Origin of the sequence: Methanolobus sp. WCC1, from assembly GCF_045690315.1 — an archaeon.
Taxonomy (GTDB): domain Archaea; phylum Halobacteriota; class Methanosarcinia; order Methanosarcinales; family Methanosarcinaceae; genus Methanolobus; species Methanolobus tindarius.
On sequence record NZ_CP146979.1, the window covers coordinates 976,347 to 1,034,017 of the forward strand.

Consider the following 57,671-nt stretch of genomic DNA (forward strand, 5'->3'; position numbering starts at 1 on the left):
GGACCTGCAAGGGTATTTGACAGTGAGGAAGATGCAATGGCTGCAATCCTTGCCAAGAAGATTGTTGCCGGTGATGTTGTTGTTATACGCTATGAAGGTCCAAAAGGTGGTCCTGGAATGCGTGAGATGCTATCTCCAACATCAGCTATTGCCGGAATGGGTCTTATCGATAAAGTTGCTCTTGTTACAGATGGTCGTTTCTCCGGTGGAACCCGGGGTCCATGTATCGGTCACATCTCTCCTGAAGCACAGGAAGGCGGTCCCATTGGTCTTGTAAAAGAAGGCGATATAATCGAGATAGACATTCCTGCAAGAAAACTTGACCTGAAGGTATCTGAAGAAGAGCTTGCAGAGCGCAGGAAAACTTTTGTCCCGTTGGAAAAGAAGGTTACCGGTTACCTTGCAAGGTACAGAAAATTTGTAAGTTCCGCGAACAAGGGTGCTATTATCGAATAGTGCCATTTTTATTTTTATATTATAATGTGTCAGGGTAGATCCTAACAGATATGCTCTTTCTTTCTTTTTTATGCTTGACCGATGGATTTTTATTTAAAATTACAAGACTATTCCTTAATGGAAAGAGTGGGTATTTGTGCTATATGTGGTTCTGTATCCGGTCTGAACACATGTAGTCTATGCGGCAGGCTTGTTTGCAGTAGTTGCTTTGACACTTCCCGTAATGTTTGCAAACAATGCTCATCAGGAATTATCTTTTCAGAAATGTCTTCTGAAAGATCCGGCCTAATCTGATGTTCACATCCAGTCCGATATCACTACTGGTTTTACTTTAGTCTGTGAAGCTGTTCAACACCATTTTCCTGCTTAAGTATGAGTATTTCTCTTGCAACCAGTTCCTGTATCTTCCTGTCAATGTCTTCCTGACTGAACTGGCGTGATACCAGACTCTTTATGATCTCTTTTTTAACTTTAGCTCCGCGTGGCATATACATTAGAATATTGGTTTCCAGTTTGTCCGGCTTAGTCCCTGCACTCTGATTTACATCAGGTGAAACTTTTGATGCTTGCATCTGAGCTGTTTCAGTTTGTATTTCAGGTGCAGCTTCTGTTCCTGTATTAAATGGTGGCATCGATTCTCCGGCAATAGGCGGCATTTCAGGTGCTTTCATTTCCGGCATAACTAACTCAGCTTCATTTGTATCTGGCATTGCTGGTGATCCTGATGTTTCTAGCTCCGGCATCGCAAATGCCGTTTGTCCCAGCTCCTGTTCCGGTGGCTTAAACTCTGGCATCTGGAACTCCGGTTGTTCTGCTTCTTGCTTCGGTGGCTTAAACTCTGGCATCTGGAACTCCGGTTGTTCTGCTTCTTGTTCCGGTGGCTTAAACTCTGGCATCTGGAACTCCGGTTGTTCTGTTTCTTGCCCCGGCGGTTTCAATTCTGGCATCTGGAATTCCTGTTGTTCTGCTTCTTGCTCCGGCGGTTTCAATTCTGGCATCTGGAATTCCGGTTGTTCTGCTTCTTGTTCCGGTGGCTTAAACTCTGGCATCTGGAACTCCTGTTGTTCTGCTTCTTGCTCCGGTGGTTTCAATTCTGGCATCTGGAATTCCTGTTGTGTCATTTCTTGCTCCAGTGGTTTCAATTCTGGCATCTGGAACTCCTGTTGTTCTGCTTCTTGCTCCGGTGGCTTCAATTCTGGCATCTGGAACTCCTGTTGTTCTGCTTCTTGCTCCGGTGGCTTCAATTCTGGCATCTGGAACTCTGTTTGTTGCATTTCTCCTTCAGGGGGCATGAATAAAGGATTTTTTTCAGCCTCTTTTAAAGAAGTGTTTTCAACTTCTGTTTCCTTATGTATTTTTTCTGCAACCAGTTCTGAGAGTTTATGCTCGTGTGGAATTTCAGCATCTACCGAACTTTCCCTCTTCATTTCAGGTATAGGTGGGTTAAATGTTTCTTCCGTATTTTCAAATAAAACTGTACTTTCTTTTGGAGTTATCTGTTCCTCTACGCTGATATTTTCCATCGGATTGAAGTTCTGCTCAGTGGTTTCAATCGATGGTGCATTGTTGGCAGTTTCCTGTATATTTGTTGCTACTGCTGGTTCAGGGATTTCTGTTTCAATCATTCCCATATCTTCAGTTTTGAAACTCTCCATCTCAAGTTCATTGCTGGTATTTTCACGCATATCTTCCATGTTGATATCGGTACCATTCATAACCGGGACAGGCATGTCCGGATGATTTGAACCAATATTTTCACTTATGTTCTGAGTGCCAATATCCTCCGCGAGTACTTGTTCAACAGGTTCCGGAATTTCATGACTGATAATATTCTGTGCAAGATTATCCTGTGGTTCATGTATTTGTTCAGAAGTTTCCTGTAGAAGGGGCTTTAAAGATTCCTGCATCAATGGTTCATTCTCTTGTGCAGGGCTTATTCCTGCAAGTTTGTTTTCCATTTGTTCAAGTCGGCTGAATATTGTATTAACATCTTTTTTGAGAATACTGAATCCTTCGCTCCAGGGAATAACTTCTTCTGAAGAGAAATTATCCACGGCGTCAAGTTCTCTTTCTATAAGCTTTCTGATGAACAGGCTTTTGTTTTCAATTACGTCCAGTTTGTCAAAAAGCTCATCGGACATGCTGATAGTAAGTCTTTTCATGATATGTCTCTCCCTGAAACTCGGATTAGTGGAATCACATTAATGTATGCATATTTCATACATATATAATTAACTAATATATATTTTAAAAATTATGATTGTTGCTTATTGTGTATGATTGTTATATGAATACGAGATCAAAAGACGTTACACTAAAGCAATGAACATGTTATTGAGATATCAGGATGGATGTTTGATCATTAAAAAAGAATATGAATGTAAGATTACATGGATTTCTTACATTCCGGGCAAGCCTTACCTTTAGTGGTTTGGATGAATGAATGTTTTGGAGTTATGCACTTACATAATGGGCATAATTCATTTGTTTTGAATATTTTTTCCACTGCCTGTAAGTCAGTGTCGTAGATGTGTGTATCCCATCCTGTTGCAATAAGTGATTCGATTTCGATGTCAAGTTCATGTTCTTTGAACACTTTTTTAAATCCTTCGACAATAGCCGGGATGTTTGCCGGGAATCCTCCGAAAGCGTCCCATGATCTGTAAAGAAGGTATATTCTCACCTGCGTGTCATTCAATTGTTCCAGCTTGTAGGCAATCCAGCAGGGCTGGTCTTCAAATTTAGGAATATGTGTTTCATTTTCCCAGAGTACGCCCACATGTCTCCTTGATCCTGGGCGCAGGTTGCTTACATTTGCATTTACACTGTCATATGCTGCCTGTCCGTATCTGAATAACTGTTTGGCATAGCAGTAGTCAAATTTTCTCTTATCATCGTCTTCAAGAGAACTGTACCAGTCTGCGTATTCTTCTGTAAGTTCTTCCTTGTATTTAGCTATAAGATTCTCTCCAAAGGGTACAGCAGGACTAACCTGATTATTGTTCACGTCTTCAATACATATGGTGGCATGAACTCTCTTTGTCATTGTCTTATAGTCCGGCTTATGTTCCTCTCCCTTCTCATAGATCTCGCGGATCAGCTGAGACCATGCAGAAGCAATTGTTTTTCCTTTTATCAGTACAGCTTCCATATCTCTCATTCCCTATGCACTATTAATTGTTGCAATACTATTGCTATGGATTAAAATGAATTTAATAAGTATTTAATAAATTAGATTGTATGCATCCTGTATAAATTATTGTTGTCACTGGTCATTAATATTCGTATTTTCTTTATCAACCAGTGCACTGGCAAGCATTATTGCCTTAGTGTAGTGACCGCCTACTCTGGATGTGTCAACAAATACATAATCATCCATTAGTACCGGTGCTCCAAACCCGTATCCTCCGCCCAGAAATACAAGAGTTCTGAATATCAGGTTTCCTGAAATCCCGTCAGGGGCCAGTATGAAGTTTGCCTCCTTAATTGCATCTTCAATTAGAATAGTATAATGCTTTGCCTCTATTCCCTGTTCTCTTATTCTATTTACAATGAAGTCTCCTTCAGCAAGCGTCTGGTCAACACGGCTGTTACGTCCAAGATCTCCAAGTCTCCCGCCGGAAAGGATTCCTACGACTGGCTCAATGTTGAATCTTCTTATGTACTCCACGCCAAGTTTGATAAAATCAATTTTGTCAGCCAGTTCATTTCCTTCATCTATTCCTACAGGCGCTATGAAAAAAGGTGTTCCTTCATTTGTCTGTAACAATGCGATTCTGTGAAGGTTTTCCTGATTCAGTATCTTTTTGAGGTGTGATAATGTTTGCGATGCTCCTGCCGTACCTCTAACTGCAGCATCCACATATCTGGATTTAAGCAGGTCTCCGATGGTTCTTTCTGGATCGTTTGTTCCAACTATCTCAAGATCGGTTCCTATCTCTTCGATTTCTTTTTTGTTGCCCACCAGCATCACATGTGCGTACCCTGCAACGTGTGCATCCCTGGCACTCTTCAGCATTTTGGGATTTGGGTTGCGTACTCCTATGGCAACTCTTGCCCGATTCTTTAATGCCCTTTTTTCTATAAGGCCCAGGAGATTTTCTGTACTTTTCGATCCCATGGATGATACCTCTACCATCAATAATATCAATCAGAACAACAAAGTGGTGCAAACATTAATTACTTTTCCTGAATATTGGGTAATAACATGAATGTGCAGATGGAATGGGCAGAGAAGTACAGGCCAGTCTCACTGGGCGATGTAGTTGGCCACAAGAAAGTGATAGATGATCTCAGGAACTGGGGAGAGCAGTGGGAATATGGCACTCCTGAAAAAAGAGCAGTAATATTGCACGGTCAGGCCGGTATTGGTAAAACCTCGTCTGCACATGCTCTTGCCAGGGATATGAACTGGGAAGTCATTGAGCTTAATGCCAGTGACCAGAGAACTGCAGGTGTTATTGAAAAGGTTGCAGGTTCTGCATCTACGATGAAAACACTTACAGGTACGTCTGATAAGAGACTCATAATTCTTGATGAAGCTGATAATCTGCACGGTAACAGTGACCGCGGCGGGGCACGTGCAATAGTTGATGTTATAAAGAAAGCCAGTCAGCCTATTATCCTGATAGCCAATGATGTTTACGGTCTTTCATCTACTGTACGTTCTTTATGTCTTGAACTTAAATTTGGATCTGTACAATCCCGTTCTATGGTTCCGGCATTAAAGAAAATTGCATCGCAGGAAGGTATCATGTGCGGTGTGGGTGTTATTGAGAAAATAGCTGAATCTGCGGATGGTGATTTCAGAAGTGCTGTCAATGATCTCCAGGCCATTGCAATGGGGCGTACCGAGATCAATATTGAGGATATTTCCACGTCTGAACGTGATAACAAAGAGTCCATATTCAAAGTGGTTGGAAGGATATTCAAGGGCAAGGATGTTTCCTCTGCACTGGAAGCAACATATAATCTTGATGAAACTCCAGAGGATCTAATTCACTGGGTTGATGAAAATCTTCCATACCAATACACTGGAAAAGGTGAAGAATCTCTCACTCCTGATATTATTGCCGTGTATTCCTATCTTTCCCGCTCGGATCGTTTCCTCGGACGCGTACGCAGGCGCCAGAACTATCGCATGTGGCGTTATGCAGGCATGCTTATGACTGGTGGGACTGTGGTTTCTAAAACCAGGGTGCGTGGAGGTTTTGTAAAATATCAGCCACCATCTTTGTGGCGTAAGATGGGACAAATGCGTTCCAGGCGCAATATGAGGAACAATATTGCTGTTAAAATTGGTTCTCATTGCAATGAATCAATGCGTTATTCACGTCTTGAGGTGGCAGGTATGTATTCACGTCTTATTCAGGAAGATGAATATGCTGCTGATGTTGTGGCTGTTCTTGGGCTGGATATGGATGAAATGCTCCATCTGCTGGGGGCAAAGAAGGTCACAAAAAAGCTTCAGGCATTGTATGATGATGCACAGTATAAGCGTCAGGCTTTCATTCCCACAGATGAACCTGAATTTTTTGTTCAAAAATCTGCACCAAAGAAAGATCCTTCTCAACTTAGTTTTGATAAGTTGCCAGCTTCTAATAATACTTCATTAGATTCTGCTTTTGGGAATGACTCCGCTAAGAAGGATGACGTAACAGCACCGGCCAAAAAGGAAGTCGCAGCAAAACCACAAAAAACATTATTTGATTTCTGAGTTTTTTGGGTTTAATCGTGATTGATTGATTAATTGATTGTATCTTTGATGTTTCGGTTGATTATCATGGGGCTGCGAATTTGCTATCAATTGAATATATTCTATAATATATTCTCTAATATCTATTTACTATTATTCATGTGCAATAATCAACTTTGAATTATCTATTATTATTTCTATATTTATAATTGAATACTATTTTCTGTAAAGTTGGATGGTATCGTTTATTGATTTGTATTTTATAGGCTTCATCTTCTAGAGCTCTAGATGTATTATTCCCTATAAGATAAACGATTGATTTGTAATGTCTGTTTTCAAATGAAATTTGCTGCATGAATGAAATATCATCATTTACTTTTTTTTGGATTGTTGTATTATTCTGTATGAATTGTGCAACATTAAAGAAAAAAGTACTCTGTTATTTTTATAAATCAGCAGTATTCATATGTATGCTTGTTCATACAAATCCGGTCATAATTATTGATTTTTCCCAAATGGTTGGAGGATATTTAAAAACAAAGCCCAAGCTGATTGATTTTTAATATTGTGTATCAGAAAAGTGGAGTGGAGTATGAGCGGGTTGGGGAGTGGGGGTTATTGTCAAAAAGAGGATAACCCGCTCATCAATTTCTAGTATGATATTCTTAGTATATAAAGATTATTCTCATACTCATCATTATGATGAGGTGATTTTTGAAACATGGCTCTTGATGTCGATTATATTTATTAGATATTTTCTTCTTTTCTGAGGCTCAAATGAATTATTGAAAACTTCTAAATACTTTGTATCCTACTTCTGTCTAAGTGATAAAATGGTAATAGGCGTAACTATGGTTAATGTGCTGCCAGGTAGTGAAAGGACAGCTTTTAACGAACTCAACAGAATAGAAGGTATAAAGGACATCTATCACGTTTTTGGAGAATATGACTTTGTTGTGATTATTGAGGTTGATGACCTTGGTAATCTTAACAGCATAGTCGATCTTATACGTGAAACAGAATCAGTAACCGCAACCCAGACAATTGTGGGTGCAGAGCTGAAATAGATTTCACTTCACTTTTAATTTATATGCAATCACTGTAAGTAGCATAATTTGCTCAAAACCTGGGATCATGGAAAAGACGTATCCATGATCCTGAAAAAACATTTTTATATATTCGTGGTTATTGTTTTCTGGTCACAAGGGATAGTGACCAATAACGGACGAGGAAGATACTTTTATGGATAATCCAATTGCAGAAGAACTTGCCAAAAACCAGAAATCAATAAGCGTTGCAGAGTTCTTTGAAAAGAACAGGCAAATTCTGGGTTTTGATTCAGCCCCGCGCAGTCTAATAACAACGGTCAAGGAAGCAGTGGATAACTCCCTTGATGCATGTGAGGAATCAGAAATACTTCCTGACATTTTCCTTCATATAGAACGCTCGGGCAAAGACAACGTGGTAATCATCGTGGAAGACAACGGGCCTGGTATCATCAAAGAGCAGATTCCAAAGGTCTTTGCAAAACTCCTCTACGGCTCAAGGTTCCATGCTCTAAAACAAAGTCGTGGACAGCAGGGTATAGGTATATCGGCATCGGTGCTTTATTCACAACTGACATCAGGTCACCATACAAAGATTACGTCTAAAATAGGTCATGGAAAACCTGCACACTATTACGAGTTAATGATAAACACCAGTACCAACGATCCTGAGATTATCAGGGATGATGTGGTAGACTGGGACAGGCCACATGGTACTCGCATTGAAATGGAAATGGAAGCTTCCTATGTAAAGGGAAGACGCCAGTCCATCTATGAGTATCTGAAAGCCACTGCAATCGTAAATCCTCATGCAAGAATTACCCTGATTGAACCGGATGGAAACCAGGAAACTTTTGAAAGGGCCACGGACAAACTTCCGGTTCCTGCAAAAGAGATACTGCCTCATCCGCATGGTATTGAGCTTGGTACTCTGATGAAAATGCTGAGGTATACTGAAAGACAGAAGCTTTCCCCCTTCCTGCGTTACTCATTCTCAAAGATTGGTCATCTTGCCGCAGAAGAAATATGCAAGGCCTCAGGACTTGACCCGGAACTTGATCCGCATGAGATGACAAGGGACCAGTCCCGTAAATTGCTGGATGCATTCTCCAGGGTAAAGATAATGGCTCCACCTACAGATTGTCTTTCTCCTATTGGTGAGGAACTTATCTACAAAGGACTTGAGAAGGAGTTCAGTGTTGATTTCATAGCCACAACCACCAGAACCGCATCTGTATTCTCAGGTAATCCTTTTATTGTTGAAGTTGGTATCGCCTTTGGTGGTGAACTCCAAAAAGAAGACCGTGTGGATATCATGCGCTTTGCCAACAGGGTTCCGCTCCTGTATCAGCAAGGTGGATGTGTTATTACTCATGCGATTGAGTCTGTTAAGTGGAAGCAGTATGGTCTGAGCCAGCCAGGCGGAGGACTTCCAACAGGTCCTGTGGTTATTTTAGTTCACGTAGCATCAACCAATGTTCCTTTCACTTCCGAATCCAAGGATGCTGTGGCAGAAATTCCTGAAATAAGGGATGAGATAGAGCTTGCCATTAAGGAAGTAGCCAGAAAGATGAACAGGTATCTTAACAAACGTAATGATCTCAAAAAGAGGCGTGAAAAAGAGGTTATTATCACAAAGGTGCTGCCAAAAATGGCCAGCAAACTTGCTGAAACTCTTGAACGCGATGTTCCTGACATAAATCCTGTGGTTGCAAAGGTCATGGGTAATCTTCTTGTAGACAGGATAGTGGAACCTGATGGTAATGGTGGTGCAAAGATATCTATCAGGGCTAAGAATTACACCAGTAAAAAACAAAATTTTAATGTACATGATATGGTGCCTTTTGAAATCGAAAATGCAGTGCCGCAGCCCAAGGTGATAAGCATGGGTAGTGATTTTGATTATATATGGAAGCTAAGTGTTTCACCAGGTGCGTCTAAAGTCCTCAGTTACTCTGTAGCAACACTCAGTGAAGCTGAGATAGCAAAATTACCCACTTTGATAGTGGAGGGTCTTGATGAAGAAGTTGTTACCGGTGCAAAAGCTATCAGGGGGTAAATAAATGGCAGATAATCTTTCTACGCAGAAAAAAGAACATGATGAGATTGCAAGCGGCCGTTTACTCGGTCTTGCAGGTGAACTGTATGATCAATTTACTGATGAGGTAGTTCCGAGTGTATCTCTTCCCAGTCGTACAAAAGCCAACATAGAATACAGTGAAGATAGTGATGTATGGGTTTATGGTGACAGGGAAACCGAAAGAAGCGCAAAGACTGTAAAAGGTGCTTTCCAGTTATTGAAAACCAGTCATGTTATAGATTTTCTGGTAAAAAACCACCTGGGGCAGAACAGGGGATCTACTTTAAGAGAGTTGTATTATATCTCAGAGAACTGGGATATAGCAAAATTCCGTGAACAGCCTGAAAGTGACAGGCTCATCGAAGATCTTGAGATAATTTCCGGTCTTCAGAGGGAATATTTCCACATGCGCCCTGAAGAAGATGGTGCAACAATGTTCGGCCCCATACGCCTGCGTGAAGAAACTAAGCGTGGCGACCGTGTGATTCATTGTCAGGAAGACATAGGTGAAAGTGGTTATCAGATTCCGTTCAACGTTGAAAATATCGAATTCCTTGATACGGATGCAAAATTCATCATTGCCGTTGAGACTGGTGGTATGTATGCCAGGCTTATTGAGAATGGTTTTGATGAAAGAAATGATGCCATTCTTGTGCACCTGAAAGGGCAACCTGCACGTTCCACGCGTCGTATCATCAAGAGGATGAATGAGGAGATGAATATTCCTGTAGTAGTCTTTACTGATGGTGACCCATGGTCATATCGTATCTTTGCATCGGTGGCTTATGGTGCTATTAAAAGTGCTCATCTTTCAGAGCATATGGCAACACCGGGTGCTCAGTTTGTTGGTGTTCAACCTTCTGATATTGTGGAATATGAACTGTCCACTGATAAGCTTACAGACAAGGACGTTGCAGCCCTGAGAAGTGAGCTTACAGATCCAAGGTTTGCCAGCGATTACTGGAAAGAGCAGATAAGTCTCCAGCTTGAAATTAACAAAAAAGCCGAACAGCAGGCCTTTGCAGGAAAAGGTCTGGATTTTGTGACGGACAGGTATCTTCCTGAGCGTCTGACAGATCTGGGTGTCCTATGATACCCTTTTCAATTTCTTTTTGTTTTTTATTTTCTATTTTTTATCCATTCTTATTCTGGCCTGAAGTTCCTGCATATGGCATTTAGAGAAATCGACATTGCTTTAGTGTCCTTGTGCTGGCAGAGTTCATTTTTATGGTATCGGCATGTTCCACAGCAATATGCTCTTCTGTTGAGTTTGTCCTGAATAATCTTTTCCTTTACAAGATCTTCCCCGAATCCTTTGTAGTATTTTATATCCTTCTGGCTGCATTTCATTTCATATGCAAGCAGTGTACTTACTGCAGGAGGTTCCCATTGGACGTAAACCTGGTTAACAGCAAGTTTCTCTATTGGAATCTGAGTTTCTTTACGTGGTTTTATTTCTTCTTTTCCTTCAACAATTAGTGTAAGGTTTTCGACATGCAGTTTAATCTTATCATTGTCTGGCTGCTGTTTCAGTGCCCTGTTCATAAAAGTAAGTGCAGCCTCAAAACGTTCCATTTTCTTTAATGCCAGGGCTTTGTTATAAAGAGCAGGAAGATACCTGGACATGTTGTACTGTTTGAGTATTTTATCATAACACTCAATAGCTTCGTGAAATTTCCCTTTCTTATACAGTAGCATGCCCTTGTTGTTGAGTGCCACCGGGTTTTTCGGATCAAGCTCAAGTGCCAGACCAAAATAATGTAGTTTCTTTTCAGGGTCCTTCTCACTAAGCCCTTTCTCTATCCACGTGACTGCGACATCAGAATTGCGTTCTTTCATTATCCGCATTATTTGCAGTTCCCTATATTATCCTTCTTGCTGGTATTCCACTCTCTAAACCTGTTGTATGTTTAAAAAAGTTTATATATATTTTATTCAAACCAAGCAGCATGTTTCTGAACAACACAATCCCTGTTTACATTAATCAATTCGTGCAGTCACAATCCGGTATTTTTGGTTCGGATATTGCGGCTGCAACAATTGTAATAGTTGCATCTGTAATACTGGCTTTTATTGCAGATCTTTTATTTGAAAAGGTCTTCCTTCATTACGCTGCAAAGACTAGTTATGATTGTGACGACCTCATTGTTGATGCTCTTAAAAAACCGATATTCTATACAGTTGCATTTGTGGGAGCTTTCATAGCTGCAGAAATTGTGCTCCCTGGAAATGCCGCCATAGAAATTATTATGGGTCTTCTGCTAACAGTCCTGGGTATTTTATGGATTTTTGCCCTGCTAAAAATAGATAAAATACTCTTCAAGTATGTATTCTCTCATCTTGTCAGAAAAACAGACACCAGGATGGATGATGAGCTTCTTCCCCTATTCAAGAATATACTTGATGTGCTAATTGTCTTCTTCGGAGTCCTTGCAATATTGAAAGGTGTGTGGGATGCGGACATTCTTCCACTTTTTGCATCAGCAGGTATTGTGGGTCTGGCAGTTGCTTTTGCAGCACAGGATACAATTTCCCAGTTTTTCGGTGGTCTTTCAATTTACTTTGACCAGCCATTCAAGCCCGGGGACAGGATAGAAATTGATGACGGTGAGATAGGCATAGTACAGGAAATAGGTATACGCAGTACCAGAATCAAGAACCTCTATAACAACATGATTGTAATCCCTAACAACATAATTGCCAACAGCAAAATAACAAATTACACTTCTCCTGAAGAGACAATGATGGTCAAAGTGACAATAGGTGTTGCTTATGGTTCTGATGTAGAGAAAGTCAGGGAAATTCTGACTGGCATTGCAAAAGATGTCAATTTTGTGCTGGATGATCCTGCACCTTATGTCAGGTTCGATAATCACGGCGATTTCAGCCTGGACTTTGCCATGATAATGTGGGTAACTCATCCCGGAGAAAAATTTACTGTAATAAACGAAGTCAACACTAAAATCAATGCTGAATTTGAAAAAGAAGGTATTGAGATTCCATTCCCTGTAAGGACTATCATCCAACAGAAAACGGAATAAAAAGAACTTAGTTTTTTGAATTGATGCAGTTTCTCTGCATTGATTCATTTTCATGTATTTTGTTTTTCATATTTTCCATTTTTTTCTTTAATCGTCTTACACAACGCTCTCGGATATCCATCTCAGGTATTCAGCTTCCCCGTTTATTTTCCATGAGATGATTGCAGGAAGTTCATAGCTATGCAGCTTTCTGATATGGTTGGTTATATCCTGTGTTTTTGAAGTTAAAGTCTTTATTGAGAGTGCAAACTCCATATCCTCTTCAACGTTGTCTTCCCATGCATAAACAGAATCAATGGCGTGTATATTGACACAGGCCGCAAGTTTGTTTTCCACAAGTTCCCTGGCAATATTTTTTGCTTCCTCTTTGCTTGAAGTTGTGGTGTAGATGATAGAATACATTTTGCTCTCCTCACGGGTCAGAATATTAACAATGATTATATATTTTCAGTTTCTTATTTTTGTTGATGACTTACGATGGTTCTGCAGACTCTGTCATATTCAGGGAAGTACAGAAATTCAGGCAAATATGGTTACTGGCATTATTACTTGTGACCACGGGGATGACATGGTACGGCGCTATAGAACAGCTTGTGTATGGCCGCCCTTTTGGCAGCAATCCTGCATCTGATGAAGGAATGATAGCAATCCTTATTGGTATGGGAATTATTTTCCCTATTTTCATGCTGTCCATCCGTCTTGTGGTTGTTGTGCGCAACAGCGGTCTTTACGTGAAGTTTTTCCCATTCCATCTTTCATTCAGGCATTTTCCTTTTAGCGATATACTGTCCGCTGAAGCTGTGAGATATAGACCACTCAGGGATTATGGTGGGTGGGGTATAAGGTATGGTCGAAACGGCAAAGCCTACAATATAAGTGGTAACAAGGGTCTGATGATTGAATTTAGAAATGGGAAGCGCCTTATGCTTGGGTCCCGGGAACCAGAAGTCCTGAAAATGTCTATAGAACAGGGTCACAACCGCAAGACCTACTGATTTTCTTTTTTCATACTAGTATGTTTTTGCATTATTGCCAATTCAACTGATGTTAGTTGAACTTTGAGTTTATGATTACATATTCATACTCTTATTCTTGAAATGTATGACTGTTCATACTTATGTATGGCTTACAAATTAGGACTAATCATGTGTAATCATTTTATGTTTTTTTCTTATGGTTTATTTAAGTGCGCGCTATTTGATATTTCAAATTTGAAATATACAACAAAACGTATAGTTAGAATAATTCGGTTTTTGATTGTATTATTCACGTTGTAACTTTCAGACTATTCCAACAGAGCTATGTATATTTGCATTAGCCGTAACAAATTACTTTTATTGCATATGGTTTATTCATATTCATGGACAACACTCTCACAGAGCTGACAGAAAGGGATCTGGAACATTTTACTCCTCCTGTTTTAATGCAGGACATAATTGCTGTTTTTATTGCTTATGACATTAGTTTTATACGGAATTTTAGTTCTGATCTGTATTATGTGGAAATGGTTGACGGTGAACCTCTTGTGCCCCTTAATCCAATGGGATCCTATCCGCCGGGTATAGAAAAATTATTTGATATAATGACAAGGGAAAGAATAAGTATGCTCAGTTACAGGGATGAGAAACTCTGGTGCTCATATTTCCTGATAAATAGTGAAGACCTTTAATTATCAGAATTTAGCTAATGTTCTTATATACTTTAGAGATAGTTTTCAGGAATTATATTTTTCTGTTTATATGTTGCTAACATGTCATTAAATAAGTAACATTGTTACTTCCATACTCTTTTATATTATGGATGTCAATACATTACACAGTGTGGGTATGAATTTATTATATGACGTTAGAGACTGGTTCTACGAATGTGACAGGTTCCTGTTCCTGGCGGAAGTTCATTATCAGAGAGAAAATGTAAATCCGTCTGAGCACAGGTTTAATGAAGAGCTCACAAGCTCCAGGCTGGATGCCATACTCTGTAATTTAAAGAACCTGAGTAAAGAAAATGACTACTGTGTAGACAGTAATGAATGCGTATCAAAAGATGAAATTTTAATGCTGAAGAAGACACTTGACAACATATCATCCGGTAACTGGAATGATATGGACGCTGAATGTGTAGCAAAATCAAAGGCCATTGTTCATAAACTTGCAAAAGCAGTGAATGCAGATATTATAAAAACGAATGACATGAGAGGGTGCCCTTCAATATACGATGCCTGTAGAATTATTTGAAACTGCATTTTCTTTCATTTCGTATCTTTGTTGATGATGTACCGTCATCATTGTAGCAATCATAGGAGACTATATCGCAGATATCCGGGATATCAATCTCAATGCAGATTTGCGCATCCTTTCTCCTGAAAACCAGGAACCTTATATTATACTTCCTGAAATGATCGATAAGACTCTGCATGTCTTCACCTTCTCTGTAATAATTGACATTAAAGAGCCTGTTCAGGGTGTCAGTCCCTATTAAAAAAACAGAATCCGGGAACAGAATAGCCTTATCAGCAAAAAGTGGAGAGTTACTCAGATATATATTTCCTGCCGACCCCTTTCCCATATCCTGTATACAAACCCTGACAGAATCCACTCTTTCCTTCAGGGATATGTAGTCAATAGGTGGCTTGTCAACATTGGCAAGGGATATTTCAAAATCCACAGGCATGCCATATTTTTCAGAAGCTATCATTGCCATTTCAATATGGTTCTTGTGGCATGGGTTAAAAGAACCTGACATAATAATGCATGGCTTGTTGGAATTTTTTCCCAGATTTACTTTTTGTGGTGAATTCTTCCCGGAATTAATACTTTCCAGTGTATTTAGAAACAGCTCTGAGGTCTCACCATCGGCTTCAGTTTCTTTATCGATAATAAGTGTTCTATCTTTCGTATTATCTTCCATGTTGGCGTCTTTTGCATATTTTTCCGGTTTACACAGGGATGCTATTCTGTTTAAGATGAAATTTGCTGTAATACTTTCCTCTTCTTCCCTGCTTCCTTTCTTTTCAAAAGAAACACCTGATACAGTAGTTTTGTAGTATGACTGACTTGCAAAATATACTTCATGTTGCCTGCCTTCACGTTCATCTCCCTGCTTTACAAGTTTACATGTGACGCCAATTCCTATCAGGTTCAATGGTTCTGCTTTTTCAGTTCTGGAATCCAGCAGCAATGCACGGCGATATGCTGACATTGCCATATCCTTTGCGGTTTCAGCAGAAACATAACTATCCGGTTTTTTCCCTATCAGTTCATGTAAAGATTCCTTACTGTAAGGCACAATGGCTTCAAGAAGAGTGTCCGAACCTCTGCCATGGCGTAGAAGTTCTCCGATAGCTTCAGTTCCTCCTCCGGTTATTGCAAGCACCATCCTGAAAGGTGACTGGTGTATGTCCGTAATTTTATCTTTCATTCAGTATGCCTCAATTGATCTTTAACCTGGATATGAATTAGCTCTTGTATGGTTCTTATGTAAAACTCCGTCATTGCTGATTAATTTTCTCACCATCCAGTTCTGTTATTTTTTGTAAGAAATAGTTCAACATTTGGAAAATGTTAATTGTGAATATTGGTGTGCGATATGCTTTTATAGAGTAACCAACTACATAATATTATCATCCATTTATTATATTTATCACCCGTATCAGATCCTAAATACATTTCAATATTCTCCCTGAATATTGCTGATGTTTTAAGATTAAAAGCAAAGCGGGAGCTAATATTTCGAGGGAAAAAATGTGCAACATACTTGTAATTGAGGACAATCCTGTAAACATGGAACTCACTGTGGATCTGCTGGAGTCCTATGGATATGAAGTAACTCCTGCAGAGGATGGGTTCATAGCCCTGGAAAAGGTAAAAGAGAAAGAGTTTGACCTGATCCTTCTGGACATTCAGTTGCCTAAAATGGACGGACTTGAAGTTCTTTCACGATTAAAGGAAGATGAAGCTACAAAAGATATTCCGGTAATAGCTTTGACTGCACATTCCATGCGCGGTGACGATGAGCGTTTTATTGCTGCCGGATGCATCGATTACATTTCCAAACCAATAGATATCCACAGTTTTAAGGAAAAGATCCAATATCACCTTGAAACTTCAAACTGATCCTCTTTTTGCGTAATAGTTCTTGAGGTTGAGCCATGAAATTACGCTCTAAGACATTGATAATTTTCAGTTTGACTCTATTTTTCCTGATTCTTACTTTGTATATCAGTGCAGGTTCGATTATTTTCCATAGTTTTGACGATCTTGAACGTCAGACTGTTACGGATGACATGGATAAAGCTACAGAGTTTTTTGAACAGGCAAGTTTTAACCTTGAAATGCTGACTCAGGGAATGGCTTCTAGTGTGGCTACAAGTGAATTCATGTCAACAAATGATTCTACTTATGTCGAGTCTAATCTGGAAAATGAAGACATGAAAGCAATGCATCTTAATATGATAGTCTTTCTTGATAATTCCAACAATATTGTTTTCAAAAAAACATATGATTCTTATCAGGAAACAGAAACCGAATTTTCCTCAGAATTGCTTTCAATACTTTCGGGGGAAAATCCCTTATTACCATCAGAATCTAACAACTATGCTCCCTCTGGTATTATAATATTGCCTGAAGGTCCTCTTATTTTTTCATCACGTCCTATCAAGGATTCATTAAGTAATTCCAGTTCCATGGGTACGCTTATAACCGGATATTATTTTACTCCTGAAATGGCCGACTTCTTTACAGATGTACACAATACTCCATTGAACTATAAAGTCCTGCAAGGTTCCAGTTTAGATGAAAGTACTCTTAATAAAATAGCTTTGTCAACAACTACTCCTGAAAAGATTCACATCGAACCAATTAGCGAGAATACTGTTCTTGGATATACTGTGATTAATGACATTTATGGGGAACCCGCCCTTCTTCTTGAAATATCCAGTCCGCGGCTCTGTAGAAAACCTACTTCGGATTTTATTTTAGCATACTAATTTAAAAATAATAAATCCCCTGAGTATTACTTACCACAGAAAACACATAGGGGATGATTGTGTTTTGTCTAATAAGTACTTAAAGTTTGTTGATACAGCGTTAGCTGTATCAGGAAACTCACACCTCCAGATATATAGCTGTAAATATTCTAAAAGAAAATACACTCAGCATCAGCTCTTGACATTGGTTTTGTTGAAAGAGTATCTTGATGAAGATTATCGGGATATCGTAGAAATTGTAGAATTAATGGATAAAGTTAAAGAGAGAATTGGACTAAAACAGATTCCACATTTTACTACTCTCCACAAATTCATTACAAGACTAAAATCTATCTACTTCAGTGGACTATTGCACCAAACACTAAAGCTGTTCTATTCCCATGGAGAACAAATAGAGATCACTGCTATTGATTCAAGCGGATTTACTAGTGGACATTGTAGCTATTATTATTCCTGGAGGACGGGAAAGAAGCGAAGATCTTTCCTGAAAACAAGTATCTCTGTTGATACTGGAAAGTTCATAATTACTGGATTCAGGATATCAGGTAAACCAGTTCATGATGCAAAGCATGCAATGGCATTGCTGCGGCAATGCCATAAAACTCGTAGATCAAAGTACTATGTGATGGATAAAGGATACGATTCTGAAAATATACATTCACTAACAAGAGAACAACTTGAATCCATAGCCATGATTCCTTTGAGACAAAGAAAGAGGAAGAGAATAAAAGGAGGGTACCGCAGAAAAATGGTATGGGAATTTGATAAAGATTTGTATCATAACAGAAATCTGGTTGAAACAATGTTCTCTGTCCTGAAAAGGAAATATGGTGAGGAAATAAGGGCAAAAAAGTATTGGAATCAACTGAAAGAAGTAAAATTCAAACTATTAGTGCATAACCTTGACAGATATGTCATGGTTATACTTATTGTCAAAATAAGGATTTCTACAGAGCCCAGTCCGCGTATAATACACCAGAAGGCTAAGGCCACATTTGCTTATCTTCTTTATGCAATCATTTTTGCAGGTATTCTTTATGGAACAGCGGGAACTGTGTTTCTGGAAAATGGCATCCTTTCCCGTTTAACCATCCTAAAGAACAATGTAGATGCAGCAGAGACTGATCTGTCATCTTATGAAAGTACAGATATTCCGGGAAATGATGAAATATCATCACTTGCTTCAAGCATAGATCATCTGGCTGAAACTCTCAATGCAAGAGAAAGTCTTCTTTCTTCAATTATAGAATCTGTTTCTGAAGGTGTCATTGTCATAGATGAAAACTACAAAATGACTCATTTCAAATCTAAGTTTATTGAACTATGGGATATTCCGGAACACACACTTGCTGAGAAAGATGGCCTTAAGCTATTTAATCATCTTAAAGACAGAATTGTCAATTATGATCATCTGTTTTCCATGTTGCGAAAATATCACATGACTACAGTAAGTAATGTTGTTGTTTTACAGTTCACTGATAATACATATTTTGAAGTTTCTACATTCCCCTTATTTGGAAAAGACAAAGTCATTGGCCGAATTCTTAGTTTCAGGGATATTACTGAGAGCAAGAAATCCGAAGACCTTCTTCGCGATAAAGAACGCAGGTTCAGGTTACTCTTTGAACATTCCAATGATGCAATTTTTATCGTGAAAGATGGAATGATTCAGGATCTTAATGAAAAAGCGTGCACTTTTGCATGTGTAACAGATCATGCCATTGTTGGCATAGAATTAAATGATCTGGTAAATAATGACCAGCTGGAATTGCTACATACAATTATCAGGGATTCAATAAAATATAACTTCAGTAAAGCTGAGATTCAGATAAAAAAAGCAAATGGAGAACAGATAGATGCTGAAGTAAGTGCTACTCTTGTGGATAAAAAAGACTTGATAGTCCAGCTTATCATTCGTGATATTACCGAAAGAAAAGAAATAGAAAGACTGGAACATGAAAATCAGGAAAGGATGAGTCTTATTATAGACAATATAAATTGTGGAGTAGTTGTCATCGATGCCAATACTCATGAGATAGTAGATGTTAACATCACTGCTCTGGAAATAGTTCAGCATAAAAAAGAAGACCTGATAGGCAGTCTGTGTCATAAATTCATTTGTCCCAGTCAAATTGGTAGTTGTCCGATTACTGATCTTGGTCAGTCCATTGACACATCAGAACGTGTGATTATACGTTCAGATGGTACAAAAGTCCCTATTCTGAAATCTGTGGAAATTGTTAATCTATCTGGCCGTGAACTCTTCATTGAAAGTTTCATAGATATTACCGACATAAAGAAAACTGAAAATGAGCTGATTGATGCAAAGATTAACGCGGAGGCTGCAAACAGGACTAAGAGCGAATTTCTCGCAACCATGAGCCATGAGCTGCGCACTCCCCTGAATTCAGTCATAGGCTTCTCTGATCTGTTGCTTGACGGAAGTTTTGGAGAACTTAATGACAAGCAAGGCAGGTTTATGGCAAACATATCCCATAGTGGAAAACACCTGTTGAATCTGATTAATGATATTCTGGATATTTCAAAAATAGAAGCAGGAAAGATGGAACTTTTCTATGAAATATTTGATTTTTCTGATCTGGTATCTGATATCCATCTAATGATGAAACCACTCTCATCAAAGAAAAATATTAATCTTGAATTCAACATGAGACCCAGGAGTATTTTCATAAACGCCGACAGGAGCAAACTGAAACAAATAATGTACAATATAATTGGCAATGCAATAAAATTTACTCCTGATAATGGTAAAGTTCATGTAGATATTTCAATGAAAGACCAGATACTTTTGCTGAGTGTCAAAGATAACGGTATTGGTATATCCAGTGATGACCAGGAAAAACTCTTCCATCCATTTGTACAACTTGACTCGGCAAGTACACGGAAGTTTGAGGGTACAGGTCTTGGCCTTGCTCTTGTAAAGAACCTTCTTAAACTTCATGGTGGTACAATTGATGTTGAAAGTGAGCAGGGTAAAGGTTCGACATTCTATATTGAAGTACCTCTGAATCTCAAAGAAAAGGATCTAAATGCCAGATTGATTACAGATGAGAACTCAGAAGATATCGTCCAAACGTCAACAATAAGTTCGGCAGATGATCTGGTAATTCTTGAACCGGAAAATTCAGATGGCTCGGAACCACTTATCCTTGTGGTGGAAGATGATCCGAATTCCAGAGAACTTCTGAGTTTTATGTTAAACGATGCAGGTTTCAGGTTAATTCTGGCAGAAGATGGTGCAGAAGCACTTGAAATTGCAAAAGAAGTGCATCCTTTTGCCATCACTCTTGATCTGAATCTGCCTGGTATGGATGGTACCGAAATACTGGAAAACCTGAAAAAAGACGATTGCACGTCTTCAATTCCAGTGTTGGTTCTTTCATCACTTGGTGAAAAGGATATCGGCATGATTGTTGGTATTGTGGATCACCTGACAAAACCTGTCGATTCTGATCGCTTGCTGGGACTTCTTTCTAATCTTGTTACAAAGTCCGGAAAAACATCGTTTAAGGCTCTGGTTATCGATGATGATCCAATGGTGGTTGAAATGCTTTCCGAGATGATACGTTCATTCGGATATGGTGTGATTACTGCCGGTGGTGGTCAGGAAGGTATCAGCAAGGCATTTGAAACTCATCCCGATGTCCTGATAGTTGATTTGATGATGCCTGATGTAAACGGTTTTGATGTTATATCAACATTAAAATCTGATTCAAGGACAATAAACATACCATTGATAGTATGCACTGCTAAGGATATAGAGTCTGATGAGGCGGACTATCTTAACAGCAATGCTTTCACCATACTTCAAAAGGGTGCATTCTCAAAAGAGGATCTTCTTGGTATTCTTGGAAAACTTGAAAAGCCATCCGGTGAAGCTAACTCTTCTGGTTCTTGTAAGGGGGGAATGTGAAGATGAACTTGAAAAAGTTGAAAAAACTGATTTCATTTTCCATTTTCTTATCTATCATACTTTTGAGTACCATTAGTCCGGGAGCTTTAGCTGAAGAAGATACAATCACTATTGCTGTGCTGTCAGACGAGTTACATGTCAAGCCTTTTGCAAGACTTAATGGCACTGATGCATACCTGTCATCTGAAATGCCGGAGTTCACATTCAATATGGTTCCTATGGATTTTGATTCCATGCAGGAAGGAATTTCATCTGATGAAATTGATTTTGTAATTGTTGATCCGGCAACATATGTTACTCTTGAGTATTCTAATGGAATTAGTAATATTGCAACTATGGAAACCGTTACATATCTGCCACCGGATTATGTGGTACAGGACTTAACATCTTTTCTGGGTAGTGTAATTATTACTGAGAATGATCGGGAAGATATTGAAAATTTGCCTGACACCACGGGGCTTTCTTTTCTTGTGGTAGAAACTCCTTCCAAAGAAGGATGGTGGCTTGCAAAAAGGGAATTTACAGAACATCGTATTTTTCCGGAAAATGATTTTGCATCTTTAGACTTTAATAATAACCCGGAGGAAATAGTTTATTCAGTATTAAATGGAGATTATGATGTAGGGATAGTTCCTTCCGGTATTCTTGAAAGAATGTACATGGAAGATAAAATTGATTTTGATGAGCTCAAAGTTGTTCACCCGCAGAATTATGATGATTATCCTTTTTTAGTAAGCACAAGACTGTATCCTGGCTGGGTAATTGCAAAATGTCCCCATACGTCAAAATCGATTTCAGAAAGAGTTTCTGTTTCATTACTCAGCATGCCTTCTTCACTCTCGCCTGACAGCAAGATCGGTGATGTTGCCGGCTGGACAGTGCCACAGGATTACAGTTCAGTACTTCAGTGCCTGATGGAAATAAATGAAGGCCCTTATCAGGGTCAAATAGACCTGATGGCAACACTCGACAGAATGAAATATTTCCTGGCAGGTGTACTGTTTTTGCTTATAATTGCAATTGCAAGTGTGTTCTATGTTAATAACCTGAATTCCAAGCTTCAAAATGAAATCGTTTCCAAGAATGAAGCTGAAGAGCTACTGAAAAGAAAACATTCCATTGAAAAGACAATGCTTACTGTTTCTTCAATGTTCACATATCCCGGGGATGTTGATGTGGCAATAGACATATCTTTGATGGAAATTGGAACTCTTTGCGGAGCAAATCGTGTCTACCTTTTTGTTTTCAATGAAAATGATGGAACAATGAGCAATACTCATGAATGGTGTTCAGAAGGTATAGAAGCCCAGAAAGATGAATTACAGGATTTACCCGCTGATATGTTCCCATGGTGGATGTCCAGGCTGAAGAATGATGAAATGATAAACATAAATGATATTTCATCATTACCTCCCGAAGCTTCTGCTGAAAAAGAAATACTTGAGATGCAGGACATAAAATCAGTTCTTGTTCTCCCGGTATTCACAGAAGGCAAACTTATAGGATTTGTAGGTCTGGATGAAGTTGAAGGAACACGGCAGTGGCATGATGATGATTTTGATACCCTGAATATGTACTCAACACTCATGGCAATGGTGCTTAAAAGGAGATATATGGAAAAGTCTCTCCGGGAAAGTGAACAGCACCTTAAAAGAGTTCTTGAAGGCAGCAATGAGGGTTCATGGGATGTAAACCTTAAGGAAGATTATCTTATTTTTAACAAAAGATATGCAGACATAATTGGATTTGATGAGGAAGAGATAGGTAGTAGTTTTGACTGGATGAAACAGCAAATTCATTCTGCTGATCTGGGATGTGCAGCATCAGCAATTGAAAATATTATTAATAAAACAACCGATGTGGCTGAATGTGAATATCGCATACGTGGAAAGGATGGCAAATATAGATGGGTCTCCAACAAAGGTAAGGTCGTTGAGTATTCTGAGGAAGGAGAGCCACTTCATATTGCCGGTGTTCTAGTGGATATATCTGAAAGGAAAGAAGCTGAAGCAGCCCTGCTGGCTGCAAAAAAAACAGCTGAAGAAGCAAGCCGTACCAAGAGTGAGTTCCTTGCCAATATGAGCCATGAGCTGCGTACTCCTCTAAATTCAGTTATCGGATTTGCAGATATACTGGCAGAAGAAACATTTGGTTCCCTTAATGGTAAGCAACAAAGGTATGTTGGCAATATCTCCAAGAGTGGAAGACATTTGCTCAGTCTTATCAATGATATTCTAGATCTTTCCAAGATTGAAGCCGGAAAGATGACACTTCATCCGGAAAAATTCGAAATAGGTGATTCACTGGATGAGATTAAATCAATTATTTCTCCACTGGCTCATAAAAAGGATATCAATCTTGAAATCAACATGGTTCCTGATGCAATTACAATAAATGCAGACAAAGGAAAATTCAAACAGATTATCTATAATCTTTTGAGTAATTCTATCAAGTTTACAGACAATGAAGGCTCTGTTTTTATCTACGTCACTTTGCAGGGTGATTGTGTACGTGTCGAAATAAAGGATAATGGAATAGGTATATCAAAAGAGAATCAGGAAAAACTCTTCAAGGCATTCACCCAGATAGATTCATCAAGCTGCAGGGTTTATGAGGGTACGGGGCTTGGTCTTGTCCTGGTTAAAAATTTCATAGAACAGCATCATGGAAATATATGGGTTGAGAGTGAGATAGGTTCTGGTTCTTCTTTTATCTTTGAGATACCTATTGATTTTGATGCAAGTTCTCCTGTCTGTGTCTCTGAATCCAATGGTGAAACTACTGAAGAGTATGAGGTAAGTGGGACAGTCTGTCCAATAACATCCGGAATTAAAAGTGTTGAAAATGAAGATAACTACCGTCCACTCATTCTTGTGGTTGAAGATGATAAAAAATCTCAGGAAATTCTTTCTTTTACATTAAGGGATGCAGGTTACAATGTCAGGTTTGCAGATAATGGAAAAGAGGCTCTTGAATTTGCAAAGAAACTTCATCCTTTCGCAATCACCCTTGATATAATGATGCCTGAAATGGATGGATGGGATGTTCTCAGGAATCTTAAAAAGGAAAAAGGAACCGAGGACATACCAGTCGTTATTGTTTCCATAGTGGATGAAAGGGATCTGGGTGTGATATGGGGAGCCTTTGATTATTTCGTAAAACCAATTGACAGGGAAGGACTTCTTTCATCACTTGACAGACTAAAGACACTTAAGTCATTTGAAAAGGTGAATGTACTTGCCATAGACGATGAACCTTCTGTGCTGGAACTCATGGATTCCATGCTTTCAACGGAAGGCTACAACGTGATTGTGGCTTCAAGTGGCAAAGAAGGTATTGAAAAGGCGCTTAAATCCTCTCCTGATGTAATTATACTTGATCTCATGATGCCGGTAATAGATGGTTTTGATGTTATCAAAGAATTAAAGAAGCATCCAAGTACCATTGATATTCCTATAATAGTCTGTACTGCAAAGGATCTTGATGTTCATGAGAAAGACGAACTTGATAAGAATGTGTCTTTTATAATGCAGAAAGGAATATTCAAAAAGCAGGATCTTCTTTCTTGCATCAGGAATGTGGAAAATCTTTCATCAAAGGCAGAAAAGGAATGAGCTGAAGTACTCATTCCTGTGGAATATTATCCATCTGAAGTTCGAATTCATCGGTAATTCCATTTACATCCACTGTATAGGTACCCTTTTCAAGACCGTACACCTCAAGAGCAATGGTTTCTTCAAATGGAACAAGTGCTTCAGTGCACATTTCATCTGCCGGTCTTATGGTTGTTATTTCAACTGTAAAACTCTTTGTTTCTTCATCATATGAGACTGTTTTCTCATTTATGGATGTGCATCCATCAGGCAGGTATCCTGTTGCAGTCACATGCACCTGGACAGGAAATGATTCAAGTATCAATATCTGTATGTTTTCTACGGTTGCATCCCCGTAAATGTACTTACTGCTGTTTTCTTCAGTAAGAACTGACTCATTGTCAGGGATTTCCGGTGGTTCGGCACATCCCAGTGTAAAAGTGGCAATAGTAACCAGTATGATTGTTAACAGTACTAATATACCTACAAATGTGTTGTTATTTTTCATAGACTCCTCACGCCCCCATAAGTCTAAATGAATCTAAACAGATAAAACATTTACTTTAACTTCGAATCAGTTTGAACTTAATGTAAGTTTCAAAGAGCTTAAAAAAGTTTATAAATATTTATGATTAATCCGCTGTTTTTGCAGATGGCAATGTAAAAATAAAAGTGCTTCCTTTGCCAGGTTCACTTTCAGCAGTAATCTTTCCGCCGTGTAGCTCTACAAGTTCTTTTGAAAGTGCAAGACCAAGTCCTGTTCCTTCATAAGTTCTAGATTCAAAGGATTCAAGCTGTGTAAATGGTTTGAACAATCTCTCTAACCCATCAGGTGCAATTCCAATTCCAGTGTCTGAAACAGATATCTGGATAAATTTCCCGTCATTTTTTGTTCCTATTGTCACCGAACCTCCTTCATTGGTGAATTTGATGGCATTACCCACAAGGTTATAGAGTATCTGCTTCAGTTTTGCCCTGTCAGCATATGCATATTCATTCTCAGGCCAGGGTGAAACATCAAGCTTTATTTCTTTTCTGCTTGCAATATGCTGAAGTGTGGCGATGATTTCTGCATAGGTTTCAACCAGTAATACATCTTCTTTATATAGTTTCATTTTCCCGGATTCTATCTTTGAAATATCCAGAATCTCGTTTATGATGTTAAGCAGGTGTTTTCCACTGTGGGAAATGTTTGACAGATATCCTGCCTGTTTTTCGTTAATATCTCCTGCCACCTGACTTCTCATCATGTCTGCAAATCCAATCACAGAATTTAGCGGCGTACGCAACTCATGACTCATATTGGCAAGGAACTCGGTCTTAGTCCTGTTTGAAGCTTCCGCATTAATTTTTGCCTGAAGTATCTCTTCTTCTGCTTTTATCCTCCCCGTGATATCTGTGCACATTGTAAGAATACGATTATCTGGTATTATCAGTGCTTCGATAACAAGATAAAATTTAGTTCCATTTTTATTTTCTACTTCAAATTCACCGGAGAATCGACCATTAGTTTTCAGTTGCTTGAAATTGTTTTCATGATGGAGTTTTTCATTTTTTGGGAACAGATCGTAAAAATGCATATTTAGTATTTTCTTTCTGGAATAGCCTGTAATTTTACAGGCCGCAGGATTTACATCTATGCATTTTCCTTCAAAGTCAATAACAAAAATAGGCTGAGGTGAAGCATTTACATATGTCCTGTATTTTTCCTCACTTTCCTGCAATGCCTTTTGTGCCATCCTTTCCCTGTGGATGTCAACAGCCATTTCAAATCGGACCATTCTCCCATCTGGCCATTCGATGGCTTTGTCGATGCAACGATACCAACGCTTGGTTTTGATGTTCTGTATCTCCCATACATGAGTTTTACCAATATTCTCTTCAAATATCAGATGATTAGTACAGAATGCACAGGGTGAATCGAATCCCTGAAGGGCACTGTAGCATTTTTCACCGATTATATTCTCTCCCATATCTTTTTTGATTGCCCTGTTGGCAAAAAGAAGTTCATAGGTAACAGGGTCAGCAACATATGCAGGGTCATCGAAGGCTTCAATTACCGAAAGAAGTTGTTCATGAGCTCTGGTAAATTCTTCTTCTTCTTTTCTTTGCAGTGTTATGTCCCTGCTTATTCCCATTGTGCCAATAAATTCGTCTTTTTCAGTATAAAGGGGTGCTTTATAAGTTTCAAATAACCTTTTAGTTCCATCGGGAAAAGTAATCAACTCTTCATTTATATGGGGTTGTTTTTCCATGATGATTTTTTGATCAATTCTTCTAATTGCGTCTGCATCCTTTTTGCTTAGTATATCATAATCAGTTTTCCCAATAATCTCTTCTATTTTCATTCCAAAGGATTTTGCCAGTTCTGCGTTACAAAGGAGAAACTTTCCATTTTCGTCTTTCCAATGGACAAGTTCAGGTACAGAGTTCACTAATCTTTCAAGCAGAACAGTTTTTTGGAGTAATTCCTTTTCCTTTTCTTTTTTAAAAGAATCAAAAGATAGTTCCATCTCTTTAACTCGGTTTTTAAGTTCCAGATTCTCTTTTTTAACTTCCCTGAACGATATGTTATCCTCTGTCATAACTATTCCTGGAATTAAATAGATGAATTATTTCTTGATAAAATCAATAATTTCGATTATGAGTTCCATAGTTTCCTCAATTTTAAGAGCCTGGATATTTTCTCTTTTAGGGATAGCTCCGAAACTATGGGACTCCGGTTTTTTCTTTGGTTCCATGGGACCGATGAGTTCTATTAAATAATCAATAGCTTCAGGGTTTATATTGAAGTCCTGTTTTTTATCAGAGAGTGCTTTTAGTAGTTCATCCGTATCCCTGAAGTCCTCTTTCAGATAATCATAATAAAGGGATCTGTGGCCTTCTCCTGCAAGGGGAAAATTGCTTCTTATAAGATCTACAAGAAGGCTGTTTATGAGTCTTTTTGATAGTTCAAGACTTGCCATGTAAAAACCCTGTTTATAACAGCTATTAATTTCCGTGCGTATGGAATTGTAATGATCATCGAAAAAATCGATATCTATTAGCTTATTTTGTTTTACAATAGAAGATGAATCCACTCTATTTATAGGGTTTATTTTTACAAAGCTTTCCATTTCAAATGTAAAATCACTGCTTCTTGCTACAGATGTCTCCAAAATGGACATCTGTTCTTTCAGCCTTTTAGTGATAATTGAATCAGTATAGCTTTTTGGCCTGTCCTTAAAATAGATGCCATGAATATAATCCTGTACAGTATATGTGTATTCGTTCATTCCCGTACGTTTGTTAGTGTGATACAGACTTTCAAATCTGGTAGCTTTGTCAGGTACCATACTCCGAATGAGTGGAAGACATTTTGCATACCATTTTACATATTCAGAAGTGAAAATATTCCGGTTTTTCTGGTATTCATGCTCGTTATTCGCAGGCATTTCTTCCAGCAGTTCCAGTAGTTTTTCTCCTTTACTCACAAGTTCTGAAATGTCTTTCCTTGAAATGTCATTTGGATTCTTTTCCATCACGTATTATATTACATTTCTTATAATATATAATATATATTCACTAAAATTAGGATGAACAGTATTTTATTCTATCGTACCAACATATTTCATATATTTTGGATAGAAGGAGTGTTGTAGAAATGGATGTTCTGTGGCTTGATCAGTCTGATGTTAAAAATGTAATCAATATGCCTCTTACCCTGTCTGCTGTGGAAAATGGTTTCAGGGAACATGGACTTAAAAAGGTACAGATGCCTCCAAAGTCTTATCTCTATTTTGAAAATCACAATGGAGACCTGCGTACCATGCCATCGTTTATGGAAGTAAAAGATATTGCAGGTGTAAAAATAGTCAATGTGCACCCTGATAACCGTGAAAAAGGACTTCCAACTGTGATGGCCGTCATAGTTCTCAATTCCACAGAAACCGGTGCTCCTCTTGCTATCATGGATGGTACACATGTAACTGACATGAGGACCGGTGCTGCAGGCGGAGTTGCTGCAAAGTATCTTGCACGAAAAGATTCCCATGTGGTTGGAATGGTTGGCACAGGAGGCCAGGCACGAACTCAATTGCTTGCATTGTCAGAAGTAATGGATATCGAGGAAGTTAAGATTACATGCAGAAATACTGGTCATTGTGATTCCTTTGAAAAGGATATGAAAAAAGTAGTCCGCTGCGACTTTAAGCGAAAGCAGAGTATTAAGGATGTATGTGACTGCGATGTCCTTGTTACAACAACACCTGTAAGAGAGCCGGTTGTAAAAGCTGAATGGATACATGAAGGCACACATATTAATGCCATCGGTGCTGATGCTGTGGGTAAACAGGAACTGGAGTCCTCTATCATGAAAAAGGCAAGGATAATTGTAGATGATATCGTACAGGCATCGCATTCCGGAGAGGTAAATGTGCCACTGTCGCAGGAAGTAATCTCAGAATCAGACATCCATGCAGAACTTGGAGAAATTGTCGCAGGTGTTAAAAAAGGTCGCCTGTCTGACGATGATATTACAATATTTGATTCCACCGGGCTTGCAGTACAGGATCTTGTGACTGCTAATATGGTATATACAAAAGCTCTGGAGCTGGGAATTGGGAAGAAGGTAAAGTTGTTCTGAAATTTAAAGCAGGATTTTTCTACATTAATTTACCTATAAGGTTCATATTTTTTCGTATATGTCTCCGGTGTCCAGATTTTCGATATTATAGGCCGTCATTATCATGCCATATACTCCGATTTTCCCTCCATGACTCATTTTGCCTGTAATTCGAAGTCTGTCATTTTTTATAACCGGGCAGATTCCTGAATATAGAACAACAAGCCTGTGGTCGTTATGTTCCACTGAAAAAACGCTTACATATTTGTTATTCAGCCATCCGAATACAATAATAAATGGTATTCCTAAAAATGAAGTAAGTCTGTTGACAATGTTTGAGTCTGTGACTGCATACGCTTCTATGGTTTCTTCTTCATCCATTCTTAAAACGCTCATTTTCTTTATTTTAGAAAAAGTTAGATTATTTTCAAGTTAATAGACAATAGGTCGTAATAAATTTTATCATATATCTTAATTTCTTGGTAATATTTAATGTGTATACTCTTATTTCTTCTCTGTTTTTTCCAGAGCTTTTCAGAACTGCTAAAAAGCTGTCTATGTTCGCAGTTAAACACAATGCTTAAATACTGATATGTCATACATATGTAGTGTTAAGGCTACATATGCAGGATGATATATTCCTGCGATACAGGAAGGTGTAAAAAATGAAAAAAACTACAACAATCCTCCTTGCTGGAATGCTTATTATGGCAATTGCAGGGATTGGGATGGCAAGCGCAGCAACAGATGATACTGATGACACTACTTTCTTCGCACAGATGTCCAGATGGGCTGGACAATGTGTCGGATATGCAAATGGATACATGAACGGTTATGGATATGCAGACTGCCCGGTTTATGGATCATATGTAACTGATGGAGCAGCAGCTGATATTGAAGTAGACAATATAGATGATGCTATTACTATTGCAGAAGATGTAACCGGACAGGATATATCAGAATCAAGTGTCTACCAGATGGGAAGATGGTGGGTATTTACTTACACAGAAGATGATACTGTAAAACAGGGTCGTATAGATGCCTACACTGGCGAAGTAATCGAAGACTTCTATGCAGATGCCACATATCAGGGCCAGTACTATCAGGGTGGACGTGGCATGCGTGGTGGAAGCTACGGTGGTTCCGGCGGCTGCGGTTATAGGTACTGATAAGTGTCTCCAGGATTCAATAAACAAGTGTGGAAGGTAGAAAAGTAGTAATACTCATCTTTCCATATAATTCCTTATTAGAAATATAATTTTTAAATTTTTAAGGGTGAAACTAATTATGTATGATATGATGGGCACTGGCATGTATGGTTTTGGAATATGGGGTCTGCTTTTGAACATAATAATTATCTTTTTAGTTGTCTGGGTGACAGTTACACTTCTGAATAAGTCCGGTTCAGGCGGCTCAGAAAACAATGAACGTCTTGCCAGGGTTGAAAAGGATGTAGAGGACGTCAAAAAAATGGTTCAGGATATAAAGGATAAACTTGATGATATTTAGATCAATTATCCGTTCTCTTATTTAAGATTACAGAACTAAGTACGGCAGGTTCTCAGATGACAAAAACACTTCAGCAAATAATAACTATCGGAGAAGCTATTTCTCATCCGGTCAGGTTAAAACTCCTGTATCTGCTCTCAGAAAGGGAGAGATACATATATGATCTGGCAAAGGATCTTGATCTGTCACGTCAGGTCATCCAGCTTCACCTGAAAAGGCTGGAAAAAGCCGGTTTTGTTGAAAGTGACCTGAGACTTGAGGATAATGATAACCGTGCCAAGAAATTCTACAAACTGAAAGAGTTCGATGTTGATATTTGCCTTAAAGACCTGGATGAAATATTCAGTTAATTTTTTCTTCCATTTTCTGCTTTCGCACAAAAAGCAATCTTTTTATTTTGAATTCATTTTTAGTTGAAATCTGCTATTGCATACTAAATATATCTCATTGGTATGATCTATAAATCGTGCTGGGATAAACTTCTCTTATTATATCTATTGTAGTAATTTTATATGGTGCACAATATCACAACTGTTATATACTTCTCACGCATTTTAAAGCCAACAAGATCGGTTCAATGCTGAAAGAAATTTCTGACATATTGCATATCTGCACATAAAGCAATATGGAGTTCTGTCATGTTCTTTCGGTGTCTGGTCCGAATGGTGGTACGCATGAAAACAAAAACGAATTTCAATGTTAAGAGAGTCTTCGCTCTCTCACTCGTAAGTATTTTTCTTCTCACAGCAACACTGTCGATGACAGCAATGGCTACTGAAGACACAGTTGTCATCCCTTATGGTGATTCTGGTTACAAATACAAGATCATTGACAAAGATGAATCAGATGACTTTACAACCTTTAATTTTGATGATTCCGAATTTGCTTCAGGAATTGCAGGTTTTGGTTCAATCTATTCTGGTTGTGTTCTCACAGATGAACAGTATGTAAAGACGGAATGGCCAGTTAACACATATATTGCTGTAAGAAAGGAACTCAATCTTCCTGCAGGCACAAGTAATATGAAGATTTCTGTTGCCATTGACAACGATGTTCAGATTTTTGTCAACGGTGTGGATGTATCAAATGGTATGCAGACACATGAAGGATGTCCAAGTTTGGGCAGTTTTGTGTTTGAAGTAGATGACAGCATACTGTTGGAGGGTACAAACCTTATCGCAATTAAGGGAAGAGACCGCGGAACAGCAAGTTTCCTTGACATCAAGGTCACAGCAGATGTTCCAAACACAGAGGAAATACCAGAATTCCCAACAATTGCTCTGCCAATAGCTGCAATTATTGGACTTGCTTTCGTATTCAAAAGAGAGTAAACATTAATTGGCGAATAATAACTTCGCCATATATTTTTCAATTTTTTGCTCTTTATTCCTTTTTATCATTCTGAAGCATCTCCTTAGTGCTTTTTCGCAAGAACTCTTATATCATGACATCTAACTTCTTTCAGGGAAGTAAAAAGAGGAAGTATAGCATGCTTACAAAGCAGGAAAAGTTCTGGGAAAGGGATAATTTCCTGGTTATTACAGATGGTACGAAACCTGCCATTAAATGGACAATTGATGAACTTAAAAAAAGAGGGAGAGCAGTTACAGTGCTTGATTACTCTGATAAGCCAGTTGAAGGTTCAATCCAGAATATACCAGAGGTTCCTGATGGTGTAAGGAATGTGGTTATAGGCATTACGAAACGGGAACCTGCAAGAGTTATTGAGAAGCTGGCTGAAAAGGGAATTATTGATTTCTGGGTTCACTGGAAGACTGATACCTGTGATGTTAATCACCTGGAATATGATCCAAATCTCAGGATAATCACCGGAAGATGTCCTATGATGTATCTTGGAAGCGGAGCAAGTATTCATGGGTTTCACAGACTTATGGCTAAAACCTTAGGCAAGTTTTAGGTACATATTAGGCAAATACTAGTTTGTCAGATCTTATATTGGTTAAATCTGGCATTTGGACATTTAATTATCCAGCATCCTCCAAAAATATAAAAAGAAATAGTAACATATTTTATATTGGGTGAAGATGACAGGATGGTAAATACACTGTCACATCTGGGAATCGGGTTACTGATAGCATCAGTTGCAGGACTAAATAAAAGGCAGATAAAAATAGTTGCTTTCATGTCAATACTGCCTGATCTGGATTTCATATTGAATGTATTATTCCTTGCAATAGACGGACACCTTAATCACCAGGTGTATAACGTTCTCTACTATATGATGGGTCACAGGGAGTTCATGCATTCCCTTATTTTTGCCTTGTTTGTAACAATTTATATATGGTATCGGGAAAAAGACCGGATGCTTATTATCGCTTCAGGTGCTGCCATACTGAGCCATATATATCTGGATTATGTTACAAGCTGGAAAATGAGGCCACTTTTTCCTTTCATAAAAGAAACGTCAACAATAGGTGCAATTGATTTCTTCGATCCCCTGATCACGGTCATATCATTTATACCGCTGTTCTATATTATGCTGGGTCGTGTCCGTGCAAACAAAAACAATGGTGTTTTTGGTAATAGAAATAATTCATCTTCAAAAGTAAATTCTCATATACGCTCGCTTCTTCAGGTAAATGGTGGCTGGTTTAATGGTAGTTCAAAAGGTGAACACAGGTCGCTTTACAGGAAATTACTGACAATATTTGTCATATGGTGCGTTTTCAATCCGCTTGCAAAAGCAGTTTTGGTTTCAGATCTTGAAAAGACAGAAGGTCACGAAATCAGCTATCAGGATTCTTATCCTATTTCTCCTGGAATCTTTCTTTCAGCTTATGAGTTCAATGAGACCACATATAAAATACTCATTTCAAATTACTGGTCTGGTGTGGATAAAGAAAGATTTGTGGACAAGTGTTATTGTGATCAGGATTCCTCTGCTACGTACATAACAAGAGCGCAGTTACTGTATAATTCAAGTCTTCCGGGAGAGGTAGACTACCCGGTGTATAATGTTTCCACTTATGATTCCAATGTCACTGTAGTTCTAAGTGATGCACGTAATCCTTTTGCTCAGTACTGGGCTTATTTTAAGACTGAATATATTTTTGTATTCTATACTGATAGCGAAAATTATGATGTTTATCTGAAAAGGAATGTTCAGTATAACAAACCACTGCCAGTGGGCATGTTTGAGTGATTCTGTGAACATGATGTTCAGTATTAAGTACATGCTAATTTTATTCATGTACATCATTCTAAATATAATAACAAACTACTTTTATATGAGTTCATATAATGTAGTGATTGCAGTCAATTACAAGGAGATTGTGACATTGAGGGAAAATGAGAGCAATTTGGTTATGGATATTAAAATTCATGAGTTCGTTGACAAGGACACATGGCAATTGCACCTTGCTTTGCATGCAAATAATCTGCTGCTTGGCGTAGCATTTGCAAACCTTGGCAATTCGAAGTATGATAACGAAACCGTGGTAGCGGCAATACAGAGCCTTAAGAACGAGTATTACAAGGCAATCGGATCTCCCATGAGATACAAAAATGGAAGTCTTACATTTCTGCCTGCTGACCCGGGAATCGTCGCAAAAGAGTCACAAAAAGCATCTGAAATGGAGATAAAACATGTCTGCACAACAGAAAAAGCAGTGGCTATATCACATTAATATAAATGCTGGCACCAACGATCCCCTCAGATAAATGCACCCTCTTGCATTAACTAAATTGTTTGCTTTCAACCGCCAGCATTTATATTCTCCTAAATATAAATGAAGTGCGAAAGCAAGCATCTGAGTTCTTTTCTCTTAATTATTCTTTCTCTTAACTATTCCGGGTCTTAGTTTCTAAGTTTTTTATTTTGTTTTATGATTTTTACCAAAGAGTATACGTATTTCCTGCACAACACTTTTTACATTATAATTTCATAATGAAAATAGGAGGAGTAGGAAATGCTGGATGACGATCTCGATAGTCTTCTTGATACAAAGCCTTCAGAAAGAGAAAGGGTCAAAGCCGAACATGAACTTGCTCACAAGGCAGCTTCACATCCAATAAGACGTCAACTTATCAGGGCAATTGGTGTATTTGGAGCTACAAGGAGTGAGATTCTGGAAAATACGGAGCTTGATGAAAAGGTGTTCAAGTATCACACAGAGTTTCTTATTAATGGGGAATTCCTGAATCTTATAGAGGACAAATATTCCTTGAGTGACAAAGGAATAGAACTTCTCGAATGTATCTGAGTCAGGGGGTAAATCATGGTTCAACTCAGACAATTTAAACTTTTAGTCAGTTGTATATTGATTCTGGTTCTTTCAGTTAGTGGATGTACTGAAGATTCACAGCAGAAGCAGCAAGAAACCAATACATCAGATGAAGCTACTGTTTTTGACGGAAAGGAACTGACTCCCATTTCAGAACAACGAAATAATGGGATTAAAGGTACCCAGTACATAGATAAGGACACATACGAACTCAGGATTTATGGAATGGTGGATAAGCCCATGAGCTTTACTTATGATAAGTTGCTTGCATATCCTTCAGTTTCAAGGTTCGTGCGCATGGATTGTGTTGAAGGATGGGGATTCGATGCAAAATGGACCGGTGTAACCATGAACACATTGTTCAACGAGACCGGTGTAAACAACAGTGCAACTACAATTATATTCTACTCAGCCGATGGCTATTCCACAAGTCTTGATTTTGATTACATTGTGGACAATGACATCATGCTTGCCTATGAACTAAACGATATCACTCTGCCCGCAGACAGGGGATTTCCACTACAGCTTGTAGCTGAGAGTAAATACGGCTACAAATGGGCAAAATGGATTACTTCAATAGAGGTTACCGATGAGCCTTACAAAGGATACTGGGAAACTGCCGGCTACAACAACAACGCAGATGTTGGTGGACCTGCATTTGAAAGATAATTTGCAGGCCGGAACGTTAATTTATATAACCTGAAGCTGTAAATATAGCTCAAATGGCTCCAATGGACAGCATCATCTCAATTAACGGTCTTTCAAAGAGCTTCGGGCGAAGGAAAGCATTGAGCAATATCAACCTTGAGATCAAAAAAGGTGAGTTTGTTACAATATTCGGTCCTAACGGAGCCGGTAAGACCACTCTTCTCAAAATAATGTCCACAATCATCACTCCTTCCAGGGGAAGTGTGCTTGTTAATGGAATTGATGCCAAAAAGCACCCTGATAAAATAAGGGGAATGATTGGTGCTATTTCACACGATACTTATCTTTACGATGAACTGACAGCAAGGGAGAACCTTGTTTTTTTTGCCCGGATGTACGGAATTGAGAATAATAACATCGACTCAAGAGTTGATTCCATTCTGAAAAGTGCAAATCTTCTTCAGCGTTCCGATGAGCGTGCCGGTTCATTTTCAAGAGGAATGAAACAGAGGCTTTCAATTGCAAGGGCACTTTTGCACCAGCCTGAAATTTTACTCATGGATGAGCCATATACTGGACTCGACCAGCATGCTGCTGCTAATTTTGAGCGTGTGCTCATGAGTACCGGAGATTCTGATGTTACAAGGATTATGATAACCCACAATATCGAGCGTGCTTTTGAACTATGCGACCGCATGCTCATAATGGATAGGGGAGAAATTTGCTTCGATAAACTAAAAACTGAAATTAAAAGCTTGGAAGAGTTCAAAGAAAGGTACCTTTCCATAGTGGAAAAGGATACCGATGCAGAGGGCATTAGTAACGTCTAAAGTACTGTGGTGAGATTATGAAGAAAAGCCTCTACATTGCAGCAAAGGATCTCAGGTCGGAGTTTCGCACAAAACAGATGCTCAATTCCATGCTCATCTTCTCGCTTATCGTTATAGTTATTTTCAGCATCTCATTCGGTGATGTTCTAAGCCAGACAGAACTTGTTGGAAAACTTGCTCCCGGCATTCTCTGGGTGGCTTTCACCTTTGCAGGAACCCTTGGACTTTCACGTTCTTTTGCAGGTGAGATGGAAAACGGTTGTCTTGAAGGACTGAAACTCTCACCTATCGACAGAAGCTCAATCTACATCGGGAAAACAATATCAAATGCTGTCCTGATGTTCATTGTTGAATTGCTCACAATACCAATCTTCATCGTTTTGTTCAACTACAACATCAGTGGTATTCCGGGACTTGCACTTGTAATCTTCCTGGGAACTTTCGGTTTTGTAAGTGTTGGAACCCTGCTTTCAGCATTGTCAGCAAGCACAAGAGCAAGGGAAATAATGCTCCCGGTTCTTTTGTTGCCATTAATAATTCCTGTGATAATTCCTGCTGTCATGGCAACAGGGTCAATACTCACAGACGGTGGAATTGGTAGTATTGCTTCGGAACTCAGGTTGCTTGTTGTGTATGACCTGATATTCTTTGTTGTGGGACAGCTTGTGTTTGAATATACTGTGATGGATTAGGAATTCTGAATTATCAGAATTGATTCCTATCACATTAAAAAAGAAAATTCAACATTTATTCAGGTCTGACATATACAAAACATCATGGCATAATCTGTTGATCAGACTTTTATCATGGCTAACAACGAGAACTCCGATATCCAGTTCTTCAACGATGCCTAAAATGCTCTGCCATATCTGGGCCTGTGTAATGGCATCTACCATGGTTGTAATCTCATCAGCTATCAGGAATTTTGTTTTTGGTCCAAGGGCCCTTGCAAGAGCAAATCTCTGTAGCTCCCCCCCTGAAAGTTCATTAGGCCACCTGTTAAGCCAGTTCTCCTTAATTCCAAAAGCATCCAGAATATCTGGGGAAACATCATGTCCTTCTTTCAGTATATCCTTCATTTTCCATTTAGGATTAACAGCTTTTTCAGGGTGCTGAAAGATTAACTGTACAGGATTATATCCATTAGATGAGATTTTATTTCCGTCTACACTTACATTCCCATTGTAGTTTTTCTCATATCCAGCCAGTATCTTGCTTAAGGTTGATTTGCCACATCCGCTGTCTCCCACCAGTCCCAACACCTCTCCGCTGCCCAGAGAAATGTCCACATCCTGTAGGATCAAATTGTTCTCTTTGTATCCGAAACTGATATTTTCGCCTTTAAGATACATTATTGCACCTCACCATGCCGCCGTTGAACATTTTTAACTCAGGAACGCACTTTGAGCAAACTTCTCCTCTTGTAGTACATCTTTCATAAAAGAAACATCCTTCAAGCACTTCATCCTGCATTGGTTGATGACCTTTTATAGCCTGGAACTTGTTTTGTGGCAGGGCATTCCATAGTGCCTTCGTGTATTGATGCCTTAGTTTTTCCCCTTCCCCTGAAAAGTCATCTGTATTTGCAATTTCCAGAATTGTACCAGCGTAAAAGATAGCGATCTTATCAGAGATTTTTAGTGCAGCTTCAATATCGTGGGTTATGAGGATAACTGCATATCCTTTGTTTGCCATATCCTTGAAATATCCCAGAGTTTCATTCAGGTTCTTTTCATCCAGTCCAGGTGTTGGTTCGTCTGCTATCACAATCTTTGAGGAACTCATCACAGCAGTTGAAACAAGGACTCTTCTTATCATTCCTCCTGAAAGTTCATGAGGGAACATCTTTTCTACTTCAGGTTTCAGGTCATATTTCTTGAATATCTCTCTCTGAAGCTTCTTCCTTGATTCTGAATTCTTATCATCAACACTTCCTATGACCTGACTGGAAATTCTCATCAAAGGATCAAGATATGTGGTTGATTGTGGAATTAGGACAATTTCCTTACCTCTGAGTTCCTCTTTTTCTTTCTGAGTTAGATTCTGGCCATTGTATTCCATAGTGCCAGTAAGCTTTGCGTTTGATGGAAGAATACCTAAAATAGAATGTGCCAGGAGACTTTTCCCGGAACCGCTGGACCCAACAACAGCTAGAATCTCACCACTGTAAGCTTCCATGCTCAAATTGGATATCACTTTTAGCTCTGTTTGCCTTAGTCCCGCAGCATATTGAATGAAAGAAAGGGAAATATCCTTGACCTTTAGCAGGGCTTCAGATTTCTCCTTTTTTTCAGCGTTAATTTGAGATGTATTTGTCATACTTCACCTCTTTAATAATTTGATTGACTTATTGTTTGATAGATTGATTTACCGATAATTCATGATTTGTTTTCACTTACTCATGTGCTCTTTTCGGGTCCAGTATCTTTCCCATATTTTCTCCGATCAGGTCAAATGCAAGAATTACGATCAGAAGTGATAATCCCGGGAAAAATGCAAGCCACCAGTATCCTGCTGACAGATACTTCATTGATTCTGACAGGATAATGCCAATTGCAGGCTGATGTGGTGAAAGCCCGAAACCAAGGAAAGTTACTGAAGCCTCGTGCAGTATTGCATGTGGGAACATTATAATGGTACCCAGAACAAATTGAGGAACAAGGTGAGGAAGAATATGTTTCTTAGCTATCCACCATCTGGATTTGCCAAAATTCCTTGATATATGGATATATTCCTGGGTTTTTATCTGCTTGATTTCTGCTCTTACAACACGTGTGAGACTTGTCCAGTGTGTTAATGCAACAGCCATGATAACACCTGTTGCTCCTCCTCCAAGTCCTATGGAAATCAAAATAATCAACAGAAGATGTGGTATTGAAAGGAATAAATCAACCAGCCATGATACAATTGAATCCTCGATTTTACCTATGCTGGAAAATAAACCTAAGATCACACTGAACACAGTACTGATAGAGGAAGCCAAGGCTCCGATGACTATACTTAATCCCAGTCCTCCAAGAGTTCGCACAAACATATCCCTTCCCATCCAGTCAGTCCCAAATGGGTGTTCAAGAGAAGGTGCAAGGTTCTTTGATTGAAAATCAGTTGACAATGCATTATCGTCTATGAATGAACTGGAAATCACAATTGAAAGTAATAATAAAGACAGACAACTTATCAGCATGATTGTTTTCTGGCGCAGGTTGAACCCTTTAAACAGTCCCCTGTTAACATTTGCAACAGCAGTGCTCATGTTCTCCTCTCCTGCTGTTTTATTCTGGGGTCTACAAATTCATAGATTATATCTGCTATCAGGTTTCCTGAATAGACGAACAATGCGCTGATGATGACAATTGCCAAAAGTAGAGGAACATCAGATCTTAAACCTGCTGCAACAGCAGCCTGACCGATACCGGGATATGAGAATACCTGCTCAACAAGAACGGCTCCACCAAATAATTCGCTGAATCCTAAGAACTGTAATGTAATGGCAGGAAGTGCAACATTTCTTATCCCATGTCTTTTTATCAGGTCAAATCCTGTTTCTCCTCTTGCCTTTGCAAATAGCACATAATCGCTTTCCATGACCTCTATCAATTTTTCACGAGTGAACATCGCGATAGAGGCAACTCCAAGTAAGCTCAGGGTTACAGTCGGAAGGATCAAATGATGAATGCGGTCAAAAAAGGTCACATCTTCACTTGCAACACCTATGGGCACACTGAGCCCTACAGGGAACCATCCTAAATTCACAGCAAATATCAGTAAGAATATCAATGCCAGCCAGAATGTAGGAGCGGCAAGCAGAATATAACAGTAAACTTTTATTGCTTTGTCAATCAGGGTTCCGTTTTTCATTCCTGCTAGTATTCCTAAAGCAAAACCCAGAACTCCTGATAGCAACCATGAAGAAGCCATAAGTATAAGAGAAGCTGTAAAACGTTCTTTAACAACCTCAGTCACAGGCATCCTGTATATCAGTGAAGTGCCTAGATCTCCTTTTAGTAAATTTTCAGCCCAGTTAAGGAACTTTTCATGAGCAGGAGTGTTTACACCCCAATATTCTTCCAGCTTTGCTTTTTGTTCCGGCTGAATACTCATTTCCCCTATATAGGCCCTGACCGGATCGATGGGTGATTGCTCCACGATCCAGAAACTGGCTATGCAAACAACAATTAAAAGAAAAACTAATTTGAGGGTTTTTTTCCCCATAAAAATACTTAATTTCCTGTAATTCACAATTTTTAACCTCCAATATCCATTCCGGCAAGTTTGTGGTTTTGTGTGATTTCTTGTGGATTTGATTTTTGAAAAGCCAATTAAATCATTAAAAAAGGTTAAACTGAGGATAATTTATCCTCAGTTTCACGAAACCTCAAATTTAGTTTTCCGTGCGTTTCCATTCCAGGATATTTCCAAAAATATCAGCGCCGTGTGGCTGTATTTTAGGAGTTCCTATGTCAAGGTCCTCATCCATGATATAGAGGTAATCAAGTGTTGCCATCCACATCCAGGTAGCATCGCCTTTTGGAGAGAATCCTGTTTCACCGTCCCATGCTGCCAGTTGCCAGTTCTCATTTGCAATATCCTGGTCTGAGCTGGTAATTGCGTTTCTTAAATAGGAATCTACGGTCGGGTTGCTGTACATTATTATGTTGTTGTAGCTTGAAGGATCGTAGCTTTCACTGTAGTATTTCAAGTATAGGTCGGTTGGGTCAAGTGAACCGTAACCGAAAACAACAGGGGTTGAAAGAGCAAGGGTATCGATTTTGTCCCAGCTTGCACCCTCAGGAATTATATTGATTCCAAGCTCCTTTGCTTCCTCAGAAACAGCAACAGCGAGAGCCTGCCTTTCCTGTGCACTGGCAGCGTACAGGAGAGTAAATTCAGCCTTAACGCCGTCCTTTTCTACAATGCCATCACCGTCAGTATCTTCCCATCCGGCATCGCTTAATATTTTCTTTGCTTCCTCAACGTTTCCGTCTTCAATAATAGCTTCTTCATTTCCCCATGGTAACTTGTCAACACCTGTGAATTCCTCTTCACCCTGTCCGTTCAGTGCACCATCTACCAGAGTCTGCCTGTCAATTCCGATGTTAAGTGCTTTTCTGATAGCAATGTCAGATGTGACATCGTTTCCAATAGCGTATCCATCTTCAGATGTTTCACCTGTGTCTGGCTGTGTAGGGAAACTAATTCCACGGGCATCGATAGACTCAAGAGCTACTATTTTCATTCCGTCAACTTCCTGATTTGCATAGGATGCCGGGATTTCAGCCAGGTCTATCTGACCGGATTTAGCAGCTGCAAAGGCAGTATCTGCTTCCATGAAAACAATGGTGAGTTTTTTGAAGTAAGGTTCATCTCCGTAGTAATCAGGATTTGCTTCCAGAATTACCTGCTGTCCTTTATCCCATTGTACGAACTGGTAAGGACCGGAACCGATTGGATTCTGACCATAATTCTCATCATATGCATGTTCAGGAACAATCCCGATTACTGCAAGTTTGTTGATAAATGTAGCCTGATTATCGTTTAATTTGAATTCAATAGTATTATCATCTGTAGCTGTAGCTTCATCAAGCATTGAAAGATCAACATCTCCGCTTGCATCTGCTGCAGTATTGAATGTGAATGCCACATCTTCAGCTGTAAGTGGCTCACCGTCATGGAATTTTACATCATCCCTTATTGTGACAGTCCATGTTAAACCGTCTTCACTTACTGAGTAATCTATAGCAAGGTCATTTATAAGAGATGCAGTGCTGTCTTTTTTAAAAAGTGTACTCTGGATCAAAGGCTCATGATTATAACCCCAGCCTGTAACTGGATTAAAACCGGATTCAGGTTCTCCACCATGAGTTCCGACTGCAGCAATCAATTCATCTGTTCTTGTTATCGTTTCTTCAGTACCTGCGACTTCCACTGTGCTATCCGTACACCCTGAAATTGCAACTACCCCGATTAATAGCATTCCTGCCAGTAAAATGCCTAATGACTTTTTCATCATAAATGCTCCTGTATAAATTTTCTAGCTTCAACCTGTTTGTTCACATTTTCCGTTGTTTATTTTTGAATTTGAAATCAAAAAATCCAGAAAATGCAGTATTACAAGTATTATTGTTATTTTTATTCAATAAACGAATTGTGATATTTTATCTTTATATTTAATACTTTTGTTATTATTAGTAATACTAGACTTTGCAGAATGCAATTTATGTTCTCTTCTTCACATTTGAATAATACAATCTCTCATCAGGTCCCAACGTTATGGATATAAATTTTGGAGACAATACCCTAGTAACAGGGCAAAGTTCATTGAGGAAACATGGAAGCTAATCTGATATATTCTGATAAACTAGTAGATGTAGATGACAAAGGTATACGGGTTAAGAAGTATTATTTTCCTTTAGGGCAGGCAAAGTTCGTGAAGTTTCAGGATATACTCAGAATAGAGAAACGACAGCCAACTTTAGCTAACGGAAAATGGCGATATTGGGGTTCCGGTGATTTTGTAACCTGGTTCCCTCAGGACTGGAACAGGTCAGGCAGGGATCTTATATTTTTCATCAAAATGTCAACTCAAAGAACTAGAATTGGTTTTACTGTGGAGAATTCTAAAGCTTTTGTCGAAGTTGTGGAGTCTAAAGGATTAAGGATAGAAAATTCATAACAAGTTATACTGGTGTTCTTCAACAATTATTTTCAGCATGTTTGATGTATGAAAAGCATTTAAACAAGGAGTTTTAATTAGGCAGAGGAACAATCATGCTCATTGACGGGAAAAAAGAAAAGATACTTGCAATCATCACGGCTCCTGTTATGTTAATTGCCATCGGGATGATATTTTTCTATGTGCCCCAGATGAAAGGGAATGCCGGTGAGATACTTGACAGCAGTTTCAAGATATTCTATTTCCACCTGCCAATTGCAATGGTATCATATCTTGCGTTCACTGTTGTTTTTATTGCCAGTATAATGCACCTTAAAGGAAACAGCAGCAAATGGGACATCGTTGCCCATTCTGCCGCCGAGGTAGGTGTGGTTTTTGCATTCCTTGTACTTGTAACAGGTTCTATATGGGCCAAAGCAACATGGGGCTGGTACTGGATATGGGAGCCAAGGCTTACAACCTCACTTGCACTTTTCCTTATCTATCTCGCCTACCTGATGCTTCGTCAGGCACTTGAGGAACCTGAAAAGAGAGCACGTCTTGCGGCTGTATTTGGAATTGTAGGTTTCATATCAGTTCCTCTCAGTTTCCTGTCCATCAGGCTCTGGCGTTCAGCCCACCCGCTGATGTTTGGTGGCTCATCATACGGAAGCAGTGGTGGTGGACTTGAAGGAACTTCACTTCAGTTGACACTTGCTGTTAACATGCTTGCTTTTGCTTTGCTATTTACTTCAATGCTGATCTACAGGATCAACAATGAAGCATTGAAGGAAGAGCTTGAAGAAATGAAATACCAGCGTTCCTGAGCTAAGAAAAAGCATATAAGCTCCTGCTATCAATATTAATGCATGTTGTTCGAACCTATTATGCTGGGGAATATGGAAGTTCCTAATCGTTTTGTACGTTCCGCTACCCATGAGTGGATGGCAGAGTCAGATGGCACACCGACCAACAGGATTGGTGATATGTATGAAGAGCTTGCACGTGGAGAAGTCGGGCTTATAATAACCGGATATGCATATGTGAATCCTAATGGGAAAAGTGACAACCTTCAGCAGGGAATCTATGATGACAAATTCATAGAACCTTACAGGAAGATAGTCTCAAGAGTTCATGAGTATGGAAGCAAGATAGTTGTCCAGATAGTTCACGGTGGCAGGCAGACAATGATGACCGCCGACAATCCTGTGATACTGGCACCATCTGCTGTTACAAACAAGAGGAATGGTACTACTCCTGAGGAAATGACCGAGGAAGAAGTGCTTCAGACCATAGAGGACTTTGCCAACGCAGCAAGAAGAGCAAAGGAAGCAGGTTTTGACGGAGTTCAATTGCATGCAGCTCATGGTTTCCTGCTCAGTAATTTTATTTCTCCGTACACAAACAGGCGAAAGGACAGGTGGGGAGGTTCAACTGAGAAGAGGACACAGATTATCCTTGATATCATTGACAGGATACATGAGATGATAGGTGATGAGTTCCCGATACTTGTCAAGCTTAATGCAACCGATGGTTTCCCTGAGGGTACAAAAAATGTTCTTGATGCACCGGAATGTGTAGAGATAGCAAAGATCCTTGCCTCAAATGGCGTTTGTGCAATAGAGGTCAGCGGTGGAATTGTAGAAGCCGGGCAGCAGATGTTCAGAACCAAAATAAACACTGCTGATGCAGAAGCATATTACAGGGGCTATTCTAAAATGATAAAGGAAGCGGTTGATGTTCCTGTAATGGTTGTAGGCGGTATACGCTCAAAGTATGTCATGGAACAGCTATTAACTGACGGATATGTCGATATGGTGTCACTTTGCAGACCTCTTATTTGTGAACCTGACCTTGTATCAAAGTTCAAAAATGGTGATACTGAGGTCGCAAAATGTGTTTCATGTAACCTGTGTTCCGATGAGAGTGGAATTAAGTGCAATTACGATTTTGATAAATCCGACCGTGAACAGTCATAAGACGGTTCCAGTTCATTCAGGAACTCTACAAGGCGGGTGTGGTTTTCAATAACCATGTCTGCCTGATGGAATTTTTCAGCATCAAGGTATGTAGGTACTGCCATACAACATAATCCTGCTTTTTTGGCAGATTCAACTCCCATTGGTGCATTTTCTATCACGATAGCTTCATGGCTTGAAATCCCGAGCATTTCTATTGCTTTAAGGTATGGGTCTGGTTCAGGTTTTCCTCTTTGTACATCATCGGCTGTAACAAGTTCCCTGAATATTCCCGGATATTCGGATTGAATAATATCCTGAACAATTGGTCTGTCTGAGCCTGAAACAACAGCAAGCTTGAATTTATCTTTAAGACCACTGAGACACTCTGGCATCCCATCAAAAACCTTGAATTCTGCTATCCTGTTAAATTCTTCAATATATCTCTCTACGATATCCGATATGTCAAATTGTGATGCGTCTGCGCTTCCTTTCTGAAGAAGGAATCTCACTATGTCAACGGTTCTCTCTCCTTCTCTCTCGAAGATATCCTGCTTATCCATTTCAACGCCAATTTCATCAAAAATATGCTGGACAGCTTCCGCATGATCTGACATAGAATCAACAAGCACGCCATCCATATCGAATATTACAGCCTTTAACAAATCATCACCATTGTGGGAGAAGCATCGGTTTGCATTGTATAAACTTGTTTTGTGAATTTAGGTTTTGTATATATACCATATAGTATTTTTATGATATTATCTAGAAAAAAAGGTATTAATATCAAAAAAAGTGATAAACTTGCAAACGCAGACCCACAAAAATCAATCAATATAAATAATACCATATAGATGCATTAATTATGGGTGATGAGAAAATCTTAGAACCATCTGATAAAGAAAAACATAATCTTAAAAATAAGCTATCCACCTTTATTTTTTGTTTATTTTTAATATTACCTTTATACGTGGTGATTTCTTATCAAAATAATGAATATAACAAATATTATATTCTCTTATATAGCCTCATTAGTTTTGCTATGATATTCATCTTTACTTGTCTAAGTTTAGCATTATTTGAAGCAAAATTTAGATGGAAAACTATTAAGCAAAAGATAGTTTCATTTATTGTATTAGTTCTAATATATTATTTATCGGTCTCATTTTTAGCCATAGGGACATATAGTATTTTAAATAGCTTTTTTCCTAAAACTACATGGGAAATATATCCTGAATATGGTACTTACATGATACCTTCATTTTGTTTATCAATTTTACTTTTATATCGTATGTTGTATTTACTAGAACTTCATGGAAAAGAATTTTCTTTGTTTGATTCGCTGGAATTACCTTTTGAGATAAAAATCCCAAGACAAATAAAGGAAATAAAAGATATATTAAAAGGTTTTATCGTAGGAATATTATTAGTGTCTTTTTCTGTTGTTGCTTTTAGTAAATCCCAGATTTCAATTGTTACATCTAATATCGGTGAGTTTCATTTATTTTCACTTGTATCATCAATAATAGTTGCTTTTATAGAGTTTTCTGTACTATTTATGATAGTTCATTTTCCATCTGCACCTTTAAAGAACCAAAATGAAATATATCCTATAAGAGAAAATCAACGAAGCAAGTATATAAGGATACTAGATGAAAATAAAAAAGTTAGATATGCATTTTATTTTGTATCAATATTATTAGTTGTTGCATTACTATTTTTTTCTCCAAACGAAGTCGTTGAGCAAGTACAGAATGTTACTGTTCTTGAAATCAATTTCCAAGTAATAAACAGTAATGTGTCTCATACTTCAATTAGTAATATGGGCTCTATTGTTCCTTTAGTATTTGTTAATGAAAAACAAAAACCATTGACGGAAAGGATGACTGGTCTAATGGAAAATAATTTAGGAGATATTAGTTATTCAGGCAAGGCTTTAGAAATCACCACAACTAATACTATTATGCCATTGACGCTAAAAGTACGCAATAATCTTGCAGATAAAACAATAGACATGAGTAATAGCTTAAACACATTTCCTTCAGACTATGATACTGCAATAATTTACTCTTTTTACAATACAGGATACAACAAATGTTATTCTGTCAGTACTTTTCAAGATTCTGGTACAATGGTATCTGGAAATAAAATCTTTTTTAATTTTGATGAAGAAGATAACATTGCAGTTTTTTTAGATGCTGAGGGCACTACACTTGCAGTTTATGATTATGATGTAACAATTGTGACACTAAATCAGACTATAGGAACTGAAGTAAAAGATAATCTTGAATATGATAGAAATACAGCAAGTATTAGGCTACTACTATCTGATCCTACTGAGCTTAAAATTTTTAATACTTCAAAAACATCAAGCTTATGAATTATTTTGATTAAGATATGATTGCTATTTTGAATATATATTTTAAGGCTACATATTAAAAAGAATAATTAATATAATTATATATGCAACTATATGTGTATAATTTGTCAATATTTTAGGTGAGTGCATAATTTGTCTTCAAAGAAAAACGATAACATCAACATTGATCGATATCTTGATCTAAATAGGATTTGCAACGAGCATAGAGTTTTTCATAATGATTATAGTGTGTTTGATAACTTCAAGGATGAAGATAAAGAGAATTTCCTAAATGATAACATGAAAGTGTTTTCTAAATTTCTTTATCTGATACAGGTTGCAGAGAATAGAGAATTTATGGATATGAAGATAACTTACACGTTATTTGGTGTAGCATATGAATATCTTCTAAAAATTTGTTCTTTAAAGATAAATTGGGATGATTATCTTAGTTTATACAGAGCTGATCCAAAAGATGAAAGTAATCGTGGAAACCGCTCATTTGAAACTGCAAAAATCTATGTCTTAAAAGACTTAAAATTAAAATTACCTTCATATCAACATAAGCGTTCACGTGAAATACTTGACTTCGTACAACATCAAAGAAATCATTTTGCTCATAATCCGTTCAAAGGTATGGATCACTATGCCGTCACAAAACAGATTTATGAATTAATGTCAGTTTTAATTGCAACATATCAGTTGAAATTACCAAAAGAGACTGTTGAGTTAATAACAGAAGGTATCACTAATAATAGAGTTCGTTCAGGAATGGATTTTAAGGATGTAGAATTTCAAAAATACATAGATAACTTGAATGACTGTGCTCTAGATATTCCTCTTTTCCCTGAATGTTGGTAATAAATTAAATTCCATGAGATTAAAACAAATTCTGCGTATGAACCGTAGAGATGGCAAAAGATAGTAAACAGTAATTTTACTGTTTTTCCATTTGAAGTTAACAAATCAATTAAACTCATTGTCATGTGACCAGTAAGCAGCAAGGGCAGACCCTGAAATATTATGCCATATACTAAACAAAGCACCCGGCAGAGCCGCCAGCGCAGAAAAATACTTCACAGCAAGAGCAACGCTCAGCCCAGAATTCTGCATTCCAACCTCTATTGCAATAGTCCTTGCATCTTTCTCATCAAAACCAAGTTTCTTTGAAAGCAAGTATCCGCTGGCAAGTCCGAATCCATTGTGAAGGATGACAGCAACTATCACCAGTTTTCCGGCAACGAGGATGCTGTCTTTGTTCAGGGCGATTATTATTGCGATGATGAACACGATTGTGGCTACAGATAATGCAGGGAATGCATGCCTGAAACGCTCGATATGTTTATCAAAGAATGTGTTCAGGATAATTCCAAGTGCCACGGGCACAAGTACTATTTTAACTATACTCAGCATCATACTACCAACTGCAACAGGCACTGCCTGTCCGATGTAAAGCCATGTGAGTGCAGGTGTCAGGATGAATGCAAGTAGTGTGGAAACCGATGTAAGTGTGATTGACAGAGCTACGTCTCCTTTTGCAAGATAGCATATCACATTTGATGCAGTTCCACCGGGGCAGGCTCCAAGTAGCACCATTCCTGCCATAATCTCAAGAGGGAGATTTAGTAAGTATGAAATTATGAATGCGAGAAGTGGCATCAGAATATATTGCAATGCGGTTCCGAGCACAATGACTTTTGGTCTTTTGAGCACCAGCAGGAAATCATTTGCAGAAAGGGTGATGCCCATGCCAAACATCACAACTCCCAGAAGCGGGGTTATGGCACTTTTGTATGGTGAAAAAATGGAAGGATAGATGAAAGCCACAACTGAAAGCAGAATAGCCCATACCGGGAAGAGGGAGGTGAATTTCTTTATCATTGTATCGTTCCTGAGAAACGCATCTTTTGTGAAACTTTTCGTTCAATGTGGAACTATAATATAAATAGTACGTTTCCTTATTAATTGAACCATGAGACTGGATACATATCTTGTGGAAACAGGACTCTTTAAGTCGCGAGGACGAGCCAAGACTGCCATACTCAACGGGAGTGTCAGGGTTGATGGCACAGTCATCAAAAAACCCTCAAAGGACATCAGTGCAGATTCTGAGATTGATGTCGATGAAGGTCTGGATATGCCCCGGGGCTACTTCAAGCTAAAGAGAATTCAGGATGCAACAGGTGTGATATCTCCGGGAGATCGTGTACTAGATCTGGGGTCCAGTGCAGGGGGATTCCTGATGATGGCATCTGAGATAGCCTTATCAGTAAAAGGAGTGGAGTTCAGCAGGGACTTTGACTATGAACTTGGCAAAGTTGTAAATGAAAAGGAAAATGTCACCGTGATGTTTGGTGATGTGTTCCAGATTCCTCTTAATGAAATGTCACCTGAGCATGTTGATGTGATTCTCAGTGATATGACGCTTGAGCCAATGGATTCTCTGGCAGCCCTTGAAAGAGTGTTACCGCTGCTCAGGGACAACGGTAAGTTGCTTCAGGTCATCAAAATGGGAAAAGAGAAGAACAGTAAACCCATACTTGCTAAGGTTGAATCTCTTGGCGTAAAGATACTTGATGTCCTGGAATCGGAGAGGCAGGAGATATACATAATCGCACAGAAAACCGCACATAATGTTAGAAAATAATCCAAAATGCCAAAAATGAGTTGAGAATATGTCATACAGGATACTTGGAGAAGGAAAACCTGTCAGGTTATTTGTCGCAGGCCTGCATGGTGAGGAATGGAGAGATACCTCCGATATTCTTGAGAATATAGAAGCTCCGCAAAAAGGTACACTTGCAGTAATTCCGCTTGTAAATAATGGTACTTATATCTCAACACTGGATGACAGGTATTTTTCAGAAATTGGCATTCCTATCATTGAAGCTGTAGAAGAGCTTAAACCGGAGGTCTACATTGAGATTCATTCCTACTCTGCAGAAAATCTTGAGGCTTTAACCGGTGTCAATCGGCTTAAAAGCATAGGTGTTCCGGCTTTTAGCAGACTTGACCATGATGTACTGCTGGGATCCGTAGCACCATACATCCGCAGGAAATATTTCCCACAGGATGCACTTTGTCTAACTTTTGAGATTCAGAAACAGAACCCTGTCTCAAAGGAATATGCAAGAAAGATAATCAATCAGATGAAGGAGTTCACTTCACGGGATGAATTCCTTACTTGTATGCTTGAAAGGTATCCGAAGCAAGCTAGAAAAGCAATTGATGATTATAAGAAGTTCTATGGTCTTTCAGATGATCAGATATGATTATGAATTAACATAGTTACAAAAACATATGGGTTTTTTTAAGTTCCCAGTTTGGCCAAAATGGGTTTGGAGGAAAGAAATTATTGTAATTAAAAGTTTCTCATGGCAGGATATAAATCATGCCATGAGTGAATAGTATACCATCATTGCAGCTGCAAGGGCGGTCAACATTCCGGCAAATTTACTAAGATTTATGTTGTTGTTGTAGTAGTGTTCTGTCATGATTTATCATGATATACTACATATCGATAGTATATATACGTTTCGCTATTTATCATGATTAATCATTTCTATTTTTTAGATGATATGTAATTTAGCCGCAACATATCGATTTATTACAAATAACATTTGGTCTAATCAGAAAAGAGCATAATAATGCCTGGATAATAAAGCTAAAATCAAAAAAGAATAAAAACAAAAAAAGAATGAAAAGAGGTTAAACCTCTTTACAGCATACCTGTTGCATCGTAGTTGTGTACGTTGTGCTCAGGCTTGACATCCATCATGGCCTGTTCCTTTGCACGAAGCATATCATCAACACGAAGTACAATAAGTGCTGCTTCTGATGCGGATTTGATCGCCTGTGTCTTGACTCTGAGAGGGTCAACAATGCCTTTTTCCAGCATGTCAATAACATCTCCTGTCTCCACATCAAGGCCTGCGTTCTTCACAGTTCCGTGTTTTGCACGGAGGTTAATGATTGTATCAATTGTGTCGAAACCACAGTTATCAGCAATTGCTTTTGGAAGCTCTTCTATTGCATCAGCGAATGCCCCGATTGCAAGCTGTTCACGGCCTTCAACACTTGCTGCATACTTCCTGAGTGCCTGTGCAACCTCTATTTCAGAAGCTCCGCCACCAGGAACGATGGTGCCGTCCTCATAGACTGACTTTACTACGTGGAGGGCATCATCAAATACACGCTCAATGTTATCAGTAACATGCTCTGTACCGCCTTTTATGACGATTGTCATGGTTTTTGCATCTTTGAATCCCTTGATATAGGTCTTCTCCTCATGCTCGTCTTCCTGCTCAACGAGTTCTGCATATCCAAGGTCGTCAGCTGTGATTTCATTGACGTTCCTTACAAGAGCTGCACCGGTTGAGTATGAAAGTACTTCCATGTCCTCATCCTTGACACGTCTTGTTGCATACATGTTAGCTTCCTTGAAGAAGTGGAGTGCATAATCTTCTATCTTCTTTGAACAGAATACAACATTTGCTCCGGTGTCAATTATTTTCTGGATGGTTTTCCTGAAGTTTGCTTTTTCCTGTTCCTTGAAGTCAAACAACTGCTCAGCACTGTCAACATGGAGCTTGGATGTTGTGTTTGTCTTTGCGAAAACAAGTTCAGTATCAATAAGAGCTATTTTTGCATTCTCAATGCGGCGTGGCATTTCATTGTGGAGTGCTTCTTTCCTGATTGAAATACCATTGATAAGCTCGGTATCATCAAGAGTTCCGCCAACTTCCTTTGCCAGTACAATGTCCTTGTCAACATCGACCTTTCCTTCATGCTCTATTGCATAGATAGCATCAACACAGATCTGTGCAAGGTGACCCCTTGCCATTTCAGATGCTTTGCCTGTGATGGATGTGTTTGCAATTTTCTCAAGCATTTCCCTGTCAGTTTTCTCAACGGTGACTGCGTAATTCTTGAGTGTCTCAAGAGCTTTCTCGGTTGCCATTGCGTAACCTTTTACAAGGACCGTTGGGTGAACACCGGTCTCAATAAGCTTCTGTGCTTTATCAAGCAGTGCGCCTGCCATTACAACAGCACTGGTGGTACCGTCACCTGCCATCTTTTCCTGTGTCTTTGCAACCTCGACAATCATTCTTGCGGTTGGGTGTTCAATTTCCATTTCCTCAAGAATTGTTGCACCGTCGTTTGTAAGGGTGATATCACCCATGATGTTTACCATCATCTTGTCCATGCCTTTTGGACCAAGGGTTGTTTTCACAATACCTGCAACTGCTTTTGCAGAAGCGATATTCATTGATAATGCGTCTTTTCCTGTTGTGCGCTCTTTACTAGGATCAACGATGATTATTGGTTGTTGTTGATTACCATATCCTGCCATGACTTCGGACCTCCAATAGTATAAATAAATTCAATCAGTATAATTCTACATTTCCATGTATGAGTGAAACTAACTGTATGTGGTTCTATAAAAACATTGCGACTCTTATTTCCATTACTAACCACTCTGCTGTCCCTCCGGACATACATTAATGCTTCTTTAATTATTCTATGTCATTCTCAAAGCATTTATTCCATTAGGACATATCTGCGGACTATGCTTACTTTCATAGGACTGGGCCTTTTTGATGAGAAAGATATCTCCCTGAAAGGACTTGAAGCTATAAAAAATGCTGATATGGTATTTGCTGAATTCTACACATCAAGACTGATGGGTAGTTCACTGGAAGAACTTGAATCACTCTATGGAAAAAAGGTAAACCTTCTTTCAAGGGAAGATGTGGAAATATCTCCTGATTGGCTTGCTGAAGCTAAAGATAAGAACGTGGCTTTCCTCACAGGAGGCGACACAATGGTTTCCACAACCCACGTTGATCTGCGACTTCGTGCAAAGAACCTGGGTATTGAGACTAAACTTATACACGGCTCATCTATTGCCTCAGCAATCTGTGGTCTTTCATGTCTTCAGAACTATCGTTTCGGAAAAGCATCGACAATTCCTCATCCCTTTACCAGCAGTCGCGGTGTTACAGTAATATCAGAGACTCCTTATGATACTATCAAGCTTAACAAAAAGCACAATATGCATACTCTTGTTTTCCTCGACATCGATAAGGATAAAGGTTACATGACAGTGAACCAGGCTCTTTCCCTGCTTCTTCAGGTAGAGGAAAAAAGGGGTGAGGGTATCATGGAGAATGCCATTGCTGTGGGTATTGCAAGGGCAGGCTCAGAAGCGCCTGTTGTAAAGGCAGGATATGCCCATGCATTGAAGGACGAGGATTTCGGAGAGCCTTTACATATACTTGTCATTCCCGCATCACTTCATTTTATCGAAGCAGAAGCCCTTGTTGAACTACTTGGTGCACCTGCTGAGATCCTTGAAGGGCTTGATGACTGAGGGAAGATATAATAATACATAATAAACATAATAGCGAAGACCATGAATTTGAGGGATGAAAAATGGTAAGAGGTTCAGTAGGCGTTATTTTTGGAGAAACAGGAACCTTTGAGTTCAAAGTAATGGTTTTTGACAGTTCCAAAGTATACAGGGGCGCATACGTCAAAGTATGGCATGATGCGTCGTCGGAAGAGAAAGATCACACATGGGTACTTGGTCAGGTAATGGCCATAAAACGATACAGTGATTCATTTTCTATCGAAGAGGCAATGAAGGGACAGCGTGCAGATAAAAGTGATGACAAGATCGTTGCTGAGGTAATGATAATCGGTTCCAGAGATGAGATCGGAATGCTGCGTGCACCGGTGATACCTTTCAGTCCTGGAAGCCCCATTTTTGCAGCAGACGAGGGACTTACAAGATCAGTGCTCGGACTTACGGGGAACGAAATGAGTATCGGTATGCTTGAAGGCACTAATATTAAAGTGCAGTTGAGCGTCAATAGTCTTGTTCAGAAACACTGTAGTATCCTGGCAAAAACCGGAAGTGGAAAATCATATACTGCATCCGTGCTGCTGGAAGAGCTGCTTGATCACAATATTCCAATGCTTATAATAGATCCGCACAGCGAATATTCATCTTTGAAGGTTGAAGGTGAAGGCAGTCCTGAAGATTTCAAGCGGTTTGGTGTAAAACCCAAGGGTTACGGGAAAAATGTAACAGTATATACTCCTGCAAGCAAGGCAATCAATCCCGATGCAGATGAGTTGTTCAGGCTCAATGGTATGAATCTTACTGTCAAGGATCTGACGTCGGTCTTCCCTGATAATTTCTCAACCACACACACTGGTATATTATATGAAGCAATTCAGAAACTACGTGCTGAGATGGAGACATACACGATTGATGATATTATATTTGAGGTTGGTAACGATAAAAGCAAGGCAAAGTGGATTGTTATCAATGCCCTTGAACAGATAAGGGATACAAATATCCTATCCCCTAATCCAACTTCCATAAGCGAACTTTTCCAGAAAGGAAAAGCTGCAGTAATTGACTTCAAGGGAGTTGCTCCCGAACTTCAGAGCATGATTGTTGCCAGTCTTTGTTCCGGTCTTTTTGAGGCACGTAAGCTCAACCAGATCCCGCCTGGTATGCTCGTTGTTGAGGAAGCACATAATTATGCTCCTGAAAAAGGTTTCAGTAAAACCACCAGTACTGACATTCTCAGGACAATCGCATCAGAAGGTCGTAAGTTCGGTCTTGGTATGATGGTTGTTTCCCAGAGACCTGCAAGAGTTGACAAGAATGTTCTCTCTCAGTGTGGAACTCAGGTTATAATGAAAGTCACAAACCCCAACGACCTTAAGGCTATAAGCAAGGGTCTGGAGGGTGTAACTTCCTATGTTGAGGAAGAACTCATGCGTTTGCCTCCGGGTGTTGCCATGCTTGTTAGCAATGAAATTGAAAGGCCTGTGCTTGTTGATATCAGAATAAGAAAATCCAAGCACGGTGGTGAATCTGTCAATGTTCTCAAGGCTGCACGGACTCCAACTCCACCACCACCACCTGAGTTAGTAGCAGGTCAAAGTCATGAACCGGTAGTTCCAACTTCGGTACGCAGGCCTGTGCCCGCTGCAACTACAGTGGAATCACATGAACACGATGTTCTGGATATTCCGGTAGTTGATTCTCCGACTCAGGACACAAATTTCACACCTCCTCCAAAAAGACAGCCATCAAGACCACCACGCGTTGAAGCCACAAACGGTGAGGAGTCTGAGGGCGGAGGAAAGCTCTTTAAAAAGCTTTTCAGGGCGAACAGATAATAACTATGAATTACGTTGAACAGGGTGATCTTATATGGCTGCTGACCTGAATGAAAAAGTTAAGAGATATGAGCGACTATTAAGGGAAGCTCTGGAAAAGGCCAAAGTTGCCCCGATTCCACAATCTCATATGTATACGGTAGCCGGAGATTATCGTAATATGGCAAGTTCATACTATAATGATGGTCTTCATTTTGTTGAAATTGATGACCCTGTCAATGCCCTTGTCTGTTTCAGTTACGGACATGCATGGCTTGACGCAGGAGCAAGACTTGGCCTGTTTGATGTCGACGATGACGTGTTGTTTACAATATGAAATATAAGTTCTATTAAGTTATATTTAATTGAAGAAGAAATGAAGTTTAAATTGGAGAGATATAATGTCAAATTATCATGTTACACTTGAAGCCGCCTGGTTGGTTAGAGACGTAAAATCCGCAGATGATGCAATTGGTGTTGCAATTTCTGAAGCAGGAAAACGCCTGAATCCTAAACTGGATTATGTGGAAGTAGACATCGGAACAACTTTCTGTCCTGCATGTGAAGAACCAATTACCAGTGTTTTCATTGCTGCTAACACCGCAATTGTTGGTCTTGTTCTTGAAATGAAAGTATTTGATGCTGAAAGTCCGGAGCACGCAGCCAGAATTGCAAAATCAGTTATTGGTCGTGCATTAAGAGATGTTCCTCTCGCTGTTGTGGATGTAGAGGAATTCGAGTAAGGTGTTAACATGGACCGGGTAATAACTGTTGTAGGGCATGCAGCTATTGATCTCCTTTTTGATGTAGAAAATATTGCAGTACACAATGAATCCCATCCTATAATAGATTACAACCAGTATTATGGAGGCGGAGCTGCCAATATTGCAGTTGCAATAGCAATACTTGGAGGAAATGCTCAGCTTATATCCGCAGTGGGAGGAGATTTTGCTTCATCTGGATATGAAGCTGAATTTGAAAAGTTCGGTGTTGATCTGTCACTTCTCTACAGATTCCCTGAGCATAAAAGCACAAGAGCCTTTGTTTTCACAGACAGGGAGCATAACCAGAGTACATATTTCCACTGGGGAGCGTCCATAGAGCTTAAAGGTCTGGAGCCACCGGAAGTTGATTTTGTACACCTTGCAACATCAGATTCAACATATAACGCAAAGATTGCTAAAAAGGCAAAGTTCGTTTCATTCGACCCCGGACAGGACCTTATAACATATTCAAGGGAAAATCTTGAAAGCATCCTTGAAAATACCAATATTCTCTTTACAAACAAACATGAGATACAGCGTGTCTGTGAGATGACCGGGAAATCAATGGACGATATTCTCAGCATGATCGAAACAGTTATTGTAACTTACGATGCAAGCGGCAGTAAAATTTATAACAATGGAACTGAGGTAACAATTCCTGTAGTTACCGTGAAAGCACTTGACCCGACAGGTGCAGGTGACGCTTACAGAGCCGGTTTCCTTCTTGCTTACACACGTGGATACCCACTGGAAGTTTGTGGTAAGATTGGTTCTACAGTTGCTTCTTTTGCTGTTCAGAGCATCGGATGCCAGACCGACCTTCCAACATGGGATGTCATGAAGGCACGTTACGAAGAGAATTTCGGTAAACTTGAACTTCCGGCTTAATTGCGGGATAGTTCATTTTCTTTTCTTACTTTTTAAGTAGTCTATTGATTAAAGCCACACATAGTTATTTTATTTTGATAAAGCTTAAATAAATTAAATGCAGTATTTCACATTATATTAATGTGGAGTGGAGTAAAATAACATCTGATAAGACAGCACTTTCCTTAATTGCAATTGTATTTGTCATATTTACAATTGAGGGGCTT

57 protein-coding genes and 1 pseudogene (2 of these 58 cut by a window edge) are annotated in these 57,671 nt (G+C 39.0%); 40 read left to right on the forward strand and 18 right to left on the reverse strand.

The features are described 5' to 3' along the window. A protein-coding gene (gene ilvD / locus V7O61_RS04955) for a dihydroxy-acid dehydratase (protein ID WP_023844150.1) crosses the window boundary here: on the forward strand, positions 1–456 show its 3' portion. Its footprint begins 1,206 nt before the window's first position; 456 of the gene's 1,662 nt are visible here — the last part of the coding sequence; the start codon falls outside the window, past its left edge; the stop codon is at positions 454–456. Positions 457–573: 117 nt separating this feature from the next. Then, positions 574–750 (forward strand): hypothetical protein, encoded by a 177-nt coding sequence (locus V7O61_RS04960; RefSeq protein ID WP_084323960.1) that lies wholly within the window; start codon positions 574–576, stop codon positions 748–750. A gap of 32 nt (positions 751–782) precedes the next feature. Here the strand turns inward: V7O61_RS04960 and V7O61_RS04965 are convergent, their stop codons facing one another. The 3 genes from V7O61_RS04965 to mtxX all read right to left on the reverse strand — a co-directional run bounded on the left by V7O61_RS04965 (position 783) and on the right by mtxX (position 4,576). Beyond that, a complete protein-coding gene (locus V7O61_RS04965) occupies positions 783–2,618 on the reverse strand; it encodes a hypothetical protein (RefSeq protein ID WP_407282560.1) in 1,836 nt (611 codons plus the stop codon). A 224-nt stretch (positions 2,619–2,842) separates the two neighbouring features. Beyond that, on the reverse strand, positions 2,843–3,616 hold the full coding sequence (locus tag V7O61_RS04970; RefSeq protein ID WP_407282559.1) for a thymidylate synthase: 774 nt from the start codon (positions 3,614–3,616) through the stop codon (positions 2,843–2,845). Positions 3,617–3,721: 105 nt separating this feature from the next. Beyond that, complete coding sequence (gene mtxX / locus V7O61_RS04975; RefSeq protein ID WP_407282558.1) at positions 3,722–4,576, reverse strand: methanogenesis marker protein Mmp4/MtxX; 855 nt, start codon at positions 4,574–4,576, stop codon at positions 3,722–3,724. Positions 4,577–4,663: 87 nt separating this feature from the next. On the opposite strand from mtxX, the gene V7O61_RS04980 reads away from it, so the two are divergent. The 4 genes from V7O61_RS04980 to V7O61_RS04995 all read left to right on the forward strand — a co-directional run bounded on the left by V7O61_RS04980 (position 4,664) and on the right by V7O61_RS04995 (position 10,370). After that, positions 4,664–6,172 (forward strand): replication factor C large subunit, encoded by a 1,509-nt coding sequence (locus V7O61_RS04980; RefSeq protein ID WP_407282557.1) that lies wholly within the window; start codon positions 4,664–4,666, stop codon positions 6,170–6,172. 812 nt (positions 6,173–6,984) lie between these two features. Further along, a complete protein-coding gene (locus tag V7O61_RS04985; RefSeq protein ID WP_023844146.1) occupies positions 6,985–7,218 on the forward strand; it encodes an Lrp/AsnC ligand binding domain-containing protein in 234 nt (77 codons plus the stop codon). Between the two features lie 175 nt (positions 7,219–7,393). Continuing rightward, complete coding sequence (locus V7O61_RS04990; RefSeq protein ID WP_407282556.1) at positions 7,394–9,256, forward strand: DNA topoisomerase VI subunit B; 1,863 nt, start codon at positions 7,394–7,396, stop codon at positions 9,254–9,256. A gap of 4 nt (positions 9,257–9,260) precedes the next feature. Beyond that, on the forward strand, positions 9,261–10,370 hold the full coding sequence (locus V7O61_RS04995) for a DNA topoisomerase IV subunit A (RefSeq protein WP_407282555.1): 1,110 nt from the start codon (positions 9,261–9,263) through the stop codon (positions 10,368–10,370). A 50-nt stretch (positions 10,371–10,420) separates the two neighbouring features. Here the strand turns inward: V7O61_RS04995 and V7O61_RS05000 are convergent, their stop codons facing one another. Then, on the reverse strand, positions 10,421–11,116 hold the full coding sequence (locus tag V7O61_RS05000) for a tetratricopeptide repeat protein (RefSeq protein WP_407282554.1): 696 nt from the start codon (positions 11,114–11,116) through the stop codon (positions 10,421–10,423). A 110-nt stretch (positions 11,117–11,226) separates the two neighbouring features. Between V7O61_RS05000 and V7O61_RS05005 the strand changes: the two genes are divergently transcribed. After that, complete coding sequence (locus V7O61_RS05005; protein ID WP_023844142.1) at positions 11,227–12,318, forward strand: mechanosensitive ion channel family protein; 1,092 nt, start codon at positions 11,227–11,229, stop codon at positions 12,316–12,318. Between the two features lie 96 nt (positions 12,319–12,414). Here V7O61_RS05005 and cutA read toward each other — a convergent pair whose 3' ends face one another. Continuing rightward, the gene (gene cutA / locus V7O61_RS05010; RefSeq protein WP_023844141.1) at positions 12,415–12,720 is read right to left on the reverse strand and encodes a divalent-cation tolerance protein CutA; all 306 of its coding nucleotides are present in this window, start codon (positions 12,718–12,720) and stop codon (positions 12,415–12,417) included. Between the two features lie 65 nt (positions 12,721–12,785). On the opposite strand from cutA, the gene V7O61_RS05015 reads away from it, so the two are divergent. The 3 genes from V7O61_RS05015 (at position 12,786) to V7O61_RS05025 (ending at position 14,552) form a co-directional block, all read left to right on the forward strand. Then, positions 12,786–13,313: a DUF6141 family protein gene (locus V7O61_RS05015; protein ID WP_407282553.1), complete on the forward strand. Its 528-nt coding sequence runs from the start codon at positions 12,786–12,788 to the stop codon at positions 13,311–13,313. Positions 13,314–13,678: 365 nt separating this feature from the next. After that, a complete protein-coding gene (locus tag V7O61_RS05020) occupies positions 13,679–13,987 on the forward strand; it encodes a hypothetical protein (protein ID WP_023844139.1) in 309 nt (102 codons plus the stop codon). 157 nt (positions 13,988–14,144) lie between these two features. After that, complete coding sequence (locus tag V7O61_RS05025; protein ID WP_048135042.1) at positions 14,145–14,552, forward strand: hypothetical protein; 408 nt, start codon at positions 14,145–14,147, stop codon at positions 14,550–14,552. Here V7O61_RS05025 and V7O61_RS05030 read toward each other — a convergent pair. Next, positions 14,545–15,735: a hypothetical protein gene (locus tag V7O61_RS05030; protein WP_407282552.1), complete on the reverse strand. Its 1,191-nt coding sequence runs from the start codon at positions 15,733–15,735 to the stop codon at positions 14,545–14,547. The two genes, V7O61_RS05025 and V7O61_RS05030, sit on opposite strands and share 8 nt — an antisense overlap. A gap of 323 nt (positions 15,736–16,058) precedes the next feature. Between V7O61_RS05030 and V7O61_RS05035 the strand changes: the two genes are divergently transcribed. The 5 genes and pseudogenes from V7O61_RS05035 (at position 16,059) to V7O61_RS05055 (ending at position 24,850) form a co-directional block, all read left to right on the forward strand. Continuing rightward, positions 16,059–16,430, forward strand: a complete 372-nt coding sequence (locus V7O61_RS05035) for a response regulator (RefSeq protein WP_023844136.1) — start codon at positions 16,059–16,061, stop codon at positions 16,428–16,430. A gap of 35 nt (positions 16,431–16,465) precedes the next feature. Beyond that, positions 16,466–17,302, forward strand: a complete 837-nt coding sequence (locus tag V7O61_RS05040) for a CHASE4 domain-containing protein (protein WP_407282551.1) — start codon at positions 16,466–16,468, stop codon at positions 17,300–17,302. A 64-nt stretch (positions 17,303–17,366) separates the two neighbouring features. After that, positions 17,367–18,257, forward strand: a pseudogene (locus V7O61_RS05045) (IS5 family transposase); the annotation flags it as partial. Positions 18,258–18,740: 483 nt separating this feature from the next. Beyond that, positions 18,741–21,236, forward strand: coding sequence for a response regulator (locus V7O61_RS05050; protein ID WP_407347479.1), 2,496 nt, complete (start codon positions 18,741–18,743; stop codon positions 21,234–21,236). 2 nt (positions 21,237–21,238) lie between these two features. Next, positions 21,239–24,850, forward strand: coding sequence for a response regulator (locus V7O61_RS05055; RefSeq protein ID WP_407282550.1), 3,612 nt, complete (start codon positions 21,239–21,241; stop codon positions 24,848–24,850). A 10-nt stretch (positions 24,851–24,860) separates the two neighbouring features. Here V7O61_RS05055 and V7O61_RS05060 read toward each other — a convergent pair whose 3' ends face one another. The 3 genes from V7O61_RS05060 to V7O61_RS05070 form a co-directional block, all read right to left on the reverse strand. Further along, complete coding sequence (locus V7O61_RS05060; RefSeq protein ID WP_407282549.1) at positions 24,861–25,337, reverse strand: hypothetical protein; 477 nt, start codon at positions 25,335–25,337, stop codon at positions 24,861–24,863. A gap of 124 nt (positions 25,338–25,461) precedes the next feature. Next, on the reverse strand, positions 25,462–27,414 hold the full coding sequence (locus tag V7O61_RS05065) for a PAS domain-containing sensor histidine kinase (protein ID WP_407282548.1): 1,953 nt from the start codon (positions 27,412–27,414) through the stop codon (positions 25,462–25,464). A gap of 27 nt (positions 27,415–27,441) precedes the next feature. Beyond that, on the reverse strand, positions 27,442–28,350 hold the full coding sequence (locus tag V7O61_RS05070) for a hypothetical protein (protein WP_407282547.1): 909 nt from the start codon (positions 28,348–28,350) through the stop codon (positions 27,442–27,444). Positions 28,351–28,472: 122 nt separating this feature from the next. Here V7O61_RS05070 and ala point away from each other — a divergent pair, with 122 nt between their 5' ends. Then, complete coding sequence (ala, locus tag V7O61_RS05075; protein WP_407282546.1) at positions 28,473–29,453, forward strand: alanine dehydrogenase; 981 nt, start codon at positions 28,473–28,475, stop codon at positions 29,451–29,453. A gap of 42 nt (positions 29,454–29,495) precedes the next feature. On the opposite strand, the gene V7O61_RS05080 is transcribed toward ala, so the two are convergent. Beyond that, the gene (locus V7O61_RS05080) at positions 29,496–29,813 is read right to left on the reverse strand and encodes a hypothetical protein (protein ID WP_023844129.1); all 318 of its coding nucleotides are present in this window, start codon (positions 29,811–29,813) and stop codon (positions 29,496–29,498) included. 284 nt (positions 29,814–30,097) lie between these two features. Between V7O61_RS05080 and V7O61_RS05085 the strand changes: the two genes are divergently transcribed. From V7O61_RS05085 to V7O61_RS05135, 11 genes are all read left to right on the forward strand, one after another. Next, positions 30,098–30,601 carry a PepSY domain-containing protein gene (locus tag V7O61_RS05085; RefSeq protein WP_407282545.1) on the forward strand — a complete coding sequence of 168 codons (504 nt, stop codon included), beginning with the start codon at positions 30,098–30,100 and terminating at the stop codon, positions 30,599–30,601. A 118-nt stretch (positions 30,602–30,719) separates the two neighbouring features. Beyond that, positions 30,720–30,941 (forward strand): hypothetical protein, encoded by a 222-nt coding sequence (locus V7O61_RS05090; protein WP_407282544.1) that lies wholly within the window; start codon positions 30,720–30,722, stop codon positions 30,939–30,941. Positions 30,942–30,997: 56 nt separating this feature from the next. Further along, entirely contained in the window at positions 30,998–31,291 is a 294-nt protein-coding gene (locus V7O61_RS05095) for a winged helix-turn-helix domain-containing protein (protein WP_023844126.1), read from the forward strand. A 324-nt stretch (positions 31,292–31,615) separates the two neighbouring features. Then, positions 31,616–32,272, forward strand: coding sequence for a PEF-CTERM sorting domain-containing protein (locus V7O61_RS05100; RefSeq protein WP_407282543.1), 657 nt, complete (start codon positions 31,616–31,618; stop codon positions 32,270–32,272). A gap of 158 nt (positions 32,273–32,430) precedes the next feature. Beyond that, a complete protein-coding gene (locus V7O61_RS05105) occupies positions 32,431–32,859 on the forward strand; it encodes a hypothetical protein (protein ID WP_407282542.1) in 429 nt (142 codons plus the stop codon). A gap of 117 nt (positions 32,860–32,976) precedes the next feature. Next, positions 32,977–34,104, forward strand: coding sequence for a metal-dependent hydrolase (locus tag V7O61_RS05110; RefSeq protein ID WP_407282541.1), 1,128 nt, complete (start codon positions 32,977–32,979; stop codon positions 34,102–34,104). A gap of 85 nt (positions 34,105–34,189) precedes the next feature. Continuing rightward, complete coding sequence (locus V7O61_RS05115; RefSeq protein WP_407282540.1) at positions 34,190–34,588, forward strand: hypothetical protein; 399 nt, start codon at positions 34,190–34,192, stop codon at positions 34,586–34,588. 282 nt (positions 34,589–34,870) lie between these two features. Further along, positions 34,871–35,164 carry a hypothetical protein gene (locus V7O61_RS05120; protein WP_407282539.1) on the forward strand — a complete coding sequence of 98 codons (294 nt, stop codon included), beginning with the start codon at positions 34,871–34,873 and terminating at the stop codon, positions 35,162–35,164. Positions 35,165–35,179: 15 nt separating this feature from the next. Beyond that, entirely contained in the window at positions 35,180–35,854 is a 675-nt protein-coding gene (locus V7O61_RS05125) for a molybdopterin-dependent oxidoreductase (RefSeq protein WP_407282538.1), read from the forward strand. Between the two features lie 53 nt (positions 35,855–35,907). Beyond that, on the forward strand, positions 35,908–36,663 hold the full coding sequence (locus tag V7O61_RS05130; RefSeq protein ID WP_407282537.1) for an ABC transporter ATP-binding protein: 756 nt from the start codon (positions 35,908–35,910) through the stop codon (positions 36,661–36,663). A gap of 17 nt (positions 36,664–36,680) precedes the next feature. Continuing rightward, a complete protein-coding gene (locus tag V7O61_RS05135) occupies positions 36,681–37,355 on the forward strand; it encodes a heme exporter protein CcmB (protein ID WP_407282536.1) in 675 nt (224 codons plus the stop codon). 48 nt (positions 37,356–37,403) lie between these two features. Here the strand turns inward: V7O61_RS05135 and V7O61_RS05140 are convergent, their stop codons facing one another. The 5 genes from V7O61_RS05140 to V7O61_RS05160 all read right to left on the reverse strand — a co-directional run bounded on the left by V7O61_RS05140 (position 37,404) and on the right by V7O61_RS05160 (position 42,670). Continuing rightward, complete coding sequence (locus tag V7O61_RS05140) at positions 37,404–38,015, reverse strand: ABC transporter ATP-binding protein (RefSeq protein WP_407282535.1); 612 nt, start codon at positions 38,013–38,015, stop codon at positions 37,404–37,406. Continuing rightward, positions 38,005–38,982, reverse strand: a complete 978-nt coding sequence (locus tag V7O61_RS05145; RefSeq protein ID WP_407282534.1) for an oligopeptide/dipeptide ABC transporter ATP-binding protein — start codon at positions 38,980–38,982, stop codon at positions 38,005–38,007. The genes V7O61_RS05140 and V7O61_RS05145 overlap by 11 nt, the downstream gene beginning before the upstream one ends. A gap of 76 nt (positions 38,983–39,058) precedes the next feature. Next, the gene (locus tag V7O61_RS05150; RefSeq protein WP_407282533.1) at positions 39,059–39,916 is read right to left on the reverse strand and encodes an ABC transporter permease; all 858 of its coding nucleotides are present in this window, start codon (positions 39,914–39,916) and stop codon (positions 39,059–39,061) included. Then, complete coding sequence (locus tag V7O61_RS05155; protein ID WP_407347452.1) at positions 39,913–40,902, reverse strand: ABC transporter permease; 990 nt, start codon at positions 40,900–40,902, stop codon at positions 39,913–39,915. Before V7O61_RS05155 ends, V7O61_RS05150 begins: the two co-directional genes overlap by 4 nt. 142 nt (positions 40,903–41,044) lie before the next feature. Further along, a complete protein-coding gene (locus V7O61_RS05160) occupies positions 41,045–42,670 on the reverse strand; it encodes an ABC transporter substrate-binding protein (RefSeq protein ID WP_407283421.1) in 1,626 nt (541 codons plus the stop codon). A 321-nt stretch (positions 42,671–42,991) separates the two neighbouring features. On the opposite strand from V7O61_RS05160, the gene V7O61_RS05165 reads away from it, so the two are divergent. From V7O61_RS05165 to V7O61_RS05175, 3 genes are all read left to right on the forward strand, one after another. Beyond that, positions 42,992–43,336, forward strand: coding sequence for a hypothetical protein (locus tag V7O61_RS05165; protein ID WP_407282531.1), 345 nt, complete (start codon positions 42,992–42,994; stop codon positions 43,334–43,336). 95 nt (positions 43,337–43,431) lie between these two features. Continuing rightward, entirely contained in the window at positions 43,432–44,142 is a 711-nt protein-coding gene (locus V7O61_RS05170) for a cytochrome c biogenesis protein (protein WP_407282530.1), read from the forward strand. A gap of 42 nt (positions 44,143–44,184) precedes the next feature. Beyond that, a complete protein-coding gene (locus tag V7O61_RS05175; RefSeq protein ID WP_407282529.1) occupies positions 44,185–45,294 on the forward strand; it encodes an NADH:flavin oxidoreductase in 1,110 nt (369 codons plus the stop codon). Here V7O61_RS05175 and V7O61_RS05180 read toward each other — a convergent pair. Beyond that, the gene (locus tag V7O61_RS05180; protein ID WP_048135707.1) at positions 45,258–45,938 is read right to left on the reverse strand and encodes an HAD family phosphatase; all 681 of its coding nucleotides are present in this window, start codon (positions 45,936–45,938) and stop codon (positions 45,258–45,260) included. The two genes, V7O61_RS05175 and V7O61_RS05180, sit on opposite strands and share 37 nt — an antisense overlap. A gap of 200 nt (positions 45,939–46,138) precedes the next feature. On the opposite strand from V7O61_RS05180, the gene V7O61_RS05185 reads away from it, so the two are divergent. After that, positions 46,139–47,653 carry a hypothetical protein gene (locus tag V7O61_RS05185; RefSeq protein ID WP_407282528.1) on the forward strand — a complete coding sequence of 505 codons (1,515 nt, stop codon included), beginning with the start codon at positions 46,139–46,141 and terminating at the stop codon, positions 47,651–47,653. A 132-nt stretch (positions 47,654–47,785) separates the two neighbouring features. Continuing rightward, positions 47,786–48,493 carry a hypothetical protein gene (locus V7O61_RS05190; RefSeq protein WP_407282527.1) on the forward strand — a complete coding sequence of 236 codons (708 nt, stop codon included), beginning with the start codon at positions 47,786–47,788 and terminating at the stop codon, positions 48,491–48,493. Positions 48,494–48,598: 105 nt separating this feature from the next. Here V7O61_RS05190 and V7O61_RS05195 read toward each other — a convergent pair whose 3' ends face one another. Next, positions 48,599–49,513, reverse strand: coding sequence for a bile acid:sodium symporter family protein (locus V7O61_RS05195; RefSeq protein ID WP_407282526.1), 915 nt, complete (start codon positions 49,511–49,513; stop codon positions 48,599–48,601). A gap of 91 nt (positions 49,514–49,604) precedes the next feature. On the opposite strand from V7O61_RS05195, the gene V7O61_RS05200 reads away from it, so the two are divergent. Both V7O61_RS05200 and V7O61_RS05205 read left to right on the forward strand, forming a co-directional pair. Continuing rightward, positions 49,605–50,279 carry an SAM-dependent methyltransferase gene (locus V7O61_RS05200; protein ID WP_023844107.1) on the forward strand — a complete coding sequence of 225 codons (675 nt, stop codon included), beginning with the start codon at positions 49,605–49,607 and terminating at the stop codon, positions 50,277–50,279. A gap of 28 nt (positions 50,280–50,307) precedes the next feature. After that, on the forward strand, positions 50,308–50,904 hold the full coding sequence (locus V7O61_RS05205; protein WP_407282525.1) for a DUF2119 domain-containing protein: 597 nt from the start codon (positions 50,308–50,310) through the stop codon (positions 50,902–50,904). Between the two features lie 446 nt (positions 50,905–51,350). Here the strand turns inward: V7O61_RS05205 and thsA are convergent, their stop codons facing one another. Then, positions 51,351–52,985, reverse strand: a complete 1,635-nt coding sequence (gene thsA / locus V7O61_RS05210) for a thermosome subunit alpha (RefSeq protein WP_023844105.1) — start codon at positions 52,983–52,985, stop codon at positions 51,351–51,353. A 216-nt stretch (positions 52,986–53,201) separates the two neighbouring features. On the opposite strand from thsA, the gene dph5 reads away from it, so the two are divergent. From dph5 to V7O61_RS05240, 6 genes are all read left to right on the forward strand, one after another. After that, complete coding sequence (gene dph5 / locus V7O61_RS05215; RefSeq protein ID WP_288068747.1) at positions 53,202–54,005, forward strand: diphthine synthase; 804 nt, start codon at positions 53,202–53,204, stop codon at positions 54,003–54,005. A 62-nt stretch (positions 54,006–54,067) separates the two neighbouring features. Continuing rightward, a complete protein-coding gene (locus tag V7O61_RS05220; protein ID WP_023844102.1) occupies positions 54,068–55,834 on the forward strand; it encodes an ATP-binding protein in 1,767 nt (588 codons plus the stop codon). Positions 55,835–55,868: 34 nt separating this feature from the next. Further along, positions 55,869–56,150, forward strand: a complete 282-nt coding sequence (locus V7O61_RS05225; protein WP_023844101.1) for a DUF357 domain-containing protein — start codon at positions 55,869–55,871, stop codon at positions 56,148–56,150. A 64-nt stretch (positions 56,151–56,214) separates the two neighbouring features. Continuing rightward, a complete protein-coding gene (locus V7O61_RS05230; RefSeq protein ID WP_023844100.1) occupies positions 56,215–56,556 on the forward strand; it encodes a DUF555 domain-containing protein in 342 nt (113 codons plus the stop codon). Between the two features lie 9 nt (positions 56,557–56,565). Continuing rightward, positions 56,566–57,465, forward strand: a complete 900-nt coding sequence (locus tag V7O61_RS05235; protein ID WP_407282524.1) for a carbohydrate kinase family protein — start codon at positions 56,566–56,568, stop codon at positions 57,463–57,465. A gap of 122 nt (positions 57,466–57,587) precedes the next feature. Then, positions 57,588–57,671, forward strand: the 5' end (the start) of a protein-coding gene (locus tag V7O61_RS05240) for a hypothetical protein (RefSeq protein WP_407282523.1). It continues 729 nt past the right edge of the window; only the first 84 of its 813 coding nucleotides appear in the window; its start codon is at positions 57,588–57,590; its stop codon lies off the right edge, out of view.

What these genes read in the sequence shown, in the direction of transcription:
- V7O61_RS05040 (WP_407282551.1), top strand. Translation starts at nt 16,466, where the DNA reads ATGAAATTACGCTCTAAGACATTGATAATTTTCAGTTTGACTCTATTT.
- dph5 (WP_288068747.1), top strand. Translation starts at nt 53,202, where the DNA reads ATGCTTACTTTCATAGGACTGGGCCTTTTTGATGAGAAAGATATCTCC.
- V7O61_RS05125 (WP_407282538.1), top strand. Translation starts at nt 35,180, where the DNA reads ATGGTTCAACTCAGACAATTTAAACTTTTAGTCAGTTGTATATTGATT.
- V7O61_RS04995 (WP_407282555.1), top strand. Translation starts at nt 9,261, where the DNA reads ATGGCAGATAATCTTTCTACGCAGAAAAAAGAACATGATGAGATTGCA.
- V7O61_RS05025 (WP_048135042.1), top strand. Translation starts at nt 14,145, where the DNA reads ATGAATTTATTATATGACGTTAGAGACTGGTTCTACGAATGTGACAGG.
- V7O61_RS05160 (WP_407283421.1), bottom strand. Translation starts at nt 42,670, where the DNA reads ATGAAAAAGTCATTAGGCATTTTACTGGCAGGAATGCTATTAATCGGG.
- V7O61_RS05105 (WP_407282542.1), top strand. Translation starts at nt 32,431, where the DNA reads ATGCTTACAAAGCAGGAAAAGTTCTGGGAAAGGGATAATTTCCTGGTT.
- V7O61_RS05170 (WP_407282530.1), top strand. Translation starts at nt 43,432, where the DNA reads ATGCTCATTGACGGGAAAAAAGAAAAGATACTTGCAATCATCACGGCT.
- V7O61_RS05145 (WP_407282534.1), bottom strand. Translation starts at nt 38,982, where the DNA reads ATGACAAATACATCTCAAATTAACGCTGAAAAAAAGGAGAAATCTGAA.
- V7O61_RS05205 (WP_407282525.1), top strand. Translation starts at nt 50,308, where the DNA reads ATGTCATACAGGATACTTGGAGAAGGAAAACCTGTCAGGTTATTTGTC.
- V7O61_RS05015 (WP_407282553.1), top strand. Translation starts at nt 12,786, where the DNA reads ATGACTTACGATGGTTCTGCAGACTCTGTCATATTCAGGGAAGTACAG.
- V7O61_RS05100 (WP_407282543.1), top strand. Translation starts at nt 31,616, where the DNA reads ATGAAAACAAAAACGAATTTCAATGTTAAGAGAGTCTTCGCTCTCTCA.
- V7O61_RS05130 (WP_407282537.1), top strand. Translation starts at nt 35,908, where the DNA reads ATGGCTCCAATGGACAGCATCATCTCAATTAACGGTCTTTCAAAGAGC.
- V7O61_RS05135 (WP_407282536.1), top strand. Translation starts at nt 36,681, where the DNA reads ATGAAGAAAAGCCTCTACATTGCAGCAAAGGATCTCAGGTCGGAGTTT.
- V7O61_RS05070 (WP_407282547.1), bottom strand. Translation starts at nt 28,350, where the DNA reads ATGGAAAAGAATCCAAATGACATTTCAAGGAAAGACATTTCAGAACTT.
- V7O61_RS04985 (WP_023844146.1), top strand. Translation starts at nt 6,985, where the DNA reads ATGGTAATAGGCGTAACTATGGTTAATGTGCTGCCAGGTAGTGAAAGG.
- V7O61_RS05055 (WP_407282550.1), top strand. Translation starts at nt 21,239, where the DNA reads ATGAACTTGAAAAAGTTGAAAAAACTGATTTCATTTTCCATTTTCTTA.
- V7O61_RS05030 (WP_407282552.1), bottom strand. Translation starts at nt 15,735, where the DNA reads ATGAAAGATAAAATTACGGACATACACCAGTCACCTTTCAGGATGGTG.
- V7O61_RS05085 (WP_407282545.1), top strand. Translation starts at nt 30,098, where the DNA reads ATGAAAAAAACTACAACAATCCTCCTTGCTGGAATGCTTATTATGGCA.
- V7O61_RS05185 (WP_407282528.1), top strand. Translation starts at nt 46,139, where the DNA reads ATGGGTGATGAGAAAATCTTAGAACCATCTGATAAAGAAAAACATAAT.
- V7O61_RS04960 (WP_084323960.1), top strand. Translation starts at nt 574, where the DNA reads ATGGAAAGAGTGGGTATTTGTGCTATATGTGGTTCTGTATCCGGTCTG.
- V7O61_RS04965 (WP_407282560.1), bottom strand. Translation starts at nt 2,618, where the DNA reads ATGAAAAGACTTACTATCAGCATGTCCGATGAGCTTTTTGACAAACTG.
- mtxX (WP_407282558.1), bottom strand. Translation starts at nt 4,576, where the DNA reads ATGGGATCGAAAAGTACAGAAAATCTCCTGGGCCTTATAGAAAAAAGG.
- V7O61_RS05000 (WP_407282554.1), bottom strand. Translation starts at nt 11,116, where the DNA reads ATGAAAGAACGCAATTCTGATGTCGCAGTCACGTGGATAGAGAAAGGG.
- V7O61_RS05060 (WP_407282549.1), bottom strand. Translation starts at nt 25,337, where the DNA reads ATGAAAAATAACAACACATTTGTAGGTATATTAGTACTGTTAACAATC.
- V7O61_RS05220 (WP_023844102.1), top strand. Translation starts at nt 54,068, where the DNA reads ATGGTAAGAGGTTCAGTAGGCGTTATTTTTGGAGAAACAGGAACCTTT.
- V7O61_RS05225 (WP_023844101.1), top strand. Translation starts at nt 55,869, where the DNA reads ATGGCTGCTGACCTGAATGAAAAAGTTAAGAGATATGAGCGACTATTA.
- V7O61_RS04970 (WP_407282559.1), bottom strand. Translation starts at nt 3,616, where the DNA reads ATGAGAGATATGGAAGCTGTACTGATAAAAGGAAAAACAATTGCTTCT.
- V7O61_RS04990 (WP_407282556.1), top strand. Translation starts at nt 7,394, where the DNA reads ATGGATAATCCAATTGCAGAAGAACTTGCCAAAAACCAGAAATCAATA.
- V7O61_RS04980 (WP_407282557.1), top strand. Translation starts at nt 4,664, where the DNA reads ATGAATGTGCAGATGGAATGGGCAGAGAAGTACAGGCCAGTCTCACTG.
- V7O61_RS05080 (WP_023844129.1), bottom strand. Translation starts at nt 29,813, where the DNA reads ATGGATGAAGAAGAAACCATAGAAGCGTATGCAGTCACAGACTCAAAC.
- V7O61_RS05175 (WP_407282529.1), top strand. Translation starts at nt 44,185, where the DNA reads ATGTTGTTCGAACCTATTATGCTGGGGAATATGGAAGTTCCTAATCGT.
- V7O61_RS05140 (WP_407282535.1), bottom strand. Translation starts at nt 38,015, where the DNA reads ATGTATCTTAAAGGCGAAAATATCAGTTTCGGATACAAAGAGAACAAT.
- V7O61_RS05090 (WP_407282544.1), top strand. Translation starts at nt 30,720, where the DNA reads ATGTATGATATGATGGGCACTGGCATGTATGGTTTTGGAATATGGGGT.
- V7O61_RS05035 (WP_023844136.1), top strand. Translation starts at nt 16,059, where the DNA reads ATGTGCAACATACTTGTAATTGAGGACAATCCTGTAAACATGGAACTC.
- V7O61_RS05095 (WP_023844126.1), top strand. Translation starts at nt 30,998, where the DNA reads ATGACAAAAACACTTCAGCAAATAATAACTATCGGAGAAGCTATTTCT.
- V7O61_RS05195 (WP_407282526.1), bottom strand. Translation starts at nt 49,513, where the DNA reads ATGATAAAGAAATTCACCTCCCTCTTCCCGGTATGGGCTATTCTGCTT.
- V7O61_RS05230 (WP_023844100.1), top strand. Translation starts at nt 56,215, where the DNA reads ATGTCAAATTATCATGTTACACTTGAAGCCGCCTGGTTGGTTAGAGAC.
- cutA (WP_023844141.1), bottom strand. Translation starts at nt 12,720, where the DNA reads ATGTATTCTATCATCTACACCACAACTTCAAGCAAAGAGGAAGCAAAA.
- V7O61_RS05020 (WP_023844139.1), top strand. Translation starts at nt 13,679, where the DNA reads ATGGACAACACTCTCACAGAGCTGACAGAAAGGGATCTGGAACATTTT.
- V7O61_RS05115 (WP_407282540.1), top strand. Translation starts at nt 34,190, where the DNA reads ATGAGTTCATATAATGTAGTGATTGCAGTCAATTACAAGGAGATTGTG.
- V7O61_RS05065 (WP_407282548.1), bottom strand. Translation starts at nt 27,414, where the DNA reads ATGACAGAGGATAACATATCGTTCAGGGAAGTTAAAAAAGAGAATCTG.
- V7O61_RS05120 (WP_407282539.1), top strand. Translation starts at nt 34,871, where the DNA reads ATGCTGGATGACGATCTCGATAGTCTTCTTGATACAAAGCCTTCAGAA.
- V7O61_RS05165 (WP_407282531.1), top strand. Translation starts at nt 42,992, where the DNA reads ATGGAAGCTAATCTGATATATTCTGATAAACTAGTAGATGTAGATGAC.
- V7O61_RS05200 (WP_023844107.1), top strand. Translation starts at nt 49,605, where the DNA reads ATGAGACTGGATACATATCTTGTGGAAACAGGACTCTTTAAGTCGCGA.
- V7O61_RS05150 (WP_407282533.1), bottom strand. Translation starts at nt 39,916, where the DNA reads ATGAGCACTGCTGTTGCAAATGTTAACAGGGGACTGTTTAAAGGGTTC.
- V7O61_RS05235 (WP_407282524.1), top strand. Translation starts at nt 56,566, where the DNA reads ATGGACCGGGTAATAACTGTTGTAGGGCATGCAGCTATTGATCTCCTT.
- V7O61_RS05050 (WP_407347479.1), top strand. Translation starts at nt 18,741, where the DNA reads ATGACTACAGTAAGTAATGTTGTTGTTTTACAGTTCACTGATAATACA.
- V7O61_RS05005 (WP_023844142.1), top strand. Translation starts at nt 11,227, where the DNA reads ATGTTTCTGAACAACACAATCCCTGTTTACATTAATCAATTCGTGCAG.
- ala (WP_407282546.1), top strand. Translation starts at nt 28,473, where the DNA reads ATGGATGTTCTGTGGCTTGATCAGTCTGATGTTAAAAATGTAATCAAT.
- thsA (WP_023844105.1), bottom strand. Translation starts at nt 52,985, where the DNA reads ATGGCAGGATATGGTAATCAACAACAACCAATAATCATCGTTGATCCT.